Annotated in this window: 48 protein-coding genes, 1 tRNA gene and 1 pseudogene (1 of these 50 running past the window's edge); 20 read left to right on the top strand and 30 right to left on the bottom strand. The window is 57.6% G+C overall.

The window, feature by feature from the left end; translation table 11 throughout:
* The 4 genes from cysT to dibA all read right to left on the bottom strand — a co-directional run.
* Positions 1–264 carry the 5' end (the start) of a sulfate ABC transporter permease subunit CysT gene (cysT, locus tag KGB24_RS09705; RefSeq protein WP_007899634.1) on the bottom strand. Its footprint begins 555 nt before the window's first position, so 264 of the gene's 819 nt are visible here — the first part of the coding sequence; it begins with the start codon at positions 262–264; its stop codon lies off the left edge, out of view.
* Between the two features lie 172 nt (positions 265–436).
* A complete protein-coding gene (locus tag KGB24_RS09700) occupies positions 437–1,450 on the bottom strand; it encodes a sulfate ABC transporter substrate-binding protein (RefSeq protein ID WP_223415288.1) in 1,014 nt (337 codons plus the stop codon).
* Between the two features lie 69 nt (positions 1,451–1,519).
* Positions 1,520–1,702 (bottom strand): sulfur starvation response protein OscA, encoded by a 183-nt coding sequence (gene oscA / locus KGB24_RS09695; RefSeq protein ID WP_008034086.1) that lies wholly within the window; start codon positions 1,700–1,702, stop codon positions 1,520–1,522.
* 296 nt (positions 1,703–1,998) lie between these two features.
* Positions 1,999–3,918: a phosphodiesterase DibA gene (gene dibA / locus KGB24_RS09690; RefSeq protein WP_223415289.1), complete on the bottom strand. Its 1,920-nt coding sequence runs from the start codon at positions 3,916–3,918 to the stop codon at positions 1,999–2,001.
* A 147-nt stretch (positions 3,919–4,065) separates the two neighbouring features.
* On the opposite strand from dibA, the gene desA reads away from it, so the two are divergent.
* Together desA and KGB24_RS09680 are read left to right on the top strand one after the other, a co-directional pair.
* Positions 4,066–5,253 carry a delta-9 fatty acid desaturase DesA gene (gene desA / locus KGB24_RS09685; RefSeq protein WP_008034081.1) on the top strand — a complete coding sequence of 396 codons (1,188 nt, stop codon included), beginning with the start codon at positions 4,066–4,068 and terminating at the stop codon, positions 5,251–5,253.
* 143 nt (positions 5,254–5,396) lie between these two features.
* A complete protein-coding gene (locus KGB24_RS09680; protein ID WP_223415290.1) occupies positions 5,397–6,386 on the top strand; it encodes a GGDEF domain-containing protein in 990 nt (329 codons plus the stop codon).
* A 126-nt stretch (positions 6,387–6,512) separates the two neighbouring features.
* On the opposite strand, the gene KGB24_RS09675 is transcribed toward KGB24_RS09680, so the two are convergent.
* The 3 genes from KGB24_RS09675 to gabD all read right to left on the bottom strand — a co-directional run bounded on the left by KGB24_RS09675 (position 6,513) and on the right by gabD (position 10,772).
* The gene (locus KGB24_RS09675; protein ID WP_223415291.1) at positions 6,513–7,727 is read right to left on the bottom strand and encodes a response regulator; all 1,215 of its coding nucleotides are present in this window, start codon (positions 7,725–7,727) and stop codon (positions 6,513–6,515) included.
* A gap of 127 nt (positions 7,728–7,854) precedes the next feature.
* Positions 7,855–9,132, bottom strand: coding sequence for a 4-aminobutyrate--2-oxoglutarate transaminase (gene gabT, locus KGB24_RS09670; protein ID WP_223415292.1), 1,278 nt, complete (start codon positions 9,130–9,132; stop codon positions 7,855–7,857).
* 197 nt (positions 9,133–9,329) lie between these two features.
* Complete coding sequence (gene gabD, locus KGB24_RS09665; protein WP_008034642.1) at positions 9,330–10,772, bottom strand: NADP-dependent succinate-semialdehyde dehydrogenase; 1,443 nt, start codon at positions 10,770–10,772, stop codon at positions 9,330–9,332.
* 348 nt (positions 10,773–11,120) lie between these two features.
* Between gabD and KGB24_RS09660 the strand changes: the two genes are divergently transcribed.
* The 11 genes and pseudogenes from KGB24_RS09660 (at position 11,121) to KGB24_RS09610 (ending at position 23,270) form a co-directional block, all read left to right on the top strand.
* A tRNA-Arg gene (locus KGB24_RS09660) sits at positions 11,121–11,197 on the top strand.
* A 167-nt stretch (positions 11,198–11,364) separates the two neighbouring features.
* Positions 11,365–12,600, top strand: a complete 1,236-nt coding sequence (locus KGB24_RS09655; RefSeq protein ID WP_223415293.1) for a tyrosine-type recombinase/integrase — start codon at positions 11,365–11,367, stop codon at positions 12,598–12,600.
* 490 nt (positions 12,601–13,090) lie between these two features.
* A complete protein-coding gene (locus KGB24_RS09650; RefSeq protein ID WP_223415294.1) occupies positions 13,091–13,339 on the top strand; it encodes a helix-turn-helix domain-containing protein in 249 nt (82 codons plus the stop codon).
* 98 nt (positions 13,340–13,437) lie between these two features.
* A complete protein-coding gene (locus KGB24_RS09645) occupies positions 13,438–13,692 on the top strand; it encodes a helix-turn-helix transcriptional regulator (protein ID WP_223415338.1) in 255 nt (84 codons plus the stop codon).
* Complete coding sequence (locus KGB24_RS09640) at positions 13,689–13,994, top strand: hypothetical protein (protein WP_223415295.1); 306 nt, start codon at positions 13,689–13,691, stop codon at positions 13,992–13,994. The genes KGB24_RS09645 and KGB24_RS09640 overlap by 4 nt, the downstream gene beginning before the upstream one ends.
* Positions 13,995–14,524: 530 nt before the next feature.
* Complete coding sequence (locus KGB24_RS09635) at positions 14,525–14,809, top strand: hypothetical protein (protein WP_223415296.1); 285 nt, start codon at positions 14,525–14,527, stop codon at positions 14,807–14,809.
* Complete coding sequence (locus tag KGB24_RS09630) at positions 14,806–15,093, top strand: DUF3077 domain-containing protein (RefSeq protein WP_223415297.1); 288 nt, start codon at positions 14,806–14,808, stop codon at positions 15,091–15,093. The genes KGB24_RS09635 and KGB24_RS09630 overlap by 4 nt, the downstream gene beginning before the upstream one ends.
* On the top strand, positions 15,083–17,953 hold the full coding sequence (locus KGB24_RS09625) for a DUF927 domain-containing protein (RefSeq protein ID WP_223415298.1): 2,871 nt from the start codon (positions 15,083–15,085) through the stop codon (positions 17,951–17,953). Before KGB24_RS09630 ends, KGB24_RS09625 begins: the two co-directional genes overlap by 11 nt.
* Before the next feature lie 86 nt (positions 17,954–18,039).
* Positions 18,040–18,889 (top strand): annotated as a pseudogene (locus KGB24_RS09620) (chromosome segregation protein SMC).
* A gap of 63 nt (positions 18,890–18,952) precedes the next feature.
* Complete coding sequence (locus KGB24_RS09615; protein ID WP_223415299.1) at positions 18,953–19,261, top strand: hypothetical protein; 309 nt, start codon at positions 18,953–18,955, stop codon at positions 19,259–19,261.
* Between the two features lie 43 nt (positions 19,262–19,304).
* A complete protein-coding gene (locus KGB24_RS09610; protein WP_223415300.1) occupies positions 19,305–23,270 on the top strand; it encodes an NACHT domain-containing protein in 3,966 nt (1,321 codons plus the stop codon).
* Positions 23,271–23,501: 231 nt separating this feature from the next.
* Here the strand turns inward: KGB24_RS09610 and KGB24_RS09605 are convergent, their stop codons facing one another.
* Both KGB24_RS09605 and KGB24_RS09600 read right to left on the bottom strand, forming a co-directional pair.
* A complete protein-coding gene (locus tag KGB24_RS09605) occupies positions 23,502–24,152 on the bottom strand; it encodes an HNH endonuclease (protein ID WP_223415301.1) in 651 nt (216 codons plus the stop codon).
* Positions 24,149–25,450 (bottom strand): AAA family ATPase, encoded by a 1,302-nt coding sequence (locus KGB24_RS09600; RefSeq protein WP_223415302.1) that lies wholly within the window; start codon positions 25,448–25,450, stop codon positions 24,149–24,151. Before KGB24_RS09600 ends, KGB24_RS09605 begins: the two co-directional genes overlap by 4 nt.
* Positions 25,451–26,484: 1,034 nt before the next feature.
* On the opposite strand from KGB24_RS09600, the gene KGB24_RS09595 reads away from it, so the two are divergent.
* Together KGB24_RS09595 and KGB24_RS09590 are read left to right on the top strand one after the other, a co-directional pair.
* Entirely contained in the window at positions 26,485–27,411 is a 927-nt protein-coding gene (locus KGB24_RS09595) for a hypothetical protein (RefSeq protein WP_223415303.1), read from the top strand.
* A gap of 80 nt (positions 27,412–27,491) precedes the next feature.
* Positions 27,492–28,055 (top strand): HNH endonuclease signature motif containing protein, encoded by a 564-nt coding sequence (locus KGB24_RS09590; protein ID WP_223415304.1) that lies wholly within the window; start codon positions 27,492–27,494, stop codon positions 28,053–28,055.
* Positions 28,056–28,665: 610 nt separating this feature from the next.
* On the opposite strand, the gene KGB24_RS09585 is transcribed toward KGB24_RS09590, so the two are convergent.
* A complete protein-coding gene (locus KGB24_RS09585) occupies positions 28,666–30,351 on the bottom strand; it encodes an anti-phage dCTP deaminase (RefSeq protein ID WP_223415305.1) in 1,686 nt (561 codons plus the stop codon).
* The gene (locus KGB24_RS09580) at positions 30,345–30,512 is read right to left on the bottom strand and encodes a hypothetical protein (RefSeq protein ID WP_191623721.1); all 168 of its coding nucleotides are present in this window, start codon (positions 30,510–30,512) and stop codon (positions 30,345–30,347) included. The genes KGB24_RS09585 and KGB24_RS09580 overlap by 7 nt, the downstream gene beginning before the upstream one ends.
* Before the next feature lie 377 nt (positions 30,513–30,889).
* Between KGB24_RS09580 and KGB24_RS09575 the strand changes: the two genes are divergently transcribed.
* Together KGB24_RS09575 and KGB24_RS09570 are read left to right on the top strand one after the other, a co-directional pair.
* Positions 30,890–31,090: a KTSC domain-containing protein gene (locus KGB24_RS09575; RefSeq protein ID WP_317851194.1), complete on the top strand. Its 201-nt coding sequence runs from the start codon at positions 30,890–30,892 to the stop codon at positions 31,088–31,090.
* 929 nt (positions 31,091–32,019) lie between these two features.
* Positions 32,020–32,313 carry a DUF3077 domain-containing protein gene (locus KGB24_RS09570; RefSeq protein WP_223415306.1) on the top strand — a complete coding sequence of 98 codons (294 nt, stop codon included), beginning with the start codon at positions 32,020–32,022 and terminating at the stop codon, positions 32,311–32,313.
* A 241-nt stretch (positions 32,314–32,554) separates the two neighbouring features.
* Here the strand turns inward: KGB24_RS09570 and KGB24_RS09565 are convergent, their stop codons facing one another.
* The 5 genes from KGB24_RS09565 to KGB24_RS09545 all read right to left on the bottom strand — a co-directional run bounded on the left by KGB24_RS09565 (position 32,555) and on the right by KGB24_RS09545 (position 36,306).
* The gene (locus KGB24_RS09565) at positions 32,555–32,821 is read right to left on the bottom strand and encodes a hypothetical protein (protein WP_008034655.1); all 267 of its coding nucleotides are present in this window, start codon (positions 32,819–32,821) and stop codon (positions 32,555–32,557) included.
* Between the two features lie 20 nt (positions 32,822–32,841).
* Positions 32,842–33,408 (bottom strand): hypothetical protein, encoded by a 567-nt coding sequence (locus tag KGB24_RS09560; RefSeq protein ID WP_223415307.1) that lies wholly within the window; start codon positions 33,406–33,408, stop codon positions 32,842–32,844.
* On the bottom strand, positions 33,405–33,971 hold the full coding sequence (locus KGB24_RS09555; protein ID WP_223415308.1) for an RNA polymerase sigma factor: 567 nt from the start codon (positions 33,969–33,971) through the stop codon (positions 33,405–33,407). The genes KGB24_RS09560 and KGB24_RS09555 overlap by 4 nt, the downstream gene beginning before the upstream one ends.
* 1 nt (position 33,972) lies before the next feature.
* Positions 33,973–35,658, bottom strand: coding sequence for a vWA domain-containing protein (locus tag KGB24_RS09550; RefSeq protein WP_223415309.1), 1,686 nt, complete (start codon positions 35,656–35,658; stop codon positions 33,973–33,975).
* 87 nt (positions 35,659–35,745) lie between these two features.
* The gene (locus KGB24_RS09545; protein ID WP_008034659.1) at positions 35,746–36,306 is read right to left on the bottom strand and encodes a YbhB/YbcL family Raf kinase inhibitor-like protein; all 561 of its coding nucleotides are present in this window, start codon (positions 36,304–36,306) and stop codon (positions 35,746–35,748) included.
* Between the two features lie 139 nt (positions 36,307–36,445).
* On the opposite strand from KGB24_RS09545, the gene KGB24_RS09540 reads away from it, so the two are divergent.
* Positions 36,446–37,972 (top strand): apoptosis inducing factor family protein, encoded by a 1,527-nt coding sequence (locus KGB24_RS09540; protein ID WP_223415310.1) that lies wholly within the window; start codon positions 36,446–36,448, stop codon positions 37,970–37,972.
* A gap of 3 nt (positions 37,973–37,975) precedes the next feature.
* Here the strand turns inward: KGB24_RS09540 and KGB24_RS09535 are convergent, their stop codons facing one another.
* The 11 genes from KGB24_RS09535 to KGB24_RS09485 form a co-directional block, all read right to left on the bottom strand.
* A complete protein-coding gene (locus KGB24_RS09535) occupies positions 37,976–39,481 on the bottom strand; it encodes a YdgA family protein (RefSeq protein ID WP_223415311.1) in 1,506 nt (501 codons plus the stop codon).
* Between the two features lie 281 nt (positions 39,482–39,762).
* Positions 39,763–40,398: a hypothetical protein gene (locus KGB24_RS09530; RefSeq protein WP_008034678.1), complete on the bottom strand. Its 636-nt coding sequence runs from the start codon at positions 40,396–40,398 to the stop codon at positions 39,763–39,765.
* A gap of 82 nt (positions 40,399–40,480) precedes the next feature.
* Complete coding sequence (locus KGB24_RS09525; RefSeq protein WP_223415312.1) at positions 40,481–41,929, bottom strand: efflux transporter outer membrane subunit; 1,449 nt, start codon at positions 41,927–41,929, stop codon at positions 40,481–40,483.
* A complete protein-coding gene (locus tag KGB24_RS09520) occupies positions 41,926–42,813 on the bottom strand; it encodes an HlyD family secretion protein (protein WP_223415313.1) in 888 nt (295 codons plus the stop codon). The genes KGB24_RS09525 and KGB24_RS09520 overlap by 4 nt, the downstream gene beginning before the upstream one ends.
* Positions 42,810–43,019, bottom strand: a complete 210-nt coding sequence (locus KGB24_RS09515) for a DUF1656 domain-containing protein (protein ID WP_008034684.1) — start codon at positions 43,017–43,019, stop codon at positions 42,810–42,812. Before KGB24_RS09515 ends, KGB24_RS09520 begins: the two co-directional genes overlap by 4 nt.
* Positions 43,016–45,088, bottom strand: coding sequence for an FUSC family protein (locus tag KGB24_RS09510; protein WP_223415314.1), 2,073 nt, complete (start codon positions 45,086–45,088; stop codon positions 43,016–43,018). The genes KGB24_RS09515 and KGB24_RS09510 overlap by 4 nt, the downstream gene beginning before the upstream one ends.
* The gene (locus tag KGB24_RS09505) at positions 45,085–45,513 is read right to left on the bottom strand and encodes a MarR family winged helix-turn-helix transcriptional regulator (protein WP_223415315.1); all 429 of its coding nucleotides are present in this window, start codon (positions 45,511–45,513) and stop codon (positions 45,085–45,087) included. The genes KGB24_RS09510 and KGB24_RS09505 overlap by 4 nt, the downstream gene beginning before the upstream one ends.
* A 380-nt stretch (positions 45,514–45,893) precedes the next feature.
* Positions 45,894–46,178, bottom strand: a complete 285-nt coding sequence (locus KGB24_RS09500) for a type II toxin-antitoxin system RelE family toxin (protein ID WP_008034695.1) — start codon at positions 46,176–46,178, stop codon at positions 45,894–45,896.
* Positions 46,168–46,413, bottom strand: a complete 246-nt coding sequence (locus KGB24_RS09495) for a type II toxin-antitoxin system prevent-host-death family antitoxin (protein WP_223415316.1) — start codon at positions 46,411–46,413, stop codon at positions 46,168–46,170. The genes KGB24_RS09500 and KGB24_RS09495 overlap by 11 nt, the downstream gene beginning before the upstream one ends.
* Positions 46,414–46,502: 89 nt before the next feature.
* Positions 46,503–46,748, bottom strand: coding sequence for a DUF2789 domain-containing protein (locus KGB24_RS09490; protein ID WP_008034698.1), 246 nt, complete (start codon positions 46,746–46,748; stop codon positions 46,503–46,505).
* 139 nt (positions 46,749–46,887) lie between these two features.
* Entirely contained in the window at positions 46,888–47,349 is a 462-nt protein-coding gene (locus KGB24_RS09485) for an aminoacyl-tRNA deacylase (RefSeq protein ID WP_223415317.1), read from the bottom strand.
* A gap of 274 nt (positions 47,350–47,623) precedes the next feature.
* On the opposite strand from KGB24_RS09485, the gene KGB24_RS09480 reads away from it, so the two are divergent.
* Positions 47,624–48,154 carry an NfeD family protein gene (locus KGB24_RS09480; RefSeq protein ID WP_223415318.1) on the top strand — a complete coding sequence of 177 codons (531 nt, stop codon included), beginning with the start codon at positions 47,624–47,626 and terminating at the stop codon, positions 48,152–48,154.
* 2 nt (positions 48,155–48,156) lie between these two features.
* Positions 48,157–48,912, top strand: coding sequence for a slipin family protein (locus KGB24_RS09475; protein ID WP_008034707.1), 756 nt, complete (start codon positions 48,157–48,159; stop codon positions 48,910–48,912).
* Positions 48,913–48,916: 4 nt separating this feature from the next.
* Here KGB24_RS09475 and cysC read toward each other — a convergent pair whose 3' ends face one another.
* The 3 genes from cysC to KGB24_RS09460 form a co-directional block, all read right to left on the bottom strand.
* Positions 48,917–49,522 carry an adenylyl-sulfate kinase gene (gene cysC, locus KGB24_RS09470; protein ID WP_223415319.1) on the bottom strand — a complete coding sequence of 202 codons (606 nt, stop codon included), beginning with the start codon at positions 49,520–49,522 and terminating at the stop codon, positions 48,917–48,919.
* The gene (locus tag KGB24_RS09465) at positions 49,506–51,020 is read right to left on the bottom strand and encodes a TolC family protein (RefSeq protein ID WP_008034717.1); all 1,515 of its coding nucleotides are present in this window, start codon (positions 51,018–51,020) and stop codon (positions 49,506–49,508) included. The genes cysC and KGB24_RS09465 overlap by 17 nt, the downstream gene beginning before the upstream one ends.
* 38 nt (positions 51,021–51,058) lie before the next feature.
* The coding region (locus tag KGB24_RS09460; protein WP_223474773.1) for an Ig-like domain-containing protein at positions 51,059–57,671 on the bottom strand (6,613 nt) is incomplete at its 5' end.

Genomic DNA, 57,671 nt, shown 5'->3' with positions numbered 1-57,671 from the left:
GGTATAGCGCACCAACACCCAGGCCAGCAGCGTGCCGATGATGCCGTTGATGATCGCGGCGTACAGCGCGGTGCCGAAGCTCAGCTTCAACGCCGCCAGCACGCGGGGCGCCGAGATGATCGCCCAGAACTGATCCCAGGTGAGTTGAGCGGCATGCACGAACATCGCCGCCAGTGGTATGAGCACAATCAGGCTGAGGTACACCAAGGTGTAGCCCAGCGTCAGCCCGAAGCCGGGTATGACGGGGGAGATACGACGCGACATAAAAGTCCTTGGTTGAAAGCAATCTGCTAAACGCACCTGTGGGAGCGGGCTTGCTCGCGAAGAGGGCATATCAGTCAACAGTTACGTCGCCTGACACACCGCCTTCGCGAGCAAGCCCGCTCCCACTTGGTACGCGCCTAAGCATCAGGCTCGTTGTGTGGCTTGAGTCAGGTTACTGCGCCGAGTAAATCTGGTCGAACACGCCACCGTCATTAAAGAATTTCGGTTGCGCGGTTTTCCAGCCGCCGAAGTCTTTGTCGATGGTCACCAGCTCCAGTTTCGGGAACTGTTGGGCGTACTTGGCGGAGACGTCCTTGTCACGTGGACGATAGAAGTTTTTCGCGGCAATTTCCTGACCGGCCGGGCTGTACAGGTGCTTGAGGTACGCTTCGGCGATCTGCTCGTTGCCTTTTTTCTCGGCGTTTTTGTCGACTACGGCCACTGGAGGCTCGGCCAGGATCGACAGCGAAGGCACGACGATCTCGAACTTGTCGGCGCCGCCGTCTTCTTTCAGCGCCAGGAATGCTTCGTTTTCCCAGGCCAACAACACGTCGCCCTGACCGTTGTTGACGAAAGTGATGGTCGAACCGCGAGCACCGGTGTCCAGCACAGGTACGTGCTTGAACAGGGTTTGTACGTATTCCTTGGCCTTGGCTTCGTTACCGCCGTTGGCTTTCAGGCCGTAGGCCCAGGCCGCGAGGAAATTCCAGCGTGCGCCGCCGGAGGTTTTAGGGTTCGGAGTGATGACCGACACGTCGTTCTTGATCAGGTCGCCCCAGTCCTTGATGCCTTTAGGGTTGCCTTTACGTACCAGGAACACGATGGTCGAAGTGTATGGCGTGCTCCCTTCCGGCAGACGCTTCTGCCAGTCCGCCGGCAGGGTCTTGCCGAGTTTGGCGATTTCGTCGATGTCACCGGCCAGGGCCAGGGTCACTACGTCGGCACGCAGACCGTCGATCACCGCACGGCCCTGCTTGCCCGAGCCACCGTGGGACTGCTGGATTTTCACGGTGTCGCCAGCATGGTCTTTCTGCCAGTACTTGACGAACTCGGCGTTGTAATCCTGATACAGCTCACGAGTCGGGTCGTACGACACGTTGAGCAGCTCATAATCCTTGGCAACCGCAGAACCAGCAAAAAGGGCACTGGCCAGTGCGGCCAAAGCGAAATGACGAATCGACGACATGGTGAAAGCTCCTGGAATTCTTGGTGTGTTGGCTTTTTTTATGAAGTGCTGGAATCGGTTGCCGGCTGCTTAGCTCGATTTAGTGCTCGGGTTCTGCAAACGGAATTTCTCTTTACGCTCGATCTGGACCACTTGAGCGTTGTGTACGGTGATTTCCACGGCGCCAAATCGCAGATCGCGCAGGGCGCTCTGGATCTCACGCAAGATGGTGGCTTCGTCTTGACCGTCAACGCTACGTAGGGATGCGCTCATGGTGCTGCTCCTTCGACTGAGAGGTTGCCTGGCAGTGGGCGGCACTGCTTGCGGCGTGAGGCCAATAGTAGATAGGTGCGGATATTCTTAAAAAGACTATTTAAGAATGTTTATATAACCAAAAGAAATTATTTGCCGGGGCGAGGGTTTACGTCTGTGCGACGGATCAAGGATCCAAAAATCAGCACCACGCGATCCTTGTAGGAGCCGGCTTGCCGGCGATGAGGCCCTCGATATTTACGCAGGACTTGAGGCAGCCATCGCCGGCAAGCCGGCTCCTACAGGGGATCGGGTTGTTAGTAGGATTCGGGGGCGTGCATCCAGTCCAGTTGCCCGGCCGGCACCGGTCGGCCGAACCAATAACCCTGACCAAGATCGCAACCTTGCTCCAGCAGGAAACCCGCCTGCTCGACCTGCTCGATCCCTTCGGCATGCACCTGCATGCCCATGCTTTGCGCCAGGGCGATGATCACGCGCACGATGGCCGCGTCGTCATCATCCCAAGGCAATCCGGCGACGAAGCCCTGATCGATCTTGAGTTTCTGCACCGGCAAACGCTTGAGTCGCAACAGTGACGAATACCCCGTGCCGAAATCATCGATGGCCAGCCGTACGCCGAGCTCGCGTAAACGATGCATCTGCTCCAGCGCCACTTCCGGGTCGTCCATCACCGCGCTCTCGGTGACTTCCAGCTCCAGATACGCCGGATCCAGCCCGGTGTCGTGCAGCACCTGTGCCACCTGCTGATACAGCTCACGGCGCGCGAACAATCGCGATGAAACATTCACCGCGACAAACGACAACGCCACCCCCGTCTGCTGCCAGTGGCACATCTGCCGACAAGCCTGCTGCATGACCCAGGCGTCAATCTCGGCGATCAATCCGGTGCGCTCGGCGATGGGGATGAATTCCGCCGGCGACACCAACCCCCGCTGCGGATGCTCCCAGCGCACCAGCGCCTCGACACCGACCAGGCGACGAGTCTTGAGGTCGTGAACCGGCTGGTAATACACCCGCAGCTCCTGTTGCTCCAGCGCGCGGCGCAATTCGGATGCCGTCTCGACCCGCTGTTGCGCATGGGCGGTCAATTCTTCGGTGTAGAACGCGTAACCGTCGCGACCAGCACTTTTGGCCTTGAACAAGGCCGAGTCGGCGTTGCGCAGCAGTTGTTCAGCGCTCAAGGCATCGCCGGGAAACAGGCTGATGCCGATGCTGGCGTTGATAAACAGCCGATGACCGTCAATGTGGAACGGCTCCTTGAGACCGTCGACGATCCGCTGGGCCAGTGCAGCGGCATGCACCAGCTGCGGACAACTTTCAGCCAATACGGCGAACTCATCGCCACCCAGCCGCGCCAGCGTGATGCCCGGACCGAACATGGCCTTCAAGCGTTCGGCCACGGCCTTGAGCAATTGGTCACCGACCGTGTGCCCGAGGCTGTCGTTGATCATCTTGAAGTGATCCAGATCGATCATCAGCAACGCACAGCCGCGCTTTTGGATTTGCGCCGACGCCAATGCCTGCTCGGCACGGTCGGTGAACAGCAGGCGGTTGGGCAGGTCGGTCAGTGGATCGTGATGCGCCAGGTACTTGAGTTCGTGCTCGGAATCCTTGATCGCGCTGATGTCGGAAAACACCGCGACGTAGTGGCTGAGCTGGCCCTGGTCGTCGTGAATCAGGCGGATCGTCTGCCATTGCGGGTAGATCCCGCCGTTTTTGCGACGGTTCCAGATCTCGCCGCTCCACTCGCCGCAACGGTTGAGCGTGGCGAACATCGTCTGATAGAAACTCGCCGGGTGGTGGCCGGACTTGAACAGGCTGGGTTGCCGGCCCAACACTTCTTCGCACTGGTAGCCGGTAATTTCCATGAAGGCGCGGTTCACATGGACGATGACCCCATTACGGTCGGTGACCAGCACGCCCTCGCGGGTGCAATCGAACACGGCGGCGGCCTGACGCAAACGCTCCCGGTCTTCATTGCGCTCACGCAATTTGGCGCCGATCCCCAGGCAACGGAACAATCGCGCCCGGGCGAGGAAGATCAGCCCGGCGCTGAGCACCACCCAAACGTAACCGTTGATCAGTTGCCATCGCAGTAACTCATCGGAGCTATCGAAGAAACTGTTCAATAAATAACCACTGAGCTCCAGCCAGACGACGGAAAGCAGCAGGTAAAGCAGTGATGCACGCATGGCATCGCGATAGGTGGCAGACATTCGGCCGTCCATGTCCCTACAAAAGGGTTGGAATTATAGGTTAATGAAACATCAAGCCACTCTTATCTGAAAGGGCGACTGGTTTTATCTGTGGGCTTAGTGATAATGCAACGGCTGTTTTTTTCTTTATCGAGGGCGCTATAGCCTATGTGGTACGAAGGTTTTCTCGGCTTGTCGCCCTGGTCACTGGTGGCAGTCACCCTGCTGATGACCCACGTCACGATTATCGGCGTGACGGTCTATCTGCATCGTTATTCAGCCCATCGCTCGCTTGAGCTCAATGCCGGCCTGAAACATTTCTTCCGCTTCTGGCTGTGGCTGACCACGGCGCAGAACACCCGCGAGTGGACCGCCATCCACCGCAAGCATCACGCCAAATGCGAAACCGTCGATGACCCGCACAGCCCGGTCATCAAGGGCTTGTCCACCGTTCTGCGCAAAGGTGCCGAGCTGTACCGAGCCGAAGCGGAAAACCCCGAGACCCTGCGCATCTACGGCAAGAATTGCCCCGAAGACTGGATCGAACGCAACCTCTACAGCCGTTACCCGCTGTTGGGCGTGGCGATCATGGCCGTCATCGACCTGCTGCTGTTCGGCACCATCGGCATCACCATCTGGGCTATCCAGATGATGTGGATCCCGGTCTGGGCCGCCGGTGTGGTCAATGGCCTGGGCCACGCCGTCGGCTACCGCAACTTCGAATGCCGCGATGCGGCGACCAACCTGGTGCCCTGGGGCATCCTGATCGGCGGTGAAGAACTGCATAACAACCATCACACCTATCCTAATTCGGCAAAACTGTCGGTGAAGAAGTGGGAATTCGACCTCGGCTGGGCCTGGATCCAGGTCTTCAGTTTCCTGCGCCTGGCCAAGGTTCAACGGGTTGCGCCGATTGCCCACCGGGTCGAAGGCAAAGGCAACCTGGACATGGACACCGCCATGGCCATCCTCAACAACCGCTTCCAGATCATGGCCCAGTACCGCAAATTGGTGATCGCGCCGCTGGTCAAACAAGAGCTGGAAAAGGTCGATCACTCGGTCCGTCACCAATTCCACAGGGCCAAACGCCTGCTCTCGCGGGAAACCAGCCTGCTCGATGACAAACACCACCTGCGCATCCAGACCATGCTCGAACACAGTCAGGCGCTGAAGGTAATTTACGAGAAACGACTGGCCTTGCAGCAGATCTGGGTCAAGACCAGCTCAAATGGTCACGACATGCTGGCAGCCATCAAGGATTGGGTACACGAAGCCGAAGCCAGCGGAATTCAGTCCCTGCGCGACTTCGCCGACCAATTGAAGACCTATTCGCTGCGCCCTGCCGCTACCGCCTGACACCGTTGATCGGTGCGCCCCGTTTGCGGGCGCACCCTTCGGAACTTAGCTCCAAATCCCCTATCTCAAAGACACTTCGCCACTACGGCGGGCTTTGTTGTGGCCGCTGTCGAACACGCGGCACGTCCTTGAGATTTGTGTCGATGGTCAATAAGAACCTGCAAGACTCATCCCTACCCCAGTGGCCGGAAGCCGCGCAAACCCTAATGGCGCTGATGCATGCCCAAGGCGAAGTCGCGCGCCTGAGCGAACGCGAACAGCTGTTCAGCTCGCTGCTGGTGAGCGTTAACGCGGTGCTTTGGGCGTTCAATTGGGAAACCCGCCAGGTGCTCTACGTGAGCCCTGCCTACGAACGGATTTTCGGTCGGCCCGCCGGCCTGTTGCTGGCCGACGCCAATCAGTGGCGCGACAGCATCTACCCCGACGATCTGGAGTACGCCGAGCGCAGCCTCGCCGAAGTGCTGGTCAAAGGCGCCGTTGAAGACCGTGAGTACCGCATCATTACCGCCGACGGCCAGGTGCGCTGGCTTAGCGACAAGTGCTTCATCAACCGACAAGCAGAACCGGGTCAACCGGTGATCATCGTCGGCATTGCCGAAGACATCACCGACAAGAAGCAGATGGAAAGCGAGTTGCATCGCCTGGCTACCACCGACGTCCTGACCCAGAGCAGCAACCGCCGCCACTTCTTCGACTGCGCCCACCTTGAATTCGAACAGGCAAGAAAAAAAGGCACGCCGTTGGCGTTTCTGTTGCTGGACATCGATGACTTCAAATTGATCAACGACACCTACGGCCATCCGGAAGGCGACAACGTGCTGCAACGGATCGCCGAGTGCGGGCAAGCGGCTTTACGGCGCGGCGATGTGTTCGGACGCATTGGTGGTGAGGAGTTTGCGGCGGTGTTCCCCGGTTGTGCACCGGACATGGCCATGCAAGTGGCTGAGCGCCTGCAACGGGAGATTCAGCGGTTGAGCTTCAGCCATGACGACCAGACGTTCGGCATCACCGTCAGCCAGGGATTGACCAGCCTGACGGCCGAAGATCAAAACCTGGATAGCCTGTTCGCCCGCGCGGACGCGGCGATGTACGAAGCGAAGCGCCAAGGCAAGAACCGGATCATCTCCGGCTGACAACCCCAACACAGATCCCTGTAGGAGCCGGCTTGCCGGCGATGGGGCCATAACATTCAACATTGATGCTGGCTGTGATATCGCCATCGCCGGCAAGCCGGCTCCTACAGGGGTTTTGCGTCGGACTTATTTTTTGCGCAAACGCATCAATTCCGGCAAGCCAATCTTGAGCAACCGCGCCGTCCGGCTCTTGGCCAGTTCCTCGATGCCTTCATGCTCATTCAATCGCGCCAACTGCGCCGCCATGTTCATCACCAGCGCTTCGCGCGAGTAAACCCCGCCACCGAGCTGGTAGACCGCCGCAATCAGCTCTCGCAGCTCCAGAGGCAGGCGCCAGCGGGTTCGCAGCGCCGAACCATAGGCTGCACCGAACTCGGCCAGTGCATCACCGACTTCCTCCCATTCATCCAGCTCTCCACCGGACTGCTTCCATTCCTGCAGACACCGCAGCAACGCGAGGTCACCCAAGCGATGCAGCATGCCTGCGCAGTAGCAGCGCTCCTGGTCCAGATCCAGCAAGCGCGCCAATGTCCGGGCGTATTCAGCGGTGTGCAGCGAGAGGTTCCAGTAACGCTCGGCATAATCCGCCAGCAGCGGATCGCTGAGCCGCGCACTGCGCTTGAGCGCCAACCCCAAAATCAGATTCATGCTCTGCCCGGTGCCCAGCCGATGCAGCGCCTGGGACAGGGTTTGTACCGCAGCGCCGTGATGCTGGGCCGCACTGTTGGCGGCGGCGATCAGGACGGCAGTGATCTGTGGATCAATGCGGATTTCATCTTCCAGCAGTTTCAGGTCAAGGCCGTTGGGATTAAGGCTGCGCTTGACCGCCAGCTCCACGTCGGTCATCAGCGGCGCACCGTCGGTAAACTCACGACGACACTCCAGGTACGCCGACAAGCTCATGCCCGGCGCCAACGCCTGCACCTCACACGACACCTGTTCCCCGGCGTTCAGCAGCAGATCCTGCAGACGGTGGGTCAGGCTTTCCATGTTCAGGGGTTTGGTCAGGTACGCCGTGGGCGCCAGGGGCAAGGCTTCGCGCACGCTGGCGCTGTCGTTGCGGCTGCTCATCAGAATAAAAGGCAACGGCGGATTGCGTTTGCGCTGGCGGACATTGCGCAAGACATTCAAGCCATCGACGCCGGGCAATTCCCAGTCGACGATCACCAAGTCATACGGATTTTCCGCCAGCAGCTCCAGCGCCTGCTGACCGTCGGCACATAGATCCAGCCGCGCGTCACAGCGCACTTTCAACAGCACCTGCTTGAGCAAGTCGCGGGACCAAGGGTCAGCTTCGGCAATCAGTACACGCGGTACAGCGGGCAAAACTACAGCGGTCATCTGCATACTCCATTTGCACTGCTTGCACCTTAGTCAATGCGGGCCATTTGAAAAAGTGCGGCAGGTTCTGCAGTCACGAAAAAACCCGCCGAAGCGGGTTTTTTGTCGATCAGGTCACACTCGGCGATCAGAGCTCCGAGAAGCACTCTTCGATGATCGCCAGGCCTTTGTCCAGTTGCTCGTCCGGCGAGGTCAGCGGTACCAGGACGCGCAGAACGTTGCCGTAGGTGCCGCAGGACAGCAGGATCAGGCCTTTTTCACGAGCCTTGGCCACGACAGCAGCGACCGCTGGAGCGTTTGGCTTGTGGCTGTCGCCATCGACGAACAGCTCTACCGCGATCATCGCGCCCAGGGCACGGACTTCGCCGATTACCGGGTACTTGGCCTGGATGGCCTTGAGGCCAGTGACCAGACGCTCGCCGACTGCCTTGCAGCGGTCCAGCAGGTGCTCTTCTTCGAACACTTCCATCACGGCCAGGGCCGCGGCGCAAGCGATCGGGCTACCGGCGTAGGTGCCGCCCAGGCCGCCTGGAGCGATGGCGTCCATGTATTCGGCCTTGCCGCACACACCGGCCAGCGGGAAGCCGCCAGCGATGGATTTGGCGAAGGTGGTCAGGTCGGCGGCAACGCCCATCTGCTCCATGGCGAAGAAGGTGCCGGTACGACCAGCGCCAGTTTGCACTTCGTCAGCGATCAGCAGGATGCCGTGCTGGTCGCACAGGGCACGCAGGCGCTTCATGAATTCTTTAGGCGCGACGTAGAAACCGCCTTCGCCCTGAACCGGCTCGATGATGATGGCAGCGATGTCACGCGGCTCGGCGTCGTTCTTGAAGATGCGTTCGATGCTGGCGATCGAATCGTCGATGCTCACACCGTGCAGTTCGTTCGGGTACAGCGCGCGGAAGATGCCGCCTGGCATCAGGCCCATGCCGGCCGAGTAAGGCACGACTTTACCGGTCAGGCCCAGGGTCATCATGGTGCGACCGTGGTAAGCGCCGGTGAAGGCGATCACGCCGGCACGGCCAGTGGCGGCACGGGCGATCTTGATGGAGTTTTCAACGGCTTCGGAACCGGTGGTCACCAGCAGGGTTTTCTTGGCGAAATCACCTGGCACCTTGGCGTTGATTTTTTCGCACACTTCTACGTACGGCTCGTAGGCCAGTACCTGGAAGCAGGTGTGGGTCAGCTTGTTCAGCTGCTCGGTCACGGCGGCGATGATTTTCGGGTGCACGTGGCCGGTGTTCAGCACGGCGATACCGCCGGCGAAGTCGATGAACTCGCGACCTTCAACGTCGGTCACGGTGGCGTTCTTCGCGGACTCGGCGAAGATCGGGTGAATCTGGCCAACACCGCGTGGTACAGCGGCTTCGCGGCGTTTCATCAGGGAAGCGTTAGTCTTGCTCATAAAGTCCTCATTCACCGCTCATCGGGCGGCGTGGTTCAAGGAAAATGCAGCGGGGAGGCAACTGAGGCAGCATGCGATGATCGACTGCCACAGCGTTCCCGGCCACAGAGAAAATTCCGGTTGAAGCACGCAAAGGGTCAGCGCTCTCGTGCCCTTTGCGTTTGAAGCAATGCCTTGCCGGGCTTATGCCCTCGAGCTTAGATGCCCAGGCAGAGGTATTTGATTTCCAGGTAATCTTCGATGCCGTACTTGGAGCCTTCACGGCCCAGGCCCGACGCCTTGATGCCGCCGAACGGCGCGACTTCGTTGGAGATCAACCCGGTGTTGACGCCAACCATGCCGTATTCCAGGGCTTCTGCCACACGGAACACACGACCCAGGTCGCGAGCATAGAAGTACGAGGCCAGACCGAATTCGGTGTCGTTGGACATCGCGATCACGTCGGCTTCGTCTTTGAAGCGGAACAGCGGCGCCAATGGACCGAAGGTTTCTTCCTTGGCCACGGCTGCGTTGTTCGGCACGTTGGTCAGGATGGTCGGCTCGAAGAAGTTGCCTTCCATCGACTTGCCGCCAGCCAGAACAGTTGCGCCTTTGGAAATGGCGTCAGCGATGTGCTCTTGAACCTTGGCCACGGCTTTTTCGTCGATCAGCGGGCCAGTGGTGGTGCCCACTTCCAGACCGTTGCCGATCTTGAGTTTGGCCACAGCCACTTTCAGTTTTTCAGCGAACGCATCGTAGACCGAATCCTGAATGTACAGGCGGTTGGCGCAGACGCAGGTCTGGCCGTTGTTGCGGTACTTGGAGATGATCGCGCCTTCGACGGCCTTATCCAGGTCCGCGTCGTCGAACACGATGAACGGCGCGTTGCCGCCCAGTTCCAGGGACACTTTCTTGATGTCCTTGGCGCATTCAGCCATCAACTGACGACCGATTTCGGTCGAGCCAGTGAAGGACAGTTTGCGAACGATCGGGTTGCTGGTCAGCTCGCTGCCGATGTCGCCGGCGCTGCCGGAAACAACGCTGAACACGCCCGCAGGAATGCCGGCACGCTGAGCCAGTTCAGCCAGAGCGAAAGCGGAAAACGGAGTTTGCGAAGCAGGCTTGAGCACCATAGTGCAACCGGCGGCCAGGGCCGGGCCGGCTTTACGGGTGATCATCGCGGCCGGGAAGTTCCACGGAGTAATTGCAGCGGTCACGCCGATTGGCTGCTTGATCACGATCAGGCGCTTGTCTGGCTGGTGGCCCGGAATCACGTCACCGTAGACGCGCTTGGCTTCTTCGGCGAACCACTCGATAAAGGAAGCGGCGTAAACGATTTCGCCCTTGGCTTCGGCCAATGGCTTGCCCTGCTCCAGGGTCATCAGGCGAGCCAGGTCGTCCTGGTTCTCGATGATCAGCTCGAACCAGCGACGCAGCTTGTTGGCGCGGTCCTTGGCGGTCAGTGCACGCCAGGCCGGCAGCGCTTTGTCAGCAGCTTCGATCGCACGGCGGGTTTCGGCAGCGCCCATTTTCGGCACAGTGCCCAGAATTTCGCCCGTTGCCGGGTTGTTGACCTTGATCGTCTGACCATTGTCCGCATCAACCCAAGCGCCATCGATGAAGGCTTGCTGGCGGAACAACTGGGTGTCTTTAAGCTGCATGTCGGCTTTCCTTAACAGCACCGCGGCACGCGCGGAGCAAATTATGATTGTAGAAAGGCGCCTCAAAGGCTGCCGTCAGGGAAATCATTCACCGGGCTGAAGCACATAAATAGCGCACGGAATGAACTCGTGCGGTTCAGCACCCAGACAAGAGCGTTTGAAATCTCAAACGAATCCTAGGATCAAAGGGGGTAAAGGACAATAGGCTGTTCGAAAAAAAGAACGAAAACGCCGCATTTGCTCAATTTTTCTGATCAACGTAGCAAACGCAGGTTACGCTTTGAAAAAGCGCAGTCGATTCAGCAGCATGGACGCCCGCAGTGCATATGAGTATCATGGCGCCCGCTTGCACCAGTAGCTCAGCTGGATAGAGTACTGCCCTCCGAAGGCAGGGGTCGTGGGTTCGAATCCCGCCTGGTGCACCATATAGCAGTCTAGACCTGTCTCAGACAGTCTACGAAACACCCCAAGAAGCCCGCCCTGTGCGGGCTTTCTTGTTTCTGGCTATCCACCCCTGTCCACCCCTATAACTTCACGCCGTGTATGCCCACGTGTATGCTTTGAGATTCATTGAACTGGAGGCATACACGCAGTGAAGCGTACTGAAATCAAACGCCGCCCACTGGCCGACACTACTCTTGCAGGCTTGGAGCCAGAGAGTGCGACGTATCGGGAGCAAGACGGCAATGGCTTGTATTTTCGGGTCAAGGCAAATGGGCAGAAGTCGTGGGAGTTGCGCTACAAAAAACCAGATGGGAAATGGTCCTGGCTGGGCCTAGGCGGCTACCCCGAAATCAGTGGCTCGCTAGCCAGGCAGAAGGCGGCTCAACTGCGGGATGATGCATCGACTGGTAAAAATCCTTTAGTCAGTAAGCAGGCTCGTAAGATTGCTGACCGGGTGGCTGCCAACAACACTTTCGAAGCATTAGGGCGCGAATGGTTTGAGGCTCGGCGCTCAAGCTGGGAAGCCGGCACGTCCCGTCGAGTTCTTGGTGCCTTGGAGCTTCACGTGTTTCCCGTTTTCGGCAAACGCATCTACACAGAAATACTGCCCCTTGAATGGATGGAGTTTCTGCGCGGCATGGAGCAGAAAGGGATCATTGAGCAAATGGGCAGAGTTCGGGCCTTCTGCAAAGAGATCTACGACTTGGCACGCGTGACGGGCCGAGCGATCCACAACCCCCTTGAAGGCCTCAATAAATTTCTACAGACACGCAGTGCTGAAAATTATGCACACGTATCAATAGAAGAGTTACCTGCATTACTTCGTGCCATCAACTCTTACCCTCACGCGAAGGATGTCCGTCTAGGTCTCCGTTTGCTCGCCTTATTAGCGGCACGCCCGAGTGAGATTAGAGAAGCACGCTGGTCAGAAATCGACCTCAACAAAAAGCTCTGGACGATTCCAGCCGAGAGAATGAAGCGTCGGCGCGAGCATGTAGTGCCTCTATCTCGGCAGGCCATTGAATCGATAACGGAGCTGCGCACGCTGACCGGCGCATACCCCCTTCTCTTCCCTGGGAGAAAAGATCGAACCATCCCCCGTAGCAATACCGTCTTTCTGATGGCGCTGCGCAGGCTGGGATATGCGGGCCGGCAAACTGGCCATGGTTTCCGTCACATTGCTAGCACGATCCTTAATGAACAGGGATTCGACGAAAACCACATTGAGGCTCAGCTCTCTCATGTAAAAGAGGGAATAGCAGGTGTGTACAACAAGGCGGTGTACTTGCCTCAGCGCAAAGTCATGATGCAGTGGTATGCAGACCACCTTGATGAATTGGAGCTCGGCAACATTGTTCAGGGTCAATTTGGCAAGGCGGTATGAGTGTGTAATCCCAGCACCCATGAAAAATTGGTGTTACGGGTGTTACGGGTGTTACAAGACCGACCAACCCATTGAATTTGTTGGGTAATTACCGCGTAACACGCTGCACTGGCTATTCATTCACCCGGTGTTACGCGGCAAAGAGGTGTTACGCCTTAAATCCTCCCCGCCTTCCTGCAAGCTGCTCCGTTACGTGTAATCCGGCGAATTCGCGTCGCTGTTCCTGATTGCGGATCAGGGGCGAGGGGCTACCGTTCGTCGGATTTGCACGCGGCTGTCATCTCTGGCTTTTCATTTTTTAACTGTATGGAAAACCAGTAGGACATGGTGGGACGTCTACAGTGAAAATCAAAACTTTGCTGCAAACGTGCACGACTTATCTCTCAAAAAAGCGCCGCAGAAGGGTAAAGCGCAATAAAATCGAACTTCCAATAAATGCAAAAGCGTTTATATAGCTTGGGCCTGTAAGAACTACTACAGGAAACGCGCTATGACGCTCCTCAACGCTACAGTTACATCTGATACCACGATCAAATCTGAACTGCTGACCACCGATCAAGTTGCCACTGCACTTGGCTTGTCCAGCCGAACGCTTGCCGCTTGGCGAAGTTCGCGCACCAACTCTCTCCCTTACCTAAAGACCGGATCTCGAGTGCGTTACCGCCCTCAAGATGTCGCCACCTGGCTCGAAAGCCGTATGTGCTCCGCTACCACCAACTTAGCGCGAGGACAGGCGTAATGGTTGAAACCAAGCAGAAATGCACCGTTACGGCACTCGCGCCTTCAGTAACCCATGCTAATTCGATTCGAGAAATTGTGTCGCCTGCGGCCTCATCAATGAGAATGGGCGATGCAGAGCTGGGGCGATTCGATCCCGCCGCAACTCTAATCCGCATCCAACTGGTGATGTCCATCACCGGTATTGGACGCGCTACGGTTTACAAACTCATGAGCCAACCCGAAAGCGGGTTCCCGCAGTCCGTAAAACTCACTGACAGCAATGCCCGTGGCGCTCCAGTCGCCTGGGTTTTGTCTGAGGTTTTGAGTTGGACCCGTGCGCGTATCGCAGCTCGCGATGAGGCAGCAGCATGAGACGGCACATTGCCCATAGGGCTGTGCTGAAGCCGTTTTCGGTCCTCCGCGAGATAGGCCTGTCGTCAATTTACATGCAACGCCTTGAGCGCTACCGAACCAAACATGAACGCCTCAACCGTGTTGTGGGAGTACTGATTTGGCCAGATGGCACCTGGTGTGCCCTTGCTTTTCACACTGAAAAATTCAGTGCCGTGATTATTGACGAAGGCCAACAAAGTGATGCCTACGAAGATGCCAGATCACGTCTCGATGGCGGTTTCCTGCCGCTGATTTCCCTGCACTGGAAATTTCACGGATGAAATAAAACGCCTTCGGGAGCGATCCGAAGGCGTTGAGGTAAATCTATATGCCCAAACAATTTATGTCGCATCGAAAAAATGCGCAAGGTTTCCGCGCGGTTGCACTTTTGAAAACGGGACGTTACTCTCTGGCCGTCGCTGCAAATTCAGCGACCGGGTTTGACGGCCCGAGCACATACAGGCGCACAGGCGTCTCCATTCCGATTGCAGGCGCTTTTTTTGTGCCCGCATTCTTGTTTTATGGCGGCTGTGCGTGGGAGACCTTCGAGTCTGCCGGGGTCCTGTATGCCCGGTCCGTCAACCTGCGCACAGCTGCCACCTTAATTCGTTTGACGGCGAACCGTGGCAGCTCCCCACATACAGGAGCTACGCCAGATGCACGCCCCCAATCCGCTCAAAAATCGCGCCGCTGCCCATCGAGCAATGGCACTCGCCGCTTTACACGCCAACTCCAGCCTCGCTACACGTCTCGCCCGCTTCAATGCCCATATGGCCAAAGCTCGCGCTCTCGAAGCCGCAGGCGGTGCCCAATGAGCTGCTCACACGGCTTCGCCCTGCCCGAAGACCTACTATGCGTTAGCAAAGACGCCGTAGCCGGTGTGCCAATCGATGCGATCACCTGTGCGATTGACCGAGCCGACTCCGTGTTAACCCTGCTCGAAGACCATTTTGACAGCGACAAGCCGCGCCTTGCCGACCACATCATTTCTTCAGTGATTTGGGATGTACGCGGCACGCTGGGCCTGATCAAAACCTTGGCTATTTACGGTGATGCCTCTTCCGTTCCTCTGGTTCAAACCGGAGGTGCGCAATGAGTCTGCAATCGAACACGACCACCCTCGGCAATACCGCTTTTGCCCAATGCGGCCACCCCACTCAAATGCTCTTCCGCCTCAGCGCCGACGTGCCCTTGACCGACGCACTCGAACACGCCTCGAATCTGCTGAGCTGCGCAACTCGCATGTCGCTCTTAGCAACCCATGGCGACGGTGCCGAAGACTGTGCGATGGCCGCTCATTACCTAAGCGAAATGAGCAAAGCTGTGATTGACGACGTGACCACCGCCCTCCTGAAGTCGGAGGCTGGCCATGACCAATAAGACGAACCGCCCCAGCTTCGCGGACGTGAAAGCAGTCTCTCTGAAAGAGATCGGCCGGGTGCTTACCCACTGGCTGCCAAAGGGTAAACGCGTGGACGGCGGCAAAGAATACACGGCCGCCAATCCAACCCGCGCCGGCTCCCTCAAGGTCAATTTAGCCAAAGGCACCTGGGCGGATTTTGCCACCGGTGACAAAGGCGGCGACCTGATCGATCTGGTGCGTTATCTCGACGGTGGCACCGACGTCGAAGCCTGCAACAAGTTGGCGGATCTGCTACGAGTTACCGCTGGTGCGGCTCAATCGAAGCTAGGTTCCGGCAAAAGCAAAACACCGGAGTGGCTCGCCATTCAGCCGATCCCGGTCGATGCCATGAACAAATGCCCGGCCAAACACCGGCAACACGGTACACCGTCCAAAGTATGGATTTATCGCAACACTCAGGGCCAGCCGGTCATGGCGCTCTATCGCTTCGATTTGGGCCCGGATGAAGACGGCAAACCGCGCAAGGTATTTGCCCCTTTGACCTGGTGCCAGCGTACCGACGGTCCAACGCAGCAATGGCGCTGGCAAGGTCTGCCGGAGCCGCGTCCACTGTTGCGCCTTGATGAACTGGCGCAACGCGCAGAGGCTCCGGTCATTCTGTGCGAAGGCGAGAAAGCGGCTGATGCCGCCGCCGAACTGCTGCACGATTACGTGGCCACCTGCTGGCCGAACGGTTCCAACTCCTGGCATAAAGCCGATCTGACTCCGCTCAAAGGCCGCGACGTGCTTTTGTGGCCAGACAACGACGCCAGCGGCAAAAACTGCATGGACGCTGTCGCCAAACAACTGCACCAGATCGGCGCCGCGTCAGTGCGCGTGATCGCTCTGGATGTATTCAAACGAAAACCCACGCTCAAGAATGACCAACCGACCTTCGCCAAGGGTGGTCAATGGGATGACGGTGACGACGCGGCCGATGCCCAGGCCAAAGGTTGGACGGCGGCGCACGTCTCCCAGCTGGAACGCAGCGGCGAATTGTTTCGCATCGAGCCGGAGAAAGTATCGGCCGAACTACCCGAAGCCAAGGCCAAGCCGACAACCAAGCGCGCCGCAAAACCCAAAAACGATCTGCTGCCCGGCGGCTTTCGCCTGACACCCGAAGGCGTGTTTTATTCCGGTGACGATGGCGAGGCGCGCCCGGTGTGTTCGCCGCTGGAAATCCTCGCCCGCACCCGCGATGCGCAGGGGCAAAACTGGGGTTTGCTGGTCGAGTTCGACGATCCGGACGGGGCGAAAAAACGCTGGAACATTCCGGCGCGGACCATGACCGGCGACTTCGGCAAGGACGTGCTGGGTCCACTCGTGGACATGGGCCTGCGCCTCGCCGGCAGTCGCTCTGGTCGCAATGCCCGTAACGACCTGCAGAGCTATCTCGGTGGCTTCGACAGCGCCCAGCGTGCTCGACTGGTCACCCGCTTGGGCTGGCACGACAGCGCCTTCTTGCTGCCCGAACAACAGGTCGGCTCGCACGTTGAACACCTGCACTTCTATGAGGCCGCCGCGCAGCTGCCGCCCATCAGCGAAGCCGGCACTTTGGAGCAGTGGCAAGAGCAGATCGGCGCCTTGTGCATCGGAAATCATCGCTTGGCGTTCGTGGCCAGCGTGGCGTTTGCCGGTCCGCTGCTGCACATGCTCGGTCATGAGTCGGGCGGCTTTCACCTCTACGGTGACAGCTCAGGCGGAAAGACCACACACCTGCAAGTGGCTGCCTCGATCTACGGTGGACCGCGTCTGGTGCGTTCCTGGCGCTCGACGGACAACGCCTTGGAATCCATCGCCGCCGCGCACTCGGACGGGCTCCTGGTGCTGGATGAAATCGGCATGTGTGACCCGCGCATCATTGGCGAAACGGTTTACATGCTCGGCAACGGCACCGGGAAGGCTCGCGCCAATGATCGAGGACAAGCAGGCCGACAGGTGCAGGAGTGGCGCTTACTGTTTCTCTCTACCGGCGAGAAGACATTGGCGCAGCACATGGCCGAAGCGAACAAGGAACTGAAAGCTGGCATGGAAGTACGCATGCTCGCCGTGCCAGCGGACGCCAGCAAGGGCCTGGGCATGTTCGATGTGCTGAATGGCTTTGATGATGCGGCGGCCCTCTCCGATGCGCTCAAGGCACGAGTGGCCATGTACTACGGCACACCGCTCACCGCCTTCCTGTCGGCTCTCTGTGAGCCCGGCAAGCGGCATGGTTGGTCGGCGATCCTGCGCCACACCTTAGAGGGCTTTATTGCTAAGGCGCTACCAGCGTCGGCGAGTGGTCAGGCGCATCGAGCGGCTGCTCGCTTTGGTCTGGCAGCCGCCGCCGGCGAACTGGCCACCGCGATGGGGATTACCGGCTGGCCAGACGGCACAGCCACCACCGCTGCCCGGGTGTGCCTCAGTGCTTGGATGAATGAGCGCGGCGGCGCTGGGAACCTTGAAGGGGATGCGATCTTGGCGCGGTTGCATCAGGTGATTGAACGCTTCGGTGAAAGCCGCTTCACCCGCTGGGAGTCGGCGGCCGCGAAGATCGATGAGCACGGTCCCCGCACCATCGACCGGTTGGGCTTTCGCAAGACGCTGGAGCACGGCCTGGGTGATGCATTGCACACCACTAACACCTACTACGTCCTGCCGGAGTCATGGCGTTCGGAGGTGTTCAAAGGCATGAACATTAATGCGGTGAACAAGGAGCTGATACGCCGTGGCGTCCTTGAGCCAGGTCCCAACGGCAAAGCCTCCTGCTCCGTCCGCTTACCCGGGATGGGCACACAGCGTTGCTACGTGGTGAAGACCGTGCCGGTAGCGGATGAGAGCGAGGCTCAGGCCGCCTGACGGCGGGCCTACTGACTGAGGTAGAGCCGGCTTAATCGGCCTCGCCAGCCACTGCGAACCCCAATTAAATCATCAGGACAAAACTCATGAACCGAATTGAACAACTGAAAGACGCACGCGCCAAATTGGTCATTGAAATGGAAGCCATCAAAAAGGAAGTGCCACCTTTTGAGGCTGCGCTTCACAGCGAAGACGTCATTAACCACGGCCGCGAGAGCGACGTCCGCCATGAAATCAGCAGTCGAAAATTAAAGATCGATTCGCTCGATCATCAGATTTCCAGACTGGATCACAAGCTGGACCGCTTGGAGAAGCTGGCCAACCGAGAAAGCTTGATGGAAGGCTACATTGCCAACATGGCGAACTGGATGACGGATGACGGATGAGCTGGAGCTTAACGATAAACGGCAAAGCCTGAGCAATCGCCTGGAGGAAATTCGCCAGCAAGCGCAGGAAGAGATGGCCAGCGCACGGCAGGCTGAGACTCAGGCGGCTACTGCATACGCACAGGCCGTGGCGTGGGGCGACGTCGACGGCGAAAAAGCAGCCAGCACCGACGCTCAAAAAGCCGCAAAAAACCTCACTACCGCCACCGAACAACATCGCCGCCAGCTCCTAATCATCACCGCCTTGGAGCAAGAGCTGGCCATCGTAGACCGACACATCAGCGAGGCTCAGGTAGAACACCAAAAAATTGAGGACACAGCCTTGCGGCTGGCCCACAACGCCCTGGAGGAAGCATGGAATGAAGCCGCCCAAGCGCTACTAGATGTGGGAGGCAAGCTGTACGCCGCAGCTCGGCTGATAGGCCGTGACCCCGTGTCCTTAATGAAGCTCGATATCCCCGAGCAAGGTGAAAACTTCGGCAGTTGGAGGTGGAGCGAACTGGCGGACCGTGGCCGTCAGCATCGCACACGCGATCTGCTCTCGATGTAACTGTCGACTCCCTGAAACAGCCTGCTTTCGCGGGCTGTTTAGATCACTCCAAGGAACGAAGCCATGAACGCTGCAACACAAAACAACACATCCGTTTCCGATAACCTTAAAGCACGAAAAGCCCACTTAACGGCCCTGCTTAAGATCATTGATACCTACCCTGAAAAAAGGACGGTAATAGTAAAAACTCACGAGCAATGCAATCAAGTCAGAAATTGGACTAATAGAGAAGAAGCTAAAAACTCGCAGATAAAATCCAGCGGGAGCTCGCCCAGTTCTCGCGGCTCTCCAACTCAGCAGGCAAACGTCCACCTGAAGGAGCGGTTTGCTATAGGCCGGTTAGGTAGTGCTTATAGAACATCATTAATTTAGTATCAAAGTACCAAAAAGGTATTCGAATGAGGACCCGTACGACATGAGTGAATGCGCAAATTTGGTGGTGCATGAAATCATCGAACGAACACTCTGGTACGAGGCCCGGGATGGTCGAGCAAAAATGTCGCAGTGGGATTTACTAAAACGGGTCGAGCCGCTTGTTATTCTCGGCGAAGCTGGTATGGGGAAATCGCATTTACTTGAATGGCTTGCAACATTTCCAGGTTATTCCCGCTGCACCGCCCGCCAACTGATAAATCGTTATGACCCGAGGTCACTACTGGGCAACGTCCAAACCCTAATAATCGATGCGCTTGATGAGGTAAGCAGCCAGAAAGATGGAGACGCGGTGGACCTTGTCCTGCGTCAACTCGGTAAGCTCGGCTACCCTTGCTTCATTCTAGCGTGCCGAGTGGCGGATTGGCGCAGCGCTACGGGTCTAGAGGCGATTCACGAGCAGTATCCTGAGGAGCCTTTAGAACTTCATCTTGAGCCGTTCAAAGAAAATGACGCAGCAGCATTCCTAAGCGCATCACTTGGACTGACGACAGCCAAGGTCGTGATCGGGCATTTCAATGCGCGTGGGCTCAACGATCTACTCGGCAATCCGCAAACTCTCGAACTAATCGCACAAGTTGCAGGATCGGGAAAATTACCTGATACACGTGGCGAGCTTTTCGAACGGGCAATTGAAGTTTTGCGAATAGAGCATCGAGACGCGAAGGCCGATAGTCAGCCTGCGCGGGAGGTAGGCCTTGATGCAGCTGGCGCAGCATTTGCTGGACTGATCCTTACAGGTAGCGAAGCGATCGTACGAGTCTCCGCAGCGAACATCGCAGAAGGTGAGCTACTGCTCGCCGATATTTCTCGTCTTCCGGGTGGAGCCATAGTGGAGACTATGCTCGGTACACGGTTGTTTAAAGCCGATGGCGCTGATCGATTTACCTATCTTCATCGCCGGGTTGGGGAGTATCTGGGCGCTCGATGGCTGGCAAAGCAGGCGAATACCCCGCATAAACGTAGACGTCTCCTTTACCTGTTCCATTGCCACGGGCTAGTGCCCTCAAGCCTTCGGGGCATCCATGCGTGGCTTGCACTGGACCCAAATCTTACCAAAGCTGTTATCGCCGCCGACCCAATGGGATTGATTGAATACGGAGATGCAGATGAGCTAACAGTCGATCAGGCTCGTTCGCTTATCAGTGTGCTGGAGTTGTTGGCAAAGGATAATCCTCACTTTCGAGACTGGGGACCTCATACCTTACGTGGTTTCGGTCATGCGGAGCTTGTCGGCGACATTAGGCGACTGATCTCAACACCTGAAACCCCGTTCGGTCTCTGTCTCCTGATGCTCGAAGCAATCAAAGGAAATAAAATTGCCTCAGCGCTGATAGATGACCTACGTCAGATCGTTCTCGACCCCACGGCGTTTTTTGCGATTAGGAAAGTCGCTGGTGTAATTCTTGTTGAAGTGGATGAAGCCATTGATTGGCCGACTACTCTCTACACATTGAGTAGTTACGGTGATGAGCTCTCACTTCGGCTGGCAATTGAATTGACCGATGAAGTCGGCTACAACCATTTCGATGCGAATCAGATTGTCGACCTGGTGGTTTCGTACGCCAGAATTGGTAGCCGTATGATCGGCGTATTTATGCACCTGGAAAAGAACCTTCCAGATGCTCAAATAGCAGATGTCCTTGATCGCTTAGCCGTATCGGCAAAAACCCTTGGCAATCGACATGAACGACTTGGGAACGATGTGCTCACCGATCTTGCATATCACTTGATCGTTCGCGGTGTGGCAGCCGGGGGTATCGCTGCTAGCCAGCTTTGGTCTTGGCTAGAGCCTTTTCGAGCCGATGAAGGATATCAGCGCGATATCCATCAGGAATTGGATCAACTTATCCGGAGCGACGACAATTTACGACAGTCCGTTCAGCGCCTCGTGTTGTTTGAACTGCGTAGTGACCGTACGCCCTACCAGCAAGCCTGGCGGTTGAATGAGCGTTCGACCGGTTTTATGCCTAACGAATCCGATGTTGTTGCGCTACTTAATTGGCTGACACCTTCCGATAACAGCGACGAACGATGGCGCGATGTGGTCCAACTTATTAGACATGATGGCGAAACAGGTGCGGAGGTTCGTGCTAGAGCCAAAATCTTTGCTGCTCTCCGTCCCGACGTGCTGGAGTGGATCGATAAACTCGCAGACAAGACGATACCTGAGTGGCAGATCAAACAGGCGGACCAGGAACGCAAGCGTAGTGCAAAACTAGCAGCCGCTCACGCTGGACACCGTAATCATTTTGCTTCATGCATCGAACAGATGCGTGCAGGCGAATTCAGTGCGATCGTTAATCCCGCAAAAGCCTATCTCAATCTCTTCAATGATATTGGGAAAGATGTGCCCGCTCATAAACGCGTAGGCCAGTGGCTCGGAGATGATATTGGGGAGGCCGCACATGAAGGGTTTGAAGCTTTTCTGACGCTTGATCCACCCACACCTACTGCGCAGCAGATCGCGAAGAGCCATGCTGAAGGCAAGGCATACGATGCCGAGTACATTATCGTTGCCGCGCTCGCCGAGCGGCTGCGAGAAGGCGTAGGGTTCGATGACCTTTGTGATGAGCGCTTGATGGCGGGGTTATTCAAACTACGCCGCAGCCGCATCGACGATCACGCAGGTATCGTGGGGCTGATGGACGCAATAGAAACTACCGTCCAGAAACGCGGTGTCTGGCTAGAAGCTATGCGACTCTACCATGAGCCGCAGCTAGAGGCGCGCTGTGAAAATGTTGATGGCCTATACAGTCTCATGCGGGACCAGACGCATGCCCACATCAGCACCGAACTTGCCACAGAATGGTTAGAGCGTTTTCCAGATCTTCCCATTGGTTCGGAAATAGAACTGGTTGATAGGCTAATCCGCTCAGAACGATTTGATGTGTTGCGCCGGGCTCTCGCGCTACATACAACATTGATGGAGGAGGAGCGCCAGCGCAATTGGGATTCGATTGGTCTCATTGTCGACTTTCCCGGAACTGTGGCGCGACTTGAAGCTTACCCAATCGAACCTAAGCTGCTGTGGCACATACAGCATCGAATGGGGGGCCGCACGAACGATGATGCCAATATTTTCCTTAACGTTGCGCAGAGTGAGTGGGTCATCAGTTCCTTTAGACCGCTATGGCCGATGGTCGAGCGTCCCAGCGGGCCTTCATCAGGGGATACAAACCTCTGGGACGCGAGTAACTTCATCGTCCAGCTCATACGCCGACTAGGCAATAACTCAAGTGAAGATGCTGTCGGTGCTTTGTTACGCTTAAGGGACGCGCCTGACGATGGCTACTCTGATTCGATCAAGATTGTTATCGCTGAGCAAGCGCGTATCCGCGTCGAAGCTGCTTACACTCCGCCTACGCTTGATGTTATCGATGCAATAACTCGCGATCTTGCCCCCGCATCCCTAACTGACCTGCAAACTCTTGTGCTCGAAGAACTCGCGATCGCCCAAGCGAAGATAAAAAGCGACGATGCCGAATCATGGCGTGGATTCTATGACGACAAAAATGTCCCCTTCGCGGAGGAGCGTTGCCGCGACCATCTACTAGGTATTCTTCGACAAGGATCGGAAGGGCTTACATTCGATCCAGAGACGCACGTTGCTGCTGACAAAGAAGTCGATATCACCTGCTCGGTAGGAACACTTCGAATTCCAATCGAGATCAAGGGGCAATGGCACTCGGAACTCTGGAAGGGTTCAGATGCCCAGCTTGATGCACTTTATACTCGAGACTGGCGGGCGGAGGGGCATGGTATATATTTGGTGCTCTGGTTTGGAAACCAACAGAAAAAAAATAAGAAACTGAAGAGTCCCGGACGACTCAAAGCGCTTCCCAAAACCGCCGATGAATTGAAGGAAATGCTCGTCGCCACGAGCGAATCTGCACGAGAAGGAAGGGTCATCGTTTTCGTGCTTGATCTGGAGCGATACGCGCCTTAACTGATCGTATGACAGTGGACTGGGCGCTGAATAGATGCCTCCTAATGGCAGTTGGGGAGGGGGAAATGCTGCCCCTCCCTATGTAGACGCAGCCCTGCTCGCATCGGACAATAACTTTGCTCCGCTTTTATTGCCGCACCTCATAACGGGCTGCAATTACATTGATTGGCTGAAATCTTGTGGCCGCTATCTAGAAATATACGTATAGACCTTACAACCAAGCATCTGTTTTTATGCAACCGACACTACCCCCCTAGCAGTTAACTCTCGTGCTACTGCACGACATAACGCCGCGTACTCTTTGTCACTTTCAAGCTCACGCTTGAAGTCTTGCTCAAGTATTGCACGCAAATCCGGGCATGTTGTTTTTTCGATAGTTGTGGAAAACAACATAAGATATTCTATGCGCTCAAGCCTCTTACCAACTAGCTCTGTCCGATTAAGGTCGAGAATCCTCACAGATAATGCTGCTGTCTCATCACCTGGAACGGGCCAAACAACAGACCCCAGAAAGACGAATCGTTGTTCAGGGTCTACTGCATATGGATCTACAACTCCCCTCTTATTCCCTTTGTTGGTGTTACAGACATCACATGCGAGAGTAAGATTTTCCCAATCAAACCACAACTCTGGCTCTGAAGACTTGGGAATAACGTGCTCTATATCACCATATGCAATATGCCTCACTTTACTTTCACAGTATGCGCATTTCCCGTTAGTCTCTTGGATGATAGCTGCCTTTATTTCAGGGTGTGCATATCTCGATTTTTCTGAAGCAGTCAACTCCAACGACTCTGCTTGTTTCTGCAACACAATACGTGTCCACTCAGGACCGTTTACTCGCAATATATTTGGGATCTCGGATTTAATAAGCTTAATCATTTTTTGCCTACTAGTTCGGCTAGCGCGACGGGATATTGATCTTGATATCCAAGGCTCTCGAGCTCCCTACGCAGGGCAATCAGCGTATCTGAATTTAACTTTTGCAAACTATATCTTTTTACAATTGAGGTTAGATCGTCGGTAACCCACTCAGGAACAGTGGCTTCGACCCCAAGAACATCGCGCAGTATTTCGTTAGCGCTAGACGACTTGTTAATAGTATCGAGCTTCTCACTAACGATGCGACTTAATGTGGTCTCCGGTACAAACCCATCAACACTTCTTGCCTCCGAATGGTTATATCGAAGGACGTATACATTTGAATCCTTTACAGAGGACACAATAAATGGGCTATGAGTAGCAACAATGAATTGAGCTTGGGGAAAAGCTTTCATTAGGCGCCTCAACAATGTTCTTTGCATGGATGGGTGCAAATGATTTTCGGGCTCATCCATAGTTACAACGAAAAAATCTTTGCTTAGCGAGAACATATAAAGACGCCAAGCGAAATCAATCAATGTTGCGACACCACCTGATGCAGAGTCTAGTAAAAACTCCCCCGTCTTTGTCTGCATTACTATCTCAGGTGACCTGATCGACAGATCTAAAAAGCCTAGCGTCTCAGGAAGAATTTCACGAAGAATTTTTATAAACCCATCAAGTGCCGATTTCAGCTCCGGATTACCTTGACTCCTGGAGTTCCCTTCACCAAAAACGGCCATAGCAATCAGTGACTCTTTCATTCTATACAGCGGCGAATAGCTTCCGCTACCTCCGTGATACCGCTGATAAACCTCTGAGTGATATTGTTCATAAGCACTTTGAGCTGTAAGCAAAGAAGACGGTATGCTACCAATAGTTTGATAATTCGAGACAGCCTGATGGGAATCTATATGGATGCCAGCGATCGCTTGCTGACCGCCAATTTCGAGATGGTATTGAACAGCACCTTGGTCTGATACTTTAAGCGGGGCTATTGTTCCATTTGAATAACGGAGCCTGCCGACTTGATTAACATCATCGTCCTTCTTGAAAAAACTGCTTATTTTTTTAGTAATACTTTTAAATATTCCCGACCTATATACAAACTGACCTTTCACTAAAACAGGCGTTGAAAGAAATGCTTTATTGAAACCAAAATGTGCGGAGAACACTCTGAGAATTGAGCTTTTTCCTGCGCCATTAGCCCCAGTTAGAATAGTAAGCCTTGGATGCAGGGTTATATCTATATCATCAAATTGTCGCCACCCCTGGATGGCGATTTTTTCGAAACGATTTACTTCCTGCGGATTTATCATAACTCACTCCATTGGGCCGAACTCTAGTATCCGGAAAAATCTGCTTACCATCAATGCTTTCGATCAGTTCTTGCGCGCTTGAAGTGTCAGTGGTTTTGCATGCACTGAATGAGTGGGTCTAGCGTTGCAGATCCGCTTCGGATTGGAGGCGGTCCAGAGTTGCCTCCCAGCTACTGGCCGATGGGGCCTAAGGTTTAACGAAATTTGTAAACGCTGCTGTAACACTTATTTGGCTTGTAACACCCGACTCACGTGAAAGATGAAAGGTGTGTAACACCAATAAAACCAAACAAATTCAGTGAGTTAAGATTGCACGTAACACCCGCAACACCTGTAACACCTCAATTCGAGCCCCACACCCCTTCGGTGGTACCGCCGCCAGCGAAAGCAATGCTGGCTTGGTATCGACTAATGCAGCATTCGAGAAAAATGTCGCCGAACGCCAAAACGCTTGGGAGGTTTGGTCTGCCAACAACGATCAGAGAGTTGCATCGACCGAGGCACGGATATCGCCTGGGCCCCTGGGAATGTTCGGTGGGTACGGGGTCGGAAACCCGCGAGCTCGGGGGGCTGGCCAAAGAAAAAATTCGGTTAACAGTTAACTCAGGTTAACAGGCACCCAAATTGTGCCGGGGCCCCTGAGGAATTACCCTCGACACGGGGCGAGTAACCCGCGGAACCGTGTTAGCCGGAACTGCCCCAGCTTAGTGAACAGGTGAACCAGGTGAACTGCTGTTCACCTGTGCATCTGCCCTAAGAAATCACAGGTATTTGGCCATCGTTACCGACGCGGTAACGATGCCATCCTTTCTTCAAAATCCTTTCGAATTCAACGTTGAAATTTCAGTAAGCTGGGGCTGCTGCCACTAACGAGATCCCGCGGGTTTCCGACCCCGTGTGGCGTTAAATATGCCAGGGGCCCCGGCACCTTTTCAGCATTCAGGCGGTATCAAATTGGCCGATTCTCGTTTACATCTGAGTGTCACCATGCCGAAGCAGGTTGGCAGCTCATTTCCACCAGGGAGAGGTATCGAGTGTTGAACATCAAACCCACCAAAGCTTTTTTTATCAAACTGGGTCCCAGCGGACTATGGGAAAAGGAGTGCGTTGAGAACGGAACCTTGAGAATCGGCTACCGTGACGTGCCACATGAGCAATGCATGGATGGGGATTGGGAAGCAGCACGAAACTCCTTTCCCTCTGACTCAGATCAGGGAAGCGTCACTAGGCATATCAACCAGGTGCGGCAATTCTACGAAGAGCCAGAGACAACACTCTGGATAACCTTTTTTTCTGACCGTCTGTGGTGGTGCTTTGCTACATCGGGGGTTAGCCAACTCCCAGATAAAACAAAGACCCGAGCGGTCGCAGGCCAATGGTGTGACTCGGACATCAACGGAAAAGCTCTTATCAAAGGCCACCTGAGCGGCAAGCTCCTCGCCGTACAAAGCTTCCAAGGTACGATTTGCTCAGTCAGAGAACTCGACTACTTGATTCACAAAATCATGGGGACGTCTGAGCCTCATATTGCCGAAGCACAGCTAGCAGTCGAGAACCTGGTTACAGCTGTCATACCCATCATAAAAAACCTGCACCCCAAGGATCTTGAAACACTCACTGACTTGATTTTCCGGCAGGCAGGCTGGCAGCGAACTGGAGTAGCTGGCGAGGTAGAGAAGGACATTGATCTCGACCTACTGTCCCCCATTACTCAAGAGCGCATTGGCATTCAGGTGAAGTCAAAAGCGTCCGCATCGGTTTATCGCTCCTATCAGGATAAGTTTGCTGACATGAGTGGCTTTACGCACTTCTACTTCGTGACGCACTCACCAGATTCAAGCCTGAAGGCCATAGCAACAGATAGCAGTGATGGCTCGTTCATATACTGGGGGCCAGAGATTTTAGCGCGACAAGCAGTTCGGAACGGACTCGTAGGCTGGCTGATAGACCGAGCGTCGTAACCTAAAAAATTACTCGTTCTCAAAGCAGGAATGACCTTACCCCAATATCACGAAGGAACGTAAGTATGGTACAGCGACCCTTGACCAAATCAGCCATACAAAAAGCGATCCGGGATTACGACAGCGGGGAGCGACCTTTCAGGTATACGAAACCTAAGTCTTGGTACATCGAAGGACCAAAAAAATCCCTTTATCCTCTTAAGTACATTTATGCGATGGCGACTGGTAGCCCACCAAGCTCGTTCAACAGCTCCAAACCCATCAGTGAGCTTCCTGCATATGGCTTTCAACTGATTCACAAACCAAAGGACCTGAATGAGGAATTTGAGAGAAAGGTTCTTGCGTCCTTAAAAGATTCGAATGGCCGGGCAGCCAGGTTAAAGAAGGCCACCGCGATTCCAATGACACGCATCGTCAAGACCGTAGTATTTATCCGGAATCCAGACGTCGTGGCTGAGGTGTTATCTCAAGCAAACGGGGTATGCACTCTTTGCAACCAAAAAGCCCCCTTCAAGCGCAAGAAGGATCAAACCCCATATCTAGAGGTGCACCATCGAAAACCTCTCGCCGACGGCGGGGAAGATATCGTCGCTAACGCGATAGCTGTCTGCCCGAACTGTCATCGCAAAGCCCATCATGGCTAAGGTTTTCCCCCATCTTAGGGAGGCTCCAAGCAGGCAGCGTCAGGTTCGCTAGTAGACGTCTCCGTGTATGCCCACGTGTATGCCTGACAGAAACAGTACCAACAAAACCCTTATAAAACAGGCCCCATAGCATTCAGTTCAAACGACGCCTGGCACCATATAGTAGAAACGAGAAAGCCTCAGGCCGTAGGGTCTGGGGCTTTTTTGTGGGTGGTGTCTTCAGGATTTCCGTGAGCATAGTCAGCTGTATTGAATGCCGATGAGCGGGCGGAATAGGTTGTAAACCAAAAGCTTACTATTACCGCAGACACTCCCCCGGCGGATTGAGGAGACCACTCGCACGGCTCTCGGAAACGCTCGTACAAAAATTCGGCGTGAAAGTCGTTTGCCGCTTTTATCGTTGGCTAAAGTCTGCGTCTGTGGAGGATGAGGAGATCCGCTTGCGCGAAACCTCTGCCGCCGCTGCTAATCCAGCGACGGGATTGGCAACCCGACGAGTTAAACGCAACAGTGCCCTCATTAGAATTGCGCCTTTTTAAGCCCGCAATTTTTCGTCAGTCTTTGGCATGCGCCCGGCCAAGCGTGAACGTTCGCGACCGACCGAATTCTTTTAGTTAGGCGCTTCGCCGCTGTCTTCTAAGCCTTTGATTGCCACCTTGCTCTCAACGTCGATATAAGAATCCAGATACTCGTGAGAGATAAGTGAAGCATCCTTCCCAACAATTCGAACGGCTTGACCAGTTTTGTCTTTGCGACGATGGCTGAATGCGAACAGAGTGGTGTAACGCGTAGGGGAAACACCCTGGAAATTCTCGAATAAAACTTTTCCGCTAGAAGACTCGTCTATCGAAATCGCATCAGAGTGCAATTTCATTGCCAAGCTTTTTTCATATGGCTCGATGTAAACCACGCGGGAGATTCCGGACGCAATTATATGTCGGGCACAGTTGTGGCAGGGATAAGTAGTTGTATACATTATCGCTCCGAGAGTAGAATTTTTTCCACTTCGAGCAATATTCAGGATTGCTTCCATTTCCGCATGAATGGCACGAGAGTATTCGATAATAGAGCCCAGCGCTGTAATCTCGAGTATTTGGCGCGCCAACCGAGCTGCTTCCGTGGAGCTAAGTAGAGCGTTATTTTCACCAGCCTCATCTAATCCACCAACTTTCGCAAAAATACGCGCCGGAGCAACCTCTTCTTTCTCCAGTTCATTACGTTTTTCGCTATTGTCGCTACTCTTTACCTTCGAAAGTATGGACACGATATCTTTGGCCAGTCGTTGCTTGGTATCGTCGTTGTAGCATTTTTTACCGTGCACAACACAACGCTGGTCATTTTCGGAATCTTCGCTATAGAGACCGCCCCCGCCCGCAGGAACATCATTCCAACCGACAGAGATCACATCGCCGGAACCATTAGCAATCGCGGCGCCAACCTGACGGCTAAGGCATGCTGACTTCAATGAGGCAGCGTAGGCAGCGTACATACCCGCTTCGTCACGAGTAGGGGTAATTCCGTTCTCACCATGAACCAAGCCAACAAACCTTTTGCAGGGCTTGGTGATGTTTCCAGAGTTTTTTAAACTGTGCTTAACGAAAAAGTCAGCCCTGTGGACCGTTTTTTCCAGTTGCTGCCCATGAGTCAGGTTCTCTTTGCGATCGCGCTCGACCAGATTCTGTGCATCGACAGGACTCAATCCTTCTGTTTGCAAATACTCCAAACGAGCACTCTGAGGGCTCATCACACCTACGAGAAAAAAAGCATTCCGGTAAGTCAAGCGGAACAGCTCTACTTCTGCCGGGTGTTTAAGCTGATCGACAATATAAACAGCGCGGGGCGGGATAGCATCACCACTCGCATTCATCTTTACCTGGCGATTGGTCGAGATAAATTTAATAGCCTGAATGGCCAATGCGTCATCAGTAAATTTGTCACGGATATCATTGCCTAGATCTTGGAGTGCGGTATAGCGCGAAAAAAAATCGAGATTTTCAATTGATCCAATATCAATCGGCGATAGATCACTGTGTTTCCCTGCAAGTTCTTTGATTAGACTGCTTACTTTGACGATGGTGACTTCATAAGAAAATGCACCGAATTGATCCTTCAACTCGGAAACAACATCTTGCAGGTTGCAACCAACAGCACCGCAAACGCCAATAACCAGCTCATTGGTGCGACGAGACTTAATCTTCTCTTGTAGATTTTGATCGTGATCAGTGCGAATACTTTCAGCTATTCCTGCTTGAGGAAAGCTTTTAACTGTCCCTGTTGCCATATTAAAAACTACCAATCGAGTTTTTTGGCGCGCTCTGCAATTTGCTTAATCGCGTGTTGGTATTCTTTTTGCTTCCTGCGTTCAACGAATGCATCCGAGAAGACTACAGAGCCGCGAGACTCCTCACCGCGAGCGACCTTAGCGACTGGCGTTTCAACGCGTTCTTCAGTTCTCATCGGAGATTGTCCTTAGTAAAAAAGTCCCACCTGCTGGCTAATGTGTAAGTGACGTCAACACAATGTTAGACCATGCATAGAAAGTTGGGAGCACTGTTGTATAGCTTGGCGTTTCCCGGTAGGCCGGCACTGACGCGCCAGCCTACCGGAAAACGCCAAGCTGTCAATACGTGAGCGTTTTAGGGCCACGCAAGCTACCACATCTGATTTCCTTATCTCGTTAGGCTGACGAGCGGTATCTCGTCGCAGCTTAAGCGCCCTTATACAGGCAATAGTCACTGACTCAAGGAGTGCCGAAATAGTGGACTGTCAGTCCTCGGCTAGTATCAGAAGCCAAGCTATCTGGTTGGTTGCGAGTCAGATTTGGGGAAAACACTATGGAAATGGTTCGAGTCATCTCATCGGCAATCACAGCTGTGGGCTACGACGCCACCACTGGCCGGATGAAAATTACGTTCAAACAAGGACGCACGTACGACTTCTGCCGCGTTCCATCACACGTACATCAAGGCTTGATGGCGGCAGGTTCCAAAGGCTCATACTTCGACAGAGTCATCAAAGATCGCTACCAGTGCTAGGTCGCTGCATGTGATTTTTCTAGACAAGGCCCTACTAACAGCGTGGACCGTGTGTGCCCACGTGTTTGCCTATCCGAAACATCTCCACGGTGCCCAGCTGACTGACGGGGCAGTTGTAAACTAAAAGTTGACAACTGCGGCAGATGGTAGGGCTGGCATTCAATGATTTGATGGACCTGCCGCATGCAAGATCACGCCGTTTTACTCGAGAGTTCAGCTTGGAGGGAAACGGATGGACTCCATGAGAAAATTGATGGGTAGGTGGAGAGAGGCAGGCAATAAAAGCCCTGAACAATCTCGGTGCCGAAGCGCATCAACCGACAGGGGCCGTGTTGTAGGTGACTATAAAGGGTGAAGGCAGTTCGGCAGCTGCTGACTGGTTCGATGCAACCGTCAAGGAAAACTTGACGGTTCGATTTGAGCTCGCGCGTCAGAGTCAGTCGCATGCTGGCCGTCGCAAATTTTCTTGGGTAGTTCTTGGGCGTTTCTTGGGTAGTTTCTTGGGTAGTCAGCGGCCACTGGTGCTCTGACAATCGCCGTTGCCATTCACCCAATATCCGAGGTTGCAGGAGATCCGCCTGCACGATACCCTTCCGCCGTCGCTGCCAATTCAGCGACCGGGCTTGGTAACCCGATGGAATAAAGGCGCAACAGCGCCCCCAACACGTTTGCAGGCGTTTTTTTTCGTCTGTGATCTTGTGTTATGGCGGCTGTGCGTGGGACGTCTTCGGACGTGCCGGTTTCCTTGATTCCCCGGTTTACCAACCTGCGCACAGTTGCCACCCATTCGCTTGGTATCGAATGCGCGGCAACGTCTTAAAATCAAGGAAGTGAACAATGCGCAGCATCAATCCGTACGAAATTCAGATTACCCCTCACCGCGATTTCGAGTCGCGATCCCACCGCACCTCTTTCAATGGAGGTCGCAAATGACTGAACAAGCAGAAACAAAAACCGTCGGTTTCACTCCCTGCATCTACTGCTCAGACGATCCGCTGTTTCATGTCAGCGCTGGTGTCCCTATTAGCAAAGCTTTGGCGCAAGCATCCGATTTTCTATTCCTGGCAAAGTCATTCGCCGAGGACGCAGCCTATGCGAAAGATACCGATCGCCATGCTTGGGCCGCGCATTATTTCACTGCGATGAGCAAGGCAGTGATTGATGATGTGGTGAAAGTGCTGACGCGACGACCACTGACACGCGATCAAAAAGCCGCAGAATAGTGGCCGCCCACCCTTGAAAATCGCCCCGGATTCTCGGGGCATCCAAATGTATGGGTGGGCATTATTCAGGACTGTTCTCTGCTTCAAACTGGTCAAAAAGCACATCTAGCTCAGCAAACGCGGTTGCCGAAACAATCGCCGGGCATGGGTCATTGCAGCTAGCGGCAATAGATTCATGGATTTTTGCGCTGCTCAGACCATTAAGTTGAAGAGCATCAACGGGCCATCTAAACGGCTTTTTTCATTCAGTCGTCCAGTCAAACTCGTCGTAATCATCGTCTTCGTCGTCCTCAAACTCTTCTTCATCAAGGACGTCCTCCTCCAGAGCTTCTTCTGCCTGCTTGGCCAGAAGAAATTCCTTACGACTCTCGGTCACTGCTCGCCGCAGTTCCTCACCCTTGACCGGGCAGTTGAGCATTTGGGCGATGCGGTCGATTTTTTTTGCCACGGCATCCTCCAACGCATCGGCTATAGGCCGATAGTGCGCGCTTTCGGGGGTGGATGCCAAATCGCAGAGCTCCTGATTCCTCAGTTTTTCTTCAATTCCTTAAGCCGGGCCGCGAGATTTTCCTTGGGAAAGCGTTTGTGCAATGTCGCCATCAAGTCATCCGCCTCACGTGCCTGACCGGCGTTCTGCAGGCGAACCACTTCAAGCAACTGCTCATCCAGGGTTTTCACCGGCGCGGCTACGCGTTTGCTGACTTTTGCTTCATCAGCCATTTCGACACTGATCGATTCGCTCTGCGCGGGGGCGGCCAGAGAGCGCGCAACTGACGGCTGTGCTTGCGCTGCCTCTTTTTTGGCTATGGGTGCGGATGCTTTGGGGGCGAAGTCGTAACTCGGTACTTGCTCCGGCGTGCGTTGCACCAGCGCCAGCATCAACGCGACACCGACAAGGCTGGCAAACGCCACTTGCCAACGAGGTTTCTGGCAAGCCTGAACCCAGCGCTGCCACAGATTCAGCTTCGGCGCTGGGACTTCACGCTGTGCGGCGGCCAGGATGAACGCATCAAGATGGCTCGGCGGTTCGGCGGTCGAATGCTCGCGGAAATGCTCAAGCATCTGGTCTTCCGGTGTTTTGCGGGCGTCAGTCATGTCAGTACCTCCTCGGCCAGCAGCCGACGCAGTTTTTGCTGGGCGTAGCGCAAGCGGCTCTTGACGGTTTCCAGCGGTGTTTCGGTGAGGGTGGCGATCTGCGGCAGGTCGAGATCGCCGTGGGCGCGCAGCAGGAACACTTCGCGCTGGTCGGTGGGCAAGGTTTGCAGGGCGGATTCGAGGCGCTGGTTATCGCGACTCAGGCTCAGCAGTTGCTCGGGATCGGCGGCGTCATCGACCAGGGCGTGGGTTTGTTCGTCATAGCTGTCGTGCAAGGGGTTGTGGATTCCGTGTTTGCGCCAGTGATCGATCAGGCGATTGCGGGCGATCTGGTAAAGCCAGGTACGAAAATTCGCCCGACCTTGTGGCTGACTGGTGCTGCGGATCAGGCTCAGCCAGGTGTCCTGGTAGACCTCTTCGGCGAGTTCGGATTTGCCGCTGAGGCCTAGCAGGAAACGGTAAAGACCTTGCCGGTGACGGGCGTACAGAATCTCGAACGCCGGCCCATCGCCTTTGCGATAACGGGCCAGCAGTGATTCGTCGCTCGGTTCAAGAGCAGACATGTCAGTTGTAGCCTCCTTTAACCGGTTCGCTGTTGGATGCGGTGGTGGTTCGCAGGCTCTGCGCCAGTTCCACCAATTGCACGAACTCAGAACGCAGACCGAATGGATCATCACCCCGCGCACCGCGAGCCAACGCCTGCGTGTCCTTCAGGCTGAAATCGCCGGTATAACGCCCATCCTTGAGCTGCTGGGAAAACGCCGCCACGGCCGCCGCAAATCTAAGGTCATCACTGGCCTTGCCTTCAGAACCAACGGCAATCGGCCGCTCGATCAAGCGACTGTTCCCACCTTCCGGCAGTTGATAACGCACACGCAGCATCGCCAATTCTCCAGACTTTGCCGAGGTGGCTGACTCAGCGCTGCCATACCGCAACAGCTCCAACCAACCCTTCTCACCCTTCGGAACAATTTCGTACAACGCCGTGACCGTATGCCCTGCACCGATTTCACCGGCATCAACCTTGTCGTTGCTGAAATCCTCACGCTTCAACGCGCGATTCTCATAGCCCAACAACCGATACTCGCTGACCTGCGCCGGGTTGAACTCCACTTGCAGTTTCACGTTCTTCGCCACCACCGCGAGGGTCGAACCGAGCTGATCCACCAGCACTTTGCGCGCCTCGCGCAGGTTGTCGATGTACGCATAGTTGCCATCGCCGGCATCGGCCAGTTGTTCCATCAGGTGCTCATTGTAGTTATCCACACCAAAACCCAGGGTGGTCAGGGAAACGCCGGTCTTGCGTTTATCCACAGCCATTTGCTTGAGGCTGTCGAAGTCGCTGATGCCGACGTTGAAGTCGCCGTCGGTGGCCAGCAGGATGCGGTTGATGCCTTTGGGGATGAACGCTTGCTGCGCCATTTGATAAGCCAGCTCGATGCCCGACGCCCCGGCGGTGGAGCCGCCCGCCGTCAATTGATCGATGGCTGTACGAATTTTCGCTTTTTCCCGTCCGGAAGTTGGCTCCAGCACCACACGCGAATCGCCGGCGTAGACCACCAGCGACACCCGGTCCTGCGCGCGCAATTGATCGACCAGTAATTTCAGCGTGCTTTTGACCAGCGGCAGCCCCTCGCGACGGTCCATCGAGCCGGACACGTCCACCAGAAACACCAGATTCGCCGGGGCCAGTTCAGCCACCGCACGGTCCGATGCCTTGATGCCAATGCGCAGCAAGCGGGTGTGCGGGTTCCACGGCGACGACGCCAGTTCCGTGGTCACACCAAACGGCGAGCCATCGGTGGGCAACGCGTAGTCGTAGGGGAAATAATTGACCATCTCCTCCAGGCGCACCGCACCTTCGGGTGGCAGGCGACCTTGATTGAGCAGGCGGCGGACATTGGCATAAGCGCCGGTGTCGACGTCGGCGCTGAAGGTCGAGACCGGCGCCTCGGCGACGCTGTGAATCGGGTTATCCGCCAGCGCCTGATACTGCTCGCGCTGCTCATCCTGATAACCCGGCGGCGCAGATTCAGGCGCAAAACCTGCCATCGGTGCCGGACTCACGCTGCGTTTGGCCAAGGTCGCATCGGCCATGATCGCCTCACTGCGCACCAGCTCATGTTGTGCAGGAGACGCAACTGAAGGGGGTTCAGGCTTGGACGAAACACCGCAACCGGCAACGGCCAGCAGCAACCCGGCGGTGAAACCCTGGGCGGCCGGGCGGAGGAAATGCAGAGGGAGGGACATGGGGGCTGACCTCAGGAGGAAATTGATCCATTCATCCTCTGAGACGGGCAGCCTCACCGGTTCGGGTTAAACCCGCTGAAAAAAACTTCAGCGGTGATAACGCCGCACCACGCTGCTGTTTTTCAGCACATGGCCTTTGATTTTTTCCAGCAACTGCGCGCGGGTCAGGCCGGCGGGCAACGCGTCTGGAGCGAGGTCCAGGGCGTAGAGCTGGATGATGTAGTGGTGGGAGCTGTCGCCAACCGGCGGGCAAGGACCGATGTAGCCGATGGTGCCTTTGCTGTTGCTGCCACCCACGCCTTCAAACGCAGACTTGGCGCCAACACCGGCCGGAATCTGGCGGGTCGCGGATTTGATGCCGTAATGAATCCAGTGGTCGGAACCCAAGCCTTTCTGACCGTCCGGGTCGTGCATGACGATGGCGTAACTCTGGGTGCCCGCAGGGCCAGCGGTCCAGCTCAGGGCCGGGGACTGGTTCTTGCCGCCACAACCGGCCGCATCGCTGGCCGCCGCCGAGGTAAACAGGCGGTTGTCGGTGACACCGGGAATGCTGACGGTGAAGCGTTCTGCGGCCTGCGCCGGAAACTGCACGCAAAGGGCGACGGCAACGGCCGCCAGCCAAGGGTTCAGAGAGGTCAATCGGGTCATACCGGAGCACCTTGTGCGGGTGGGGCCGTGGTCGGCGTGCAAACTATAGCCGGACCGTTCGCGCGGTGGCAGCAGGAATTGGCTGAACCTCGGGATAAGCGCCAAACTCTTAAGTGAAACGCTTGCCTGGAGAACGATCATGGCACTGCACCGCGTCGCCCGTTTTGCCGATGTGTCCGAAAACCGAGGCCTGGAAGTCCGGATTGGCGACACCAAGATCGTCTTGCTGCGGGTCGGCGCCCAAATACGCGCCTATCATGGCGAATGCCCGCACGCCGGGGCGCCGCTGGCGGAGGGCGCGCTGTGCCACGGGCGTCTGATTTGCCCGTGGCACAAGGCCGCTTACCGGATCGAGGACGGCGCGCTCTGTGAACCGCCGTCGCTGGACAGCCTCAAGCGCTATCCCCTGGAGGTGCGCGACGACGAAGTCTGGGTCGACGATCAGCCGCTGGACGATGCTCACACCCCGCCGGCCGATGACGAACGGACGTTTGTGATCATCGGTGCCGGCGCCGCTGGCACGGCGGGTGCGGCGGCGCTGCGCGAAAAGGGTTTCGGTGGCCGTGTGCTGCTGATCGACCGCGAACCTGACGCCGGTTACGACCGTACGGTGTTGAGCAAATTCGTGATCGCCGGGGAAATGCCGCCGGAAGAAGTCCCGCCACTGCGCGATGAAAGTTTCTATCGCGAGCAACGCATCGATCGCATAAACGGTGAAGTGGCGAGCCTGGATGCACAAAACCGGACGGTGCAGCTCAAGGACGGCCAGACATTGACCTATGACGCCGCGCTGATCGCCACGGGCGGCACACCGAACGCTCTCGACATTCCCGGCGCCGACCTGCCGCAGGTGTTCTTGCTGCGCTCGAAAGATCAGGCACAACGGATTCTGAACACCGCCAAACCCGGCCAACGGGCAGTGATCATCGGCGACAGCTTTATCGCGATGGAGTCCGCTGCGGCGCTACGCGAATACGGTCTGGACGTCACCGTCCTGGCCCGCCATCCGGTGCCCTTCGCCAAACAGTTCGGCGAAACGGTCGGCAAAGCGATTCTTGCCCACCACGTGGCCCACGGCGTGGTGTTTCATACGGAGGGCGAAGCCGCGCAGATCGAAGGCACAAACAAGGTCGAAGCGGTGCGCCTGGATAACGGTCAGCGCTTTCCGGCGGATTTGGTATTGGTCGGCATTGGCGTCAGCCCGGCCACCGGGCCGTTCAAGGATTTGCCAACGGAAAAGGATCAGTCACTGAAGGTCGACGGCGGGATGCGCGTGACCGAAGGACTTTGGGCGGCCGGCGATATCGCCACCTTCCCGCTCAACGGCCAACCGCAACGAATCGAGCATTGGCGCCTGGCGCAACAACAGGCGCGGATCGCAGCGATGAACATGCTGGGCGGTGATGAGCATTACCTGGATGTGCCGTACTTCTGGACCTGGCACTTCGGCAAGAACTACGACTACCTCGGTCACGCCGAAGCCTGGGACGAAGTCGAGTTCAAGGGTGATCCGTACCATCCACCCTTTATCGGCCTGTTCGGCAAGAATGGTGTGGTAACCGCCGCCATCGCCTGCGATGAAGAGCGGGCGATGGCAATGCTGGCCGAGCAGATGAAGCAGCCGCTGCCGGTTGACGAGGCATGGCGGCTGATTCGGGACGTCTAGGCGTTACTGAACAACGCCTGCACCACCGAGTTTGCTCATCACAAAGCCGATAAACTCTTCGAGGGTCATTTTCTGGCCGTTGAACTCCACCTGGTTGTTGGCGTAGTGCAGTTTGCTGACGATGTTATTGCCGTCCAGCCTGGCGAACTGCGTACCGACCGCCATGGCGCCGAACATGTCGGCGGTGGCCGTGGCTTGATCGGCAACGACCTTGACGTCGGCCTGGCCGTCGATCTGGCTCTGGACGCTGAGCAAATCAACCAGCATCGGTTTGGACACCTGGATATTGACGTCCAGCAGGGCAATCAACTGTTTGATCAGTTGATCCGGCGTCAGGTCCAAAGATTGTGGCTTGGTCAGGTCGAGCACCAGGTTGGCGCGACTTTCACCGTTGGCGGTGGTGAACGACAGGTTTTCCAGAGCCACTTGCGGGCCGGCTGCCAGCAGTTTCTCCAGACCGGTTTTCACCTGAGCCTCTTCTTCCGGGGTCAAGACCAGTTCGGGGGCAGGTTCGCCAGCTGCAACCGCTTCGGCGGCGGCCTTCTCGTACGGTTGCAGTTTGGTCTGGTAGATCTGCATCAACGACATCGTGGATGGAATGTCGAGGTTCTTCAGGCTCATGGCCATCTGTGCGGAACCGACCGTCTTGCCGTTCAGGGACACTTCACCGATCTTGTAATCGGCACGCCCGGAAGCGCTGGTGCCCGACTCTTCGGTCTGGTTCTTCATTTCAAATTTCTTGATGCCCAGCACCGACTGCTGCGCGCCAAAGGTGGTCTTGCTGTCGGTCAGCTCGACGGTGTTCTCGCCGGTGTAAAAGCCGTAGGTACTTTTGACGAGATTGCTGGCCAGGGTCAGGCTGCTCAATTCGACTTTCACCGGTGTCTGGTCTTCAGCCACGGTGGTCAGCGTGAAGTTGTCCATGTAGCCGTTGGCTTTGACTTTCTGCGCCTGGGCGTTGGCGGCGACCTCGAGGTTCAGGCCGGAAAATTTCAGGTGAGACTTGTCGTCCAGCGCAACATCCAGCGGCAGCAGTTCGAGGGTGCCGTTGGTGGCGTTGTCATAACCGATGTTGACCACGCCGGTGAGCGGCGATTTGTCCTTGGCAGCGGCGAACCACTTCTCGGTGACCGGGGTCTTTTCCAGTTCGTAGTGACTGGTGGCCATGACCGGCAGCAATTTCAGCGACATCAGGCGCGAGAGCGGCAGCGGACCGTGTTCGATGCGGTCGGTGAAAAGCAGTTCGACCGGTGCTTCGCCGAACATCTCGCCCTCGCCCTTGAGGCGGTAGTGCGCGGTGCTGCTGAATACGTGACGCTCAAGCGATACCAGTTCCAGCGACGCGGTGCCGTTGGAACCGACCAGCGCGGCTTGCAGCTCTTTGTTGGCGTCGGCGATCGAGGTGTTCAGCACCCCTTCGAGCTTGGTGCCGGTGAACCAGGCACCGCCGGCGCTGATTGCACCGATGGCCACGACGATTCCAAGAAGCACGCCTGCTGATTTATTCATGAATGACCCGTTCAATGTCCGTTGTTTGAGTGTGGTCGTCTTCCCTGAACCCATTTCGGGTTGCGGTCACGACTGCGCGAAAAGTGCGATGGAGATTAGCATCAGGCGCACCGGGCGGCCCAATGTTTAAAGGTTAAAGAGTGTCTATGGACCGCGCGGAGGGTTTGAGGGTTTCGGCGGATATGAAATCGCCATCGCGAGCAGGCTCGCTCCCACAAGGATTACGCTGAACCCTGTAGGAGCCGGCTTGCCGGCGATGGCGTCAGTCCAGCCAACAAAAATCAGGAATACTGCACTTCCATCTCATCCAGCTGATGATCAAAGCTTTTCAGCCGCGCCGTCCACGTATAAACCAGCACTTCAAAATCCCGATTGATCACCGCCCCGCCCGTCACGTCCGCGCGCGGGTCGCAGAAATCCAGCTGATAGCGTTCGCGTGCCATGGCGGCGGCGACATCGGAGAGTTCACGGGCGTTATTCAACCAGTGCCAGTCGTCCTCGGACACTTGTTTGTCGAGGGCCAGGCATTGCTTCTTCAAGGTTTCGAGGCTTTTTTCCAGCGGTGTGCCGGTGAGTTCGCCCATGACTTCCTGGAACGTGCGCCCCGGTTGCCAGTAACTGCCCCAGAAGTAACGATCGAACACCGTTTCGACCCGGCGCAAAGCGACCTTGGTGTCCCAGATCAGCACCAGGGTCTTGCCTTGTTCAAGTTGTCTTTTTTTGATGCGCTGCCCCTGGAACGAAGCCCAGGCCACCACCACGATCGCCATCACCGCGATCAGCGCCGCAGCACTATCGAGAAACACCAGCGCCTTGTCGATCTGGTGGGCCAGCATGATGCCGTAGAAATAGGTGGCCGACAGCAATACCAACGCCGCAATAGCGCACCAGAAGCCGGGAGCATAAGGGTTTTTCATTGTTGGAATCCCCATGACCAACGCGAGCCTTGATTGATGAGTTCGACGCGCGACCTCATCAAGTCAAAGCATAGCAACGGCCTCAGGGTTTGCCGGTATTCGAGCCTTGCGTTCGTCCGCTTTCCCAGCCGCCACCCAGCGCCAGGAACAGATCGATCTGGCTCAACGCAACCTGAGTGTTGGCGGCGGCCAGTTGTGCCGTGACATCGGTGTACGTGCGGGTCGCTTGCAGGTCGGCCAGGAACGACTCGCGGCCGGCCTGGAAGAAACGGTGCGTCTGGTCGGCGGCCAGCTTCGCCGATTGTTCGGCGTCCGCCAGGGCTTCTCGACGCTGCAACAACGCCGAGTACTGCGCCAGGCTGGTCTGGGTTTCACGTATGGTGTTGAGAACGACACCATCAAAGTGCGCCAGCGTCGCCTGGGTCACGGCTTCAGCTTCGCGGATTCGCGCCCGGGCCCCGTTGGTCGGCACGCTCCAGCTCAGCGACGGGCCGAAGCCCCAACGATTGGTCGAAGGCTCGCCGAGGTTTTCCAAAATGCCGACGGTGCCGATGGTCGCGCCGATGCGGATGTCCGGGTACAGCTCACCGGTGGCGACGCCGATACCGGCCGTCGCAGCGGCCAGCCGACGTTCAGCCTGGCGGATATCGGGGCGACGCTTGAGCAGTGAAGCGCCATCGCCCACCGGCACCAATTGCGCGATTTTCGGTAGCTGCGCACAACTGGCGGTGCCGTCCGGCAATTGATCGACCGGTTTGGCCAGCAGCATCGACAGACGGAACAGCCCGGCTTGACGCGCAGCCTCGTAGCGCGGCATCTCGGCGCGCAGGGACTTGAATTGGGTTTGCGAACGGGTGACCTGGGTTTCATCGCCTCGACCGGCATCGCGCAGGCGCTGGATCAGCGTGGTGCTTTGCGATTGCAGGTCGAGGGAGTGCTGGGCAATTTCCCGCTCTTCGTTGGCCGCACATACTTGGGTGTAGGCCCGCACCACATCGGCCACCAACGTGATACGTGCGGTATCGGCGGCGGCCTGGGTCGCATCGGCATTGGCCTTGGCGGCTTCGATGCCGCGCTTGAGCGTGCCAAACAGATCGAACTGGTATGAAGCGCTGATGCCGATATCACCGATGTTGGCCACCGGCACTTTCTCAGGCAACAGGAACGCTTCGCCGGACTCCTGCAAACGCTCGGCGCCCATTTTTATGCCACCGCTCCAGCCACCGGCGGCCTCGGCTTCATCGACCTGCGCGCGAGCTCGCAACAGGCTGGCTGCCGCCACACGCAGATCGGTGTTGGACGCCAACGCTTGCTGGACCAGTTGATTGAGCCGTGGATCCTGATACAGCCGCCACCAATCGGCCGGCACCGGCGCCGAGACCACCGGCTTGCCGTCCACGGCCAGTTCGCCCTGAAAATCTTCGCGGTGAACGGCCGCCTCTTCCGGCAGAAGATAATCCGGCCCGACCGTCTGGCACGCCGACAGCAGCAAACTCAATCCGGCAATCGCCAAACCCGAAGCCCTGCTCATTTGGCCGGCTCCAGCTGCTGGCCGTCGATGATCGACACCGTCGCGGTGCGCCCGGCAATCATGCGGAAATCCGCCGGCACGTCGTCGAAGGCGATCCGCACCGGAATCCGCTGCGCCAGCCGCACCCAGCTGAATGCCGGGTTGACGTTCGGCAGCAGGTTGCTGCCGCTGCTGCGGTCACGGTCTTCGATGCCCGCGACGATGCTTTCCACATGCCCGCGCAGACGAGCGCGGTCGCCGATCACGCGAATGTCGACGCTCTGGCCAACTTGGATGCCGTCCAGTTTGGTTTCTTCGAAATAGCCGTCGATGTGAAAGGAATTTCTGTCCACCACCGACAACACTGGACGCCCGGCGGTGACGAATTCCTGCGCACGCGGCGCACGGTCGTTGACGTAGCCATCCACCGGGCTGCGGATGGTCGAGCGGTCGAGGTTGAGCTGGGCGCTGTCCACTGCCACTTGCGCTTCCATCAGCGCCACTTCGGCGCGGGCGACTCGTGATTGGCTCTCTTCCAGTTGCTCGCCCGGCACCAGATTGCCGAGGCCACGGTTACGCTTGGCTTCGCGTTGCGCTTGCGCCAGGGTTTCCTGACGGTCGGCGACCGCTGCTTTGGCTTGGCGCAGGGCCAGTTTGAAACGGTCCTGATCGATGCTGAACAGCACCTGGCCGCGTTTCACCGATTGGTTGTCGCGCACGTCCACTTGCTGAATCAGCCCGGACACATCCGGGGCGATCTGCACGATGTCGGCGCGAATGTGTCCGTCACGGGTCCACGGGGCGAACATGTAATACATCACCATGCGCCAGACCACGACAACGGCGAAGGTCACGATCAGCAGGGTCAGGACCACGCGACCGAGGGTCAGAAAAGGTTTTTTCATGTCATCAGGTATCGACTGAGTGAGTCCACGGCGCCGAGCAGCAAAGCGTAGAGAGCCACGTTGAACAATGCCCGGTGCCAGACCAGACGGTAAAAGTGCAGGCGCGTCAGCAACCCGTGCACCAGCAGGTAAATCACATAGGTAATGCCCATCAGCACCAGCAGCGTGGGCAGGAACACCCCGCTGATATCCAGATCACCGATCATAAAGGCGCTCCATCGATGCCATGGGGAAGCGGTTCTTCGAGGTCACCGGTGCCGAGGAATTCCACACCGGGCAGCAGGGCCAGACGCAAGCCGCTCAAGGCGTGCAGCAGGTGCAGGCGGGCGCCGTCATCGCATTCGCGGTTCAGCGCGCGGCGTGCGCGGTCCATGGTCATCAACAACGCACTGGGCGCCGGCAAACGTTCGCCAGCCTTGAGGCAGGCTTTGAAATACTCGCCGACCTCGGCCACCACTTGGTGCAGCAATGTTTGCGGTACGCCGAACACTCGCGGCGTGTAGGCCAGCAAGTCGAGCAAGTTCAACGCCACGCGCACTTCGCGCAACGCGATGCCGGTGTCCTGGCCGGTCATGGCCAGGCGCGGCAAGTGCTGCATCAAACGGTCAAGCACCTGCACACCCAAGCGGCGATGCTCGGCCAGGGAGGCCGGCTCGGTGAGGCTGACGATGTCGTGCCAGCTGCAACGGGTCAGGCGCTTGGCCGCCAGTTCTGCGCCGAACGGCCGGGCGATCAGGGTCCAGACAAACGCAAACAGCAAACCGACTGGGCCGGCAAGGTTGGAATTGGCGAAGCTGAGGAAATCCGCGTCGTAAGCGCCCTGAATACTGATGAAAGACGAGGTGTTGACCAGCGTCAGCAGCATGCCCAGGTAAAACTGCGGCTTGACCGTCAGGGTACCGATGCAAATGAACGGCACGGCGAACGCCAGCACCAGCATCGGGAAATCATGCAGGTTAGGCAGCACCAGGAACAGGTAAAGACTGGCGAACAGCACCGACATCGCCGTCCAGAAAAAGAACCGGTAAATCTGCGGCGCCGGGTCGTCCATCGACGCGAAGAAGCTGCACGCCACCGCCGCCAGAATCACCGCGCTGCCGCCGTCGGTCCAGCCAAGCAGAATCCACAACACCGAGGCGACAATGATCGCGGTGACCGTGGACGCCGCCGAATAAAACATCAGCCCACGGTCGAGAAACGGCGACAGGCGACCGAGGCGCCAATGCCGGTACACCGCGCGCCAACTGTCCTGGCTTTCGCACTGTATGGCGTATTGCAGGCTGCGGCAGTCCTGCCACAAATCGACCCATTCGCCGAGACGGTACAGCGCGTTGGAGAACAGCAATTGCTTGCGATCATCCAGCGCTTCGGCAGTGGGTTGCAGCGCTTCGAGTTGATCTTTCAGCGCTTGCCAGCGACCGAGGTCGGCATCTTTGTGGTCGAGCCATTCGGTGGTGGCGGCCAGCAACGGCGCGAACTTATCCACAAGCTCCGGCGTGCGCCGCTCAAGGGCGTAAAGCGCGTCATCGAGCGCGTCGATTACCGGCAGCAGATGAATCATTCGGCCGCGCAGTTCCTTGGTATTGCGCACGGTTTGCGGGCGCGCGCCTTCGTGCGGCAATTGGCCGATCATCAATTCCAGGGTGTTGAAGGTCGCGACCATCGACGAGCGCAGCGCGCTGACTTCGTCCGGCTGCACGTTGCGGCTGAGGAATCGCAGGCTGTAGGTCGAGGCATCGGCAAACCATTTGTTCACCGAATCGTTGAACACCGGCGCCAGCCGCCGCGGCCAGAACATCGCGCCGACCACTGCCGCGACGGCGATGCCGAGGAAGATCTCTTCAGTCCGCGCTTCAGCGACATCCCACACCGCCAACGGGTTATCCACCACCGGCAAGGCGATCAGCGGCAGGGTGTAACCGGCAAGCATCAACGCGTAGCTGTTGGCGGTACGCAGGTGCAGCGACAGGAACAGCAGAATCCCGGTCCACAGCGCGATAACGATCACCAGCACATAGGGGCTCTGAACAAACATCGGCACGAAAAAAACTGCCGCCGCCGCACCCAGAAACGTACCGACCGCGCGGTACAACGCCTTGGAACTGGTGGGGCCGACAAACGGACTGGAAACGATGTAGACCGTGGCCATCGCCCAATACGGACGTGGCATTTGCATGAGCATGGCGATGTACAGCGCGATCATCGACGCCGCGAAAGTGCGCACGCCGTAGAACCAGTCCCGCGCCGGGGGAACGCCGGTAAAAAATCCGCTCAAGGGTGCACCACCGACGGAGCGTTTGCCGCCTCAAACGCTTTCAATACCCGCAACGCTGCCTCCAGATCACTCGGGGCGATGCCTTCCAGCACTTCATTACGCAAGCGCACCAACTCGATTTCGACGGCCTGCACCAATTCCCGACCGGTGTCGGTCAGGCTCAGGCATTTGGCGCGGCGGTCATGGGCATCTTCGGTGCGACGAACGTAGCCGGCATGACACAACTGATCGAGCAGCCGCACCAGCGAAGGGCTCTCCATCCCGGCCGCCTGCGCCACCGTCACCTGCCGCACGCCCTCGCCCAACCGCCCGATCATCAACAACGGAACGGCGCAGGCTTCGGAGATTCCATAGTTGACCAGCGTGGTCTGGCAGATCTTCCGCCAATGCCGGGCGGCCACCACCATGGAGCTGCTGATGTTCATCTGGAGAGCGTCGAGGTTTTTTGGCACGAGCGGAAAAACACACTGTTAGTTTGCTAACTATCAATATGTCATTTGAGGGGAAAGTTGGTCAAGTTTTGAAACAATTTAGTGGATAAGGCATAGCCGAAAATCGGCAAGGATCGCTCGATCCCCATATAACGCTGCCGACCCCAAGCGAGAATCCAATGACTGAGTGCCCAACACCAGAAACCAAACCTGGCCCCAATACCGGCGACGCAGATTGTTATCGCCGGTTCCTGCAACGGAAAGTAGATACGGCGCGGCTCTCACGGCACAAGGAGCCTGGCTTGAGCAACGAGGAAATCGAAACCGAGTTTGCGGGTAGACGATTGAAAGCTGCCAAATGAAAGATGGGTGAGCTAAGAGCGTTTCTTCGCCCGCTCGTACACAGTGCTGCGCTCGCGCTTACCGACCGCCACCACAGAAATCACCACACGCTCATCAATGACCTCGTAGACCAGTCTGTATCCCGAGGACTTCAACTTGATTTTGTAGCAGTCAGGCATCCCATGCAGGGCGTCGGCCGGGACTCGAGGCAACTCAAGTCGCTCTGCCAGTTTCTTTTTGAATTGTTCACGCAACGTATGCCCAAGCTTGTCCCACTCCTTGCGTGCGGACGGCAGGAATTCGAGCTTATAGGTCATCCAGGCTTACCGGCATTGGCGTTTCATGCCGACGAGAGCGAACGATTTCGGCTAACTCAAGGTCATCGAGGCGCTCCATCATTGCTTCGAATACGTCCGCCGGGACCATATATCCCATGACTCGATTGTGATTGAGCACTGCGACGGGCCCACCATGAGCTCCGTTCAGAACCGCAGATGGGTTTTTCTTCAGCTCAGACACACTAACTGCCATATCAGCCAGAACATTTTGCATAAATAAGACCTCAATTAAGGTCGCAATTCTGGTCTATTTGTAGTTCCTGAGCAACCTTGAAAAACTATACAACTGAGTTTCTTCGATGGTTACACCCCGCGCCCTTTCCTCAGCAACACATCCAGTTGATCCACCACCTCCGCCCAATCCGCGTCATCCAGAATGTCGTCGCGCAAAAACTGCGCCTGGCTCGGGCTCCAGAAAAAGGCGTCGGCCAAATGCAGTTCCGGTTTGAGCGGTGAGTGGGTGGCGATGAATTTATCGATGCTTTCGGCGTCATCGGGCAGGCCGAGTTGTTTGAACAGGGAGGGGAGGCTGTGGGTTGGGGATTCCATGTCGGGCTCCTTGGAAATGGCTGATGATTTGGTGACCGCTACGCGGTCAATCGCGAGCAGGCTCGCTCCCACAGGATTTTCGATACTCCTGTAGGAGCGAGGCTTGCCCGCGAAGGCGGTGTCACTGTCGCCGCAAAACTCAACTACTCAACTCCCGCACCTCGGCATGCGGCACCATTTTCAGGAACTCCGGCACGCTCATGTGCAACAGGTTGTTGTGGTTGCCGGCTTCCAGGTAGATGTCGTTCTGCCGGGTCAGCAAGGGGTCGATGACCATGTCCAGGCCATAGGACTCACCCAACGCCGGCACCGCGCCGCGTTCGCAGTCATCGAACAGATGCGCCAGGGTGCTTTCCCGGGTGATCTGCCACTCGCCGCTGCTGCGCACTTTGCTCAGGTCCAGGTGACGACTCGCCGGCAGCACGGCCATCAGGTAATGACCGTGGTGGTCGTCGAGGATCACCGATTTGGCCACCCGTTCGGCAGGAATGCCCGCGACCCGCGCCGTTTCAAGGCTACTGGCCGAGTGTGGGTGGGTAACGATGTCAAATTCGCAGTGCGCCTTTTCCAGGCTGCTCTGCACGGTTCTTGCCATACGCATGATGCACCTCGGTGTCCGCAACAACGTTCACGGACTATGAATAAACCTGTTCTCACCATTGAAAAGTCTAGGCCCGCTGGCGTCTTCGCGTGGGAAATCTGCCCGCCGGAACACCGTCGACAACTGTACAAAATTCGTACAATCCACAGCTCGACTAGACTGTATTTAGCGATGGGCGTCAGCGGGAACGCGGACTGAACGGATGGGCGAGGCGTTCTCAGGTTCATCGTCGGAACGCCGCCCGGAACAGGCTCGCTCCTATAAGGAGGGTCAAGTGAACATTCGTTGCTGTGCAGTCGCATTACTGCTGGCCCTGAGCGGGTCGGCGTTTGCGGCAGACACAATCGTGCTGATTCCCAACCCCATCGGAATCTGGCTGATCACATTCGGCATCGCGTTCCTGATCGCCGAAGCCGCCTTGCCCAACTACGGCGTGATCGGGTTGGGCGGGATTGTGATGTTCGTCATCGGCGCGGTGATCCTGAGCAACACCGAAGTGCCTGTGCCGTTGATGATCGGCCTAGGGCTGATCAGCGCGTTGTTGTTGATATTCCTGGTGATCCACGCCCTGAGAACCCGACCGCGCCAAACCGTCAGTGGCGATGCCGGACTGGTGGGCAGCGTGGCCCCGGTGATGTCGTTGCAGCCCGGCAATGCCTGCAACGGCTGGGTGCACCTGCAAGGCGAAAAGTGGCAAGTACTCAGCGCCACGCCACTGCAACCCGGGCAACAGGTCCGGGTGGTGGCACGCAAGGGATTAGTGCTGAAAGTGGCCGCGGCTGACGCGGCGCCGGATGGAGAATAACCATGGGCCTGCAACTGGGTTTTGCCGCGCTGCTGCTGTTGGTGATTGCACTGGCGGGATCGACTTTTCGCATCCTGCGCGAATACGAGCGCGGGGTGGTGTTCCAGCTCGGTCGTTTCTGGCAAGTCAAAGGCCCCGGCCTGATCCTGCTGATTCCTGTGGTCCAGCAAATGGTCCGCGTCGACTTGCGTACCGTGGTGCTCGACGTGCCACCTCAAGACGTGATCACCCGCGACAACGTTTCGGTCAAGGTCAATGCAGTGCTGTACTTCCGCGTGCTCGACCCGCAGAAGGCGATCATCCAGGTCGAAGACTTCCTGATGGCCACCAGTCAACTGGCCCAGACCACCTTGCGCGCGGTGCTCGGTAAACACGAACTCGATGAACTGCTGGCCGAGCGCGAACGGCTGAACATCGACATCCAGCAAGTGCTCGATGCGCAGACCGACGCCTGGGGCATCAAGGTCGCCAACGTCGAAATCAAGCACGTAGACCTCAACGAATCGATGGTCCGCGCCATCGCCAAGCAGGCCGAAGCCGAACGGGAACGTCGGGCCAAGGTCATCCACGCCGAAGGCGAATTGCAAGCCTCGGAAAAACTCATGCAGGCCGCCGAAATGCTTGGCCGTCAGCCGGGCGCCATGCAGCTGCGTTACATGCAAACCCTGAGTTCGATAGCCGGGGACAAGAGTTCGACCATCGTTTTCCCGCTACCCATCGAGCTGCTCAAAGGCATGGCGGATTTGTCGAAACCTTGAACAATCAGCCTTTGGGCAACACGGCGCACTCGCCGAGCCAGGTCAGTAAACGATCCAGACAAGCCTCGACCGACTGCGCCCCGGTGTCGAGTATCAGCGCAGCGGACGGGGGCGGTTCATAAGGCGCGGAAACCCCGGTAAACCCGGCCAAATCACCGCGACGTGCGCGGGCGTAATGACCTTTGGGGTCACGCCGCTCGCACACCGCCAGTGATGCGCTGCACCAGACTTCGCGGTAGTCCTCGCCCAGACGCGTGGCAAACAACTCACGCAACTCCAGCAACGGCGCGATCATCGCCAGAATCACGATGTGCCCGTTTTCCACCAGCAATGCCGCCACTTCGCTGGCACGGCGAATATTTTCCTGGCGATCGCTGTCAGCAAAACCCAGATCACGATTGAGCCCGACCCGCAGCCCATCGCCGTCGAGCACGACGCTCTGCACGCGGCGGTCGAACAATTCGGCGTGCAGCGCCTGGGCCAGGGTCGACTTGCCCGCCGCCGGTAAACCAGTCAGCAAAATCACCGTGCCGCGATGGCCGTTGCGGGCTTCACGTTGCGCCCGGCTGATGCTCGCCGTCGGTGCCTGCAGGTTATTGAGTCTGGACATGCGTCACCGGCACCGTGATGTCGCCCGCCGCCCACGCTGATTCGCGATTGGCCAACGCGGTGGCGATGGACTGGACTTCGGTGGACTGCACCTGGTCCGGCAGCGGATCGAGCCCCGCGCTGGCAAAAATCTGCCCGTACGCGTTGCGCAGATCGGCGTACGACAGGTCGCGGCGCAGATCGGCCTGCAAGGTGTTCAACTCGCCCTGAATCAAGTCCAGTTCGCCCAGCCCCGCCGCCTGATAGCGATTGCGCAGTTGGCCGACAATCTGCCCGTCAATGTCCGACAGTTGTTGATTGGTCTTGAACTGCCGCAGCGCCTCGCGGTAATTGGCGTTGGCCACATAGAGCTGCGCCAGCACCGCAATCGACATGGCCTGGCGGCGCGCCGTGGCCACTTCTTCACCGGCCTTGGCGACGTTGATCGCCGCCGGCGCCGAGATCACGTTGAACAGGTTCCAGGTCACCTTCACGCCGTAGTCGGCCCAACCCTGCTCCACCAGGAAGGAGTTGCTGTCGTAATGCCCGCCAGCGGAAAACTCCAGCCCCGGCAACAGGCGCAGCATGGCTTTGCGGGTTTCGGCGGCGCTGATGCGGCTCTGGTAATCCTGCTCACGCAGTTCCGGGCGGCTGGTCAGGGCTTCCTGCTCCAGGCTGGCGAGGTCGACCTTGAGTTCCGGTATGACGTAGTCGTCCTGGGTCGCCAGGGTCAGTTCGGTGCCCAGCGGCAGATTGATCAGGGTCGCCAGTTCGGTTTTCGCCAGCGACAGGGCGCGGCGCTGTTCTTCGAGTTGGCGCGTGGCTTCGATCAGCGAGCGTTGATATCCCAACGCCTGGATCGGATCGCCGATGCGCTGCTGGCTCATGCTCTGGCTGTTGCCGCGCGCGGTCTCGACCCGGGACATGAGGCTGTCGATCTGCTTGAGCAAGCGCTCGGCGGCCATGGCTCGCCAATAGGCCGAGCGCACGTCCTGAACGATGGTGTTGATCACTTTGCGCCGGCGTTCCTGAACGATCAGCCGCTGGTCGCCCTGTTGCTTGGCGCTGATGTAACTGACGCCGAAATCGAGCACGTTCCAGACCATGGTCAGGTCTGCCACTTCACGATCGCGGTCCTGTGAAGTCGACGGTTCCAACGACTGGGTGCCGGTCCGCACGCTCTGGCTGCTGGAGGCGCTGACGTTGTTGCGGCCGACATAACCGGCGTCCAGCGCCATGCGCGGCAGCATGTCGAAACTGGCGAGGTCGAGTTGGCGCTTGGCCAAGGCCTCTTCCATGATCTTGAGCCGGCCTTCAAGGTTGTACTTCACCGCGCGGGCCATGGCCTGATGCAGGGTCAGCGGACCGCTGAGCGGCTCCTGCCCCTTGTACATGCTTTGCAGATCGCTTCGGGCGCGCTGTTCGCTGACGCTGCGTTCGATCGGTTCACTTTTGACGGCACATCCACTGATCGCCAGCGCGAGCAGGCTGGCGACAAACAACTGCTGACTTCTCTTCATCCTTGACTGCCCCTGGGTGACGCACTGCTTTAAGTATTTCAGGCCTGCATTTCGCTGATGCCGGCCTGTTTCAAAGCAGCGGCCAGGTCGTTGACCTGCCGTTGCTCGGTATCTTTGAGCTGTTGCAATTGCTGGACGAGGCTCGGCGCGCCAAACACGCCGCGCAGCCCCTGTGAAACATCGCCGGCCTTGATCGAATGGCTGCCAAAGGAATTCAGCGAACCCCGCTCGTCGCCAACGTCCTGATTGAACAGAGTCGACAGCGTGCTGGTGCTGAACACCCCGCCATCGCCACCGCCAAAGCCGAGGAAGCCGTGGCCTGCACCTTCGCCGCCGCTGTCGCTGCTGCTGAACACCTGCGCGATGAAACTCTGCGCCAGCGCGCCGTTGTTCATGAAGATGTCGCCCAACGGCCGGATGCCGTTGCCGATCACCCGGCTCTCGAACAACGGAGCAAACGTCAGCGGCGAGCCCAGATCACCGGTAGGTGGAGTGAAGATGATCGGTTGCAATGGCACGTTCGGATTATCAGTCACAGTCACCGGGTCGCTGCTGAGGAATTCCGGATCCGGGGTCACCTGCACCGTAGCCGGCGCCACGACGCCTACTGCGTAATTGTTGGAGACTGACACAGTGGCCCCCGCGTTACCCGCCAGGTCGATGACATTACTCGTGTCGAGGGCAATGAAGTTGCTTGGGTCACTGACATTGGAAGTCGGCGTGAAGGTCGCGGTCCAGGTCTTGCCGCCGTCGCTGCTGCTCAGGTTGGACAAGTCGCCGTTGGTCACGCTCAGGTCCGACAGGTCGAAATTGCTCACGGCCTCGCTGAAGGTAAACGTCACCAGCGTGCTCTGGCCGGCAGCCATGCTCGGGTTGGCGACCACGATGCTCACCGTTGGCCGGGTTACGTCCAGGGCGTAGTTGTTGGAAATAGCGATGCTCGCGCCGGCATTCCCCGCGAGGTCCTGCAAGGTGCCGGTGTCGAGCACGATCAGGTTGGTCGCATCGTTGATGCCGGCGGTCGGCGTCAGGGTCGCGGTCCAGGTGATACCGCCGTCGCTGCTGTTCAGGTTCGACAGCACACCGTTGGCCACGCTGATGTCCGACAGATCGAATCCACTCACCGCTTCACTGAAGGTGATGGTCACCGTGGTGGTTTCGCCGATACCCAGGCGATTGTCGGCGACCACGATGGTGGCAGTCGGCAGCGCGGTGTCGATGGCGAAATTGTTGGAATCGGTGGTTCCCACACCGCTATTGCCCGAGGCGTTGGCCACGCCGGTGTTGTCGAGGCTAATCAGGTTGCTGGTGTCGGTGATACTCGACGTTGGGGTGAACGTCGCGGTCCAGGTGACGCCGCCATCGCCCGAAGACACGTTGCTGAGCGTGCCATTCGCAATCGTCAGGTCGGCGTTGGAGAACCCGCTCACCGCTTCGCTGAAGGTGATCGTGACCGTAGCGGTTTCACCCGCCTTCAGCGCCGTGTCGGAGACCACAATGGTGGCTGTCGGCAGCATAGTATCGATCGTGAAGTTCGCCGAGTTGGTGGTTCCGCTGCCCGTGTTACCGGCAATGTCGGTCACCCCGGTGTTGTTCAGGGTGATGAGGTTGCTGATGTCCTTGATGCCAACCGTCGGTGTGAACGTGGCGGTCCAGGTGATGCCGCCATCGCTGCTGCTCACCGCGCTCAACGTACCGTTGGGAATGCTCAGGTCACTGTTGTCGAAACCGTTCACGGCTTCGCTGAACGTGATGGTCACCAGCGTGGTTTCGCCCGCGCTGAGGGTGCTGTCGGCGACCACAATGGTCGCGGTGGGCCGGACTGTGTCGATGGTGTAGTTGTTGGAATCGGTGGTGCCTGAGCCCGAGTTACCGGCCAGATCCGCGATCCCCGTGTTGTTCAGCGTAATGAGGTTAGTCGCATCGTTGATGCTCGCGCTCGGCGTGAAAGTGGCCGTCCAGGTGACGCCGCCGTCGCTGCTGCTGACCGCGCTCAAGGTGCCGTTGGCAATCGTCAGGTCGGCGTTGGTGAAGCCAGTGACCGCCTCGCTGAAGGTGATGGTCACCAGCGAGGTTTGACCCAGCGCCAGCGTGGGGTCCGTCACAATGATCGTCGCCGTCGGGCGCACGGTGTCGATGGCGTAGTTGTTGGAGTCGGTGCTGCCGATGCCGGTGTTGCCCGAGCCGTTTTGTACACCGCTGTTGTCCAGCGTGATCAGGTTGGTACTGTCGGTGATGGCGCTGGTCGGGGTGAAGGTCGCCGTCCAGGTGATGCCGCCATCGCTGCTGCTCACCGCCGTCAAGGTGCCGTTGGCGATGGTCAGGTCGGCGTTGCTGAAACCGGTCACGGCCTCGGAGAACGTGATGGTCACCAGGGACGTTTCGCCAATTTTCAGCGCGTTGTCGGCAATGATAATGGTGGCCGTCGGAATCACGGTATCGATCGTGTAGTTACCGGAGTTGGTAGTCCCGCTGCCCGCGTTGCCGGAAAGATCGGCCACACCGGTATTGTTCAGGGTGATGACGTTGGTCGCATCGTTCACACCCACTGTTGGCGTGAAGGTCGCGGTCCAGGTGATGCCGCCGTCGCTGCTGCTCACCGCGCTCAAGGTGCCGTTGGCGATGCTCAGATCCGCATTGGTGAAACCGCTGACCGCTTCGCTGAAGGTGATGGTCACCAGCGAGGTTTCGCCAGCACTCAGGGTTGGGTCGGCCACGACGATGGTCGCGGTAGGCCGGACTGTGTCGATGGCGTAATTGTTGGAATCGGTGGTGCCGCTGCCGGCGTTGCCCGACAGGTCGCTGATGCCGGTGTTGTCCAGGGTGATCAGGTTGGTCGTGTCGTTGATGCTGGCGCTCGGCGTGAAGGTCGCGGTCCAGGTGATGCCGCCGTCGCTGCTGCTGACGGCGCTCAAGGTGCCGTTGGCAATCGTCAGGTCGGCGTTGGTCAAACCGCTGACCGCTTCACTGAAGGTAATCGTCACCAGCGAGGTTTGACCCAGCGCTAGCGTGGTGTCCGCCACAACTATCGTCGCCGTTGGGCGAACGGTGTCGATGGCGTAGTTGTTGGAGTCGGTGGTGCCAAGGCCGGCGTTGCCCGAGGCGTTTTGCACACCGCTGTTGTCCAGCGTGATCAGGTTGGTGCTGTCGGTGATGGCGCTGGTCGGGGTGAAGGTCGCCGTCCAGGTGATGCCGCCGTCGCTGCTGCTCACCGCGCTCAAGGTGCCGTTGGCAATCGTCAGGTCGGCGTTGCTGAAACCGGTCACGGCCTCGGAGAACGTGATGGTCACCAGCGAGGTTTCGCCGATTCTCAGCGCGGTGTCGGCGACGACAATGGTGGCTGTCGGTGCCACGGTATCAATCGTGTAGTTACCGGAGTTGGTAGTCCCGCTGCCCGCGTTGCCGGAGAGGTCGGCCACACCGGTATTGTTCAGGGTGATGACGTTGGTCGCATCGTTCACACCCACTGTTGGCGTGAAGGTCGCGGTCCAGGTGATGCCGCCGTCGCTGCTGCTCACCGCGCTCAAGGTGCCGTTGGCGATGCTCAGGTCCGCATTGGTGAAACCGCTGACCGCTTCGCTGAAGGTGATGGTCACCAGCGAGGTTTCACCTGCGGTCAGTGAAGTATCGGCCAGTACAATCGTGGCGGTCGGACGCACGGTGTCGATGGCGTAATTATTGGAATCGGTGGTGCCGCTGCCGGCGTTGCCCGCCAGGTCGCTGACACCCGTGTTGTCCAGGGTGATCAGGTTGGTCGTGTCGTTGATGCTGGCGCTCGGCGTGTAGGTCGCGGTCCAGGTGATGCCGCCATCGCTGCTGCTGACGGCGCTCAAGGTGCCGTTGGCAATCGTCAGGTCCGCGTTGGTCAAACCACTGACCGCTTCACTGAAGGTGATGGTCACCAGCGAGGTTTCACCGATCCTCAGCGCAGTATCCGCCACGACGACGGTTGCTGTCGGACGCACGGTGTCGATGGCGTAGTTGTTCGAATTGCTGGTGCCGATGCCCACGTTTCCGCTGCTGCCCCCCTGCACGCCGCTATTGTCCAGGATGATCAGGTTGGTCGCATCGGTGATGCTGACGGTTGGCGTGAAGGTCGCCGTCCAGGTAATGCCGCCGTCGCTGCTGCTCACCGCGCTCAAGGTACCGTTGGCAATCGTCAGGTCGGCGTTGCTGAAACCGGTCACGGCCTCGGAGAACGTGATGGTCACCAGCGAGGTTTCGCCGATTCTCAGCGCGGTGTCGGCGACGACAATGGTGGCTGTCGGTGCCACGGTATCAATCGTGTAGTTACCGGAGTTGGTAGTCCCGCTGCCTGTGTTGCCGGAGAGGTCGGTCACACCGGTATTGTTCAGGGTAATGACGTTGGTCGCATCGTTCACACCCACCGTTGGCGTGAAGGTTGCGGTCCAGGTGATGCCGCCGTCGCTGCTGCTCACCGCGCTCAAGGTGCCGTTGGCGATGCTCAGGTCGGCGTTGGTGAAACCGCTGACCGCTTCGCTGAAAGTGATGGTCACCAGCGAGGTTTCGCCTGCGGTCAGTGAAGTATCGGCCAGTACAATCGTGGCGGTCGGACGCACGGTGTCGATGGCGTAATTATTGGAATCGGTGGTGCCACTGCCGGCGTTGCCCGACAGGTCGCTGATGCCGGTGTTGTCCAGGGTAATCAGGTTGGTCGTGTCGTTGATGCTGGCGCTCGGCGTGAAGGTCGCGGTCCAGGTGATGCCGCCATCGCTGCTGCTGACCGCGCTCAAGGTGCCGTTGGCAATCGTCAGGTCCGCGTTGGTGAAACCAGTGACCGCCTCGCTGAAGGTGATGGTCACCAGTGAGGTTTCACCGATCCTCAGCGCAGTATCCGCCACGACGATGGTTGCCGTTGGCCGCACAGTGTCGATGGCGTAGTTGTTGGAGTCGGTGGTGCCGCTGCCGGCGTTGCCCGACAGGTCGCTGACACCCGTGTTGTCCAGGGTGATCAGGTTGGTGCTGTCGGTGATGGCGCTGGTCGGGGTGAAAGTCGCCGTCCAGGTGATGCCGCCGTCGCTGCTGCTCACTGCCGTCAGCGTACCGTTGGCGATGGTCAGGTCGGCGTTGCTGAAACCGCTCACCGCCTCGGCGAAGGTGATGGTCACCAGCGAGGTTTCGCCGATTTTCAGTGCATTGTCGGCCACCACGATGGTCGCGGTCGGACGCACGGTATCAATGGCATAGTTGTTCGAATTGGTCGTACCGGTGCCGGCATTGCCGGACAGATCGCTGATCCCGGTATTGTTCAGGACGATCAGGTTGGTCGTGTCATTGATGCTGGCGGTCGGTGTGAAGGTCGCGGTCCAGGTGATGCCGCCGTCGCTGCTGCTCACCGCCGTCAATGTGCCGTTGGCGATGGTCAGGTCGGCGTTGGTGAAACCGCTGACCGCTTCGCTGAAGGTGAACGTCACCAGCGAGGTTTCGCCGATGCTCAGCGCTGTGTCGGCCACGACGATGGTCGCGGTCGGCCGCACGGTATCAATGGCGTAGTTACTTGAGTCGGTGGTGCCGCTGCCGGCGTTACCCGCCAGGTCGCTGACACCGGTGTTGTCCAGGGTGATCAGGTTGGTCGAGTCAGTAATGCTGGCCGTCGGAGTGAACGTGGCCGTCCAGGTGATGCCGCCATCGCTGCTGCTCACCGCCGTCAAGGTGCCGTTGGCAATCGTCAGGTCGGCATTGGTTAAACCGGTCACCGCCTCGTTGAAGGTGATGGTCACCAGCGATGTTTCGCCGGCTTTGAGCGCCGTGTCGGCAAACACGATACCCGCAGTCGGGCGAGCGGTATCGACGACGTAGTTATTGGAATTGGTGGTACCGACGCCAGCAGTACCCAGGCCGTTGATCACCCCGGTATTGTCGAGGGTGATGACGTTGGTCGTGTCGGAAATACTGGCGGTTGGCGTGAACGTTGCCGTCCAGGTGATACCGCCGTCGCTGCTGCTCACTGCCGTCAGCGTACCGTTGGCGATGGTCAGGTCCGCGTTGGTGAAACCGGTCACCGCTTCGGAGAAGGTGATGGTCACCAGGCTCGTTTCGCCGATGCTCAACGTGGTATCGGTGACCACAATGGTTGCGGTCGGCGGTGGTGCATAGGCGGTGTTGAGTATGCCGCCGTCGTTGTAGATTGCCGCCACGGCGGTCGGCGAGGTGCCGATTGCCCCCCCGCCCTGCGCAGTACCACCGGCACCGCTGCCCGCGGCATTACCGGCGAGGGCCGCGAAGTTGGCGGCGGTGATCAGCAATGTGCCCTTGTTCCAGATCGCACCGACGCCCCGGCCGCCGATGCCGCCGTTGGAGGCGTTGCTGCCTTGGCCACCGCCACCGCCGCCGCCACCACCGGCACCGATGTTGTTGGTAATGTTCGACGTGCCGATGATGGTGATAACGCCGGAGCTTGCGTTGTAGATCCCGCCAGCCGCGTTGCCGCCGGCGCCACCAACCTTGTCCCAACCGGCGCCGCCGCCACCGCCGCCAATGGAAATCGTGCCATTGGTGGCCGTCGCACCGTTACCGCCGTTGCTGTAGTAGGAAACGCCCACGCCGCCAGCCCCGCCAGTGCTGGTGCCGCCGCGACCGCCCATGTGGGTCGCGTCGTAACCGCCGCCGTAACCACCAACGCCACCGCTG

Source organism: Pseudomonas sp. BF-RE-25, assembly GCF_019956105.1.
Classification (GTDB): domain Bacteria; phylum Pseudomonadota; class Gammaproteobacteria; order Pseudomonadales; family Pseudomonadaceae; genus Aquipseudomonas; species Aquipseudomonas migulae.
The sequence above is the reverse complement of the archived record's forward strand: the minus strand, read 5'-3'. Positions and strand labels throughout refer to the sequence as shown.

Bases quoted from the DNA above. Each gene is read 5' to 3' on its own strand.
- KGB24_RS09700 (WP_223415288.1), bottom strand. From the start codon at position 1,450: ATGTCGTCGATTCGTCATTTCGCTTTGGCCGCACTGGCCAGTGCCCTT.
- oscA (WP_008034086.1), bottom strand. From the start codon at position 1,702: ATGAGCGCATCCCTACGTAGCGTTGACGGTCAAGACGAAGCCACCATC.
- dibA (WP_223415289.1), bottom strand. From the start codon at position 3,918: ATGTCTGCCACCTATCGCGATGCCATGCGTGCATCACTGCTTTACCTG.
- desA (WP_008034081.1), top strand. From the start codon at position 4,066: ATGTGGTACGAAGGTTTTCTCGGCTTGTCGCCCTGGTCACTGGTGGCA.
- KGB24_RS09680 (WP_223415290.1), top strand. From the start codon at position 5,397: ATGGTCAATAAGAACCTGCAAGACTCATCCCTACCCCAGTGGCCGGAA.
- KGB24_RS09675 (WP_223415291.1), bottom strand. From the start codon at position 7,727: ATGACCGCTGTAGTTTTGCCCGCTGTACCGCGTGTACTGATTGCCGAA.
- gabT (WP_223415292.1), bottom strand. From the start codon at position 9,132: ATGAGCAAGACTAACGCTTCCCTGATGAAACGCCGCGAAGCCGCTGTA.
- gabD (WP_008034642.1), bottom strand. From the start codon at position 10,772: ATGCAGCTTAAAGACACCCAGTTGTTCCGCCAGCAAGCCTTCATCGAT.
- KGB24_RS09650 (WP_223415294.1), top strand. From the start codon at position 13,091: ATGACGCTCCTCAACGCTACAGTTACATCTGATACCACGATCAAATCT.
- KGB24_RS09645 (WP_223415338.1), top strand. From the start codon at position 13,438: ATGAGAATGGGCGATGCAGAGCTGGGGCGATTCGATCCCGCCGCAACT.
- KGB24_RS09640 (WP_223415295.1), top strand. From the start codon at position 13,689: ATGAGACGGCACATTGCCCATAGGGCTGTGCTGAAGCCGTTTTCGGTC.
- KGB24_RS09635 (WP_223415296.1), top strand. From the start codon at position 14,525: ATGAGCTGCTCACACGGCTTCGCCCTGCCCGAAGACCTACTATGCGTT.
- KGB24_RS09630 (WP_223415297.1), top strand. From the start codon at position 14,806: ATGAGTCTGCAATCGAACACGACCACCCTCGGCAATACCGCTTTTGCC.
- KGB24_RS09625 (WP_223415298.1), top strand. From the start codon at position 15,083: ATGACCAATAAGACGAACCGCCCCAGCTTCGCGGACGTGAAAGCAGTC.
- KGB24_RS09615 (WP_223415299.1), top strand. From the start codon at position 18,953: ATGAACGCTGCAACACAAAACAACACATCCGTTTCCGATAACCTTAAA.
- KGB24_RS09610 (WP_223415300.1), top strand. From the start codon at position 19,305: ATGAGTGAATGCGCAAATTTGGTGGTGCATGAAATCATCGAACGAACA.
- KGB24_RS09605 (WP_223415301.1), bottom strand. From the start codon at position 24,152: ATGATTAAGCTTATTAAATCCGAGATCCCAAATATATTGCGAGTAAAC.
- KGB24_RS09600 (WP_223415302.1), bottom strand. From the start codon at position 25,450: ATGATAAATCCGCAGGAAGTAAATCGTTTCGAAAAAATCGCCATCCAG.
- KGB24_RS09580 (WP_191623721.1), bottom strand. From the start codon at position 30,512: ATGAGAACTGAAGAACGCGTTGAAACGCCAGTCGCTAAGGTCGCTCGC.
- KGB24_RS09575 (WP_317851194.1), top strand. From the start codon at position 30,890: ATGGAAATGGTTCGAGTCATCTCATCGGCAATCACAGCTGTGGGCTAC.
- KGB24_RS09570 (WP_223415306.1), top strand. From the start codon at position 32,020: ATGACTGAACAAGCAGAAACAAAAACCGTCGGTTTCACTCCCTGCATC.
- KGB24_RS09560 (WP_223415307.1), bottom strand. From the start codon at position 33,408: ATGACTGACGCCCGCAAAACACCGGAAGACCAGATGCTTGAGCATTTC.
- KGB24_RS09555 (WP_223415308.1), bottom strand. From the start codon at position 33,971: ATGTCTGCTCTTGAACCGAGCGACGAATCACTGCTGGCCCGTTATCGC.
- KGB24_RS09550 (WP_223415309.1), bottom strand. From the start codon at position 35,658: ATGTCCCTCCCTCTGCATTTCCTCCGCCCGGCCGCCCAGGGTTTCACC.
- KGB24_RS09545 (WP_008034659.1), bottom strand. From the start codon at position 36,306: ATGACCCGATTGACCTCTCTGAACCCTTGGCTGGCGGCCGTTGCCGTC.
- KGB24_RS09540 (WP_223415310.1), top strand. From the start codon at position 36,446: ATGGCACTGCACCGCGTCGCCCGTTTTGCCGATGTGTCCGAAAACCGA.
- KGB24_RS09535 (WP_223415311.1), bottom strand. From the start codon at position 39,481: ATGAATAAATCAGCAGGCGTGCTTCTTGGAATCGTCGTGGCCATCGGT.
- KGB24_RS09530 (WP_008034678.1), bottom strand. From the start codon at position 40,398: ATGAAAAACCCTTATGCTCCCGGCTTCTGGTGCGCTATTGCGGCGTTG.
- KGB24_RS09525 (WP_223415312.1), bottom strand. From the start codon at position 41,929: ATGAGCAGGGCTTCGGGTTTGGCGATTGCCGGATTGAGTTTGCTGCTG.
- KGB24_RS09520 (WP_223415313.1), bottom strand. From the start codon at position 42,813: ATGAAAAAACCTTTTCTGACCCTCGGTCGCGTGGTCCTGACCCTGCTG.
- KGB24_RS09515 (WP_008034684.1), bottom strand. From the start codon at position 43,019: ATGATCGGTGATCTGGATATCAGCGGGGTGTTCCTGCCCACGCTGCTG.
- KGB24_RS09505 (WP_223415315.1), bottom strand. From the start codon at position 45,513: ATGAACATCAGCAGCTCCATGGTGGTGGCCGCCCGGCATTGGCGGAAG.
- KGB24_RS09500 (WP_008034695.1), bottom strand. From the start codon at position 46,178: ATGACCTATAAGCTCGAATTCCTGCCGTCCGCACGCAAGGAGTGGGAC.
- KGB24_RS09495 (WP_223415316.1), bottom strand. From the start codon at position 46,413: ATGCAAAATGTTCTGGCTGATATGGCAGTTAGTGTGTCTGAGCTGAAG.
- KGB24_RS09490 (WP_008034698.1), bottom strand. From the start codon at position 46,748: ATGGAATCCCCAACCCACAGCCTCCCCTCCCTGTTCAAACAACTCGGC.
- KGB24_RS09485 (WP_223415317.1), bottom strand. From the start codon at position 47,349: ATGCGTATGGCAAGAACCGTGCAGAGCAGCCTGGAAAAGGCGCACTGC.
- KGB24_RS09475 (WP_008034707.1), top strand. From the start codon at position 48,157: ATGGGCCTGCAACTGGGTTTTGCCGCGCTGCTGCTGTTGGTGATTGCA.
- cysC (WP_223415319.1), bottom strand. From the start codon at position 49,522: ATGTCCAGACTCAATAACCTGCAGGCACCGACGGCGAGCATCAGCCGG.
- KGB24_RS09465 (WP_008034717.1), bottom strand. From the start codon at position 51,020: ATGAAGAGAAGTCAGCAGTTGTTTGTCGCCAGCCTGCTCGCGCTGGCG.